This is a genomic window from Arsenicibacter sp. R0_47 (genome assembly GCF_057652235.1).
The window spans coordinates 1-57671 of sequence record NZ_JBYFCJ010000039.1 but is presented as its reverse complement, the minus strand read 5'-3'; the positions used below and the strand labels follow the sequence as shown (position 1 = coordinate 57671).

The window sequence follows — 57671 nt, the reverse complement described above, 5'->3', positions numbered from 1 at the left end:
AAAGCAGGACCGGACGATAGCCAATCTCCTGAAAGTAACGTTCCCTCAAACGATTTACGTGGCCAAACTAACGCTCAACCGCAGCGAAATCATCGAGAAGAGCTGGGAGACTGACTTTAAACTAACCCGGAAAGCGACAGATCGTAAAGTTGCCCTACGGGCACTTTTATTTACGAATGCACCCTTCGATTCCGAATTTGAGGTGTTTAACCATCTGCTCATTTCCTTTCATGATCTTGGGAATAGAAGTAAAGCGTACTCCCGGATTTCGGAAGCGGTTGAATCGTATACCGTCGAAGAATTTCTGGATTCAAACCCGGCTGTCGAATCCGTCTTTATATCGCTGCTGAACCTATGCTTTCGACAAAAAGTAAATCGAAAAGAAATCGAATGGATCAAGAGTGAGAAGTGTTACCGTTTCAGGGTAGGCCCCATCGCCAAAGAAAAGAAAATCACCTGGAAAGGAATCAAACAGGCCACCAGAACGGTCATTTTTGAACGATTCAACAAGGAAAAAACGCAGATCGTGGCGTTCAGGCATCTGGCCTTTAAAGCCACCTTCCTACGCTTTCAAACTGGATTTTATCTGGCAATTAATCCTACCTGGAGCCTCACCCGGGATGGCTGGTCTGAGTACGTGTTTGCAGCAGATGAGATTACCGCCCTCAAACGCGTGGAGAACAATGGAGCAGTCTATAATCACTTTCGATTCCTTCAGTTCTGTTTGCTCAATTCCCTGTCCGAAACCGACACCTACGACCTGTTGACCCTGGCAGAAATTGATATTAATCAAGTGTAGACTCCCTCATTGACTCAATCATGAAATTGAAATTACTTCCAGAGCCATTATTGCAATTTGGAACGAATGAATTCATTGACCCCAAAAGTGGAATCTGGCAATACAATCCCTATGATCTGGCTAAAATCCGCCCCGAAAAAATCAAAATAGGCATCATTGGGCGAAGTGAAAGCGTGGAGTCCATTCTGGGCTGGATCGAGCGTTGCAGGACGTATATCGAGCCAAAATCGTCCAAATTAAACGAACTGTTTCCCGGGTTCTGCGGCTTCAACAAGGACATCGGTTTTATGTCCGAAATCATCTATGACGAGGGATATATCCGGAAAATCAACCATTCCGAATTTGACAAATTAATCAAGGCCGCTACCGATTCAAACCAGGTCATTAACGACCTCGTTGAATTGTACATTGACGAAATCAAATTCCTCACCAAGAACAAAAAACCGGATGTGATCCTGTGCGTAATGAGCGAGAAAATCGTGGAAATCATTACGGGAAAACCGATTGAACCGGTTGAACCAGAAGAAGATACAGAGGAAACCAGTTCGCCCGAGGAGAATGATTTCAGAAGGCAGCTCAAAGCAAGAGCCATGCTTTACAATGCCCCCATTCAGATCGTCAGGGACCGCATTGTTAATCCGGGGGGAGACATGCAGGATGCCGCCACTATCGCCTGGAACTTCTTTACCGCCCTCTATTATAAAGCATCCGGCACGCCCTGGGCGTTAATAAAAAATGAAACATCCATTGTTTGCTTTGCCGGCATCAGCTTCTACCGGAGTCGGGATAAACAAACGATTCAGACGAGCGTCACGCAAATCTTCAACGAGCATGGCAAAGGGGTCATCTTACGGGGATCGCCCATTACGCTGAAAAAAGGCGACAAAGACCCTCATTTAACCGAGGATCAGGCCTTTGAGCTGATGAATAATTCCCTCAAAGAGTACTATGATGCGCTGAAGATTTTCCCTCAGAGATTGGTCATTCATAAAAGCTCTAATTACAATGAAGCCGAGATGGAGGGCTTCCGGAATGCAGCCTATGCCAACCACATCAATGCCGTGGATCTGGTCACGATCATGCCCTCATCCATCCGGTTATACGCCAACAACAACTACCCACCCCAACGAGGCACGTTAGCGTCCTTCGACGACCAGACGCATGTCCTCTACAGTAGAGGATTCGTTCAATACTATAACACCTATCCGGGTATGTACATACCCAATCCGTTAGAGATCAGACTATTTTCCAATGACGAATCGCCCGAGAAAATTTGCCAGGAAATACTCGCCCTGACCAAAATGAACTGGAACAATACCCAGTTCGATAAAAAAAACCCGATTACAATTGAATGTTCCAGAAAGGTCGGAGAGATTTTGAAATATTTGACGGAGGAGGAAGTACCCCAGATTCGATATAGCTTTTATATGTAAGCGATACCTGACGCTTCCGGAAAAGATCATGTAAGGGGCAAATACGGATAAAAAGAAGGCGATTTCCCGTAAAGATTCCTGTGTGCCATTTGGCATATAAATCTTTTGTTTTATCTTGGAGGGCATTTTGTAATTTTACGTGTATTATCTGATATACTGTATGACCAATAAACCAACCAACGCCTTTATCGAAGCCTCCTATATCGCCCCGGGGGCCGGTTTGGGCACGTATCTCATAGGCTTATGGAACTCCTCGATGGTGCTCAACGAAAAAGGCTTTTATTTTATCGTGATCCTGTTCGGGCTTTATTCGGCTGTTCTCTTGCAGAAATGCGTCCGCGACCGTACCGAGACTATACCCGTCAGTCAGGCCTACTATTCGCTGAGCTGGGTAGCGACTATCATTCCGATCCTGCTGTTGATCGTGGGTCTGTTTAATGCCACTACGCTCTTACCCAGCGAAAAAGGATTTTATGGGATTTCCTTCCTGCTGGCTCTGTTTGGGGCCATTACCGTCCAGAAAAACACCCGGAACATCCAGGCCTCAGCCGGAGGGGGTGACGCAACCATCTGATTTTCCCCGATTCAATCATGGACGAAACACGGAAACCTGATTATTATCCGCTCATAGGCCTGCTGTTTATGATCATCATGACGATTATCGTCTGGGGCGGCATTTCCCTTCTTATCTGGGGCCCCTAAACTGACATGGCACATCAGGTATTAGCGGAAGCCATTATTGCCCTCAGCCAGGCCAAAAACTGGGATAAAGCCGTCCCGGAATGGAAGCTGTTGACCATTTTCATTTCGTCACAACCCGAAACCTGCCTGTGTGGCCACTTCCCAACCAAGGAGCTTTGTGTTCTGTACAATACGACCAACCAGAACCGGGCTACGGTTGGCAATTGCTGCGTGAAGAAGTTTATGGGTTTGCCATCCGACCGGATATTCCAGTCGCTTAAAAAGTTGAATAAAGACGCCACGAAGGCTGCCAACGAAGACACGATCCAGTTTGTCTACGAACGGGGAATCATCACCCCGAAGGACTATGAGTTTTACCTTCAGACCCACAGCAAACGGAATGATTCCCTGTCGGTACATCAACGGAAATACCGGCTTGACCTCAACCGTAAAATCCTACAGGCCATTCCGCTTTATCGGGACCCCCGTAGTCCGTTTAGCTGGGCCAAACAGGCGCTGAACGGCTACGAAGTCTCAAGGGATGGCGATAAACAGTTTTCACCCCAGGCTGCGTTTCTACCAGCAGGAACGACCGTAATCATCTATAAAAATGGCATCATCCGGCCTTATACCCTCAAGCGAAGCGCCTGCCTGGAAGAGATCAATCAGGTCGGGTTACGGGGGCACAAGACGATGTATGAGGGGTTCAAGATGCCGGTGAAAAACGACATTTCACCCCAGATGCACTGGAGCCTATACCTGTCCCTCTGGCGGGTATGGGCTGGTATGAATGAGCACTTAATGGAGGAGGCCGCGTCCTGTATACTGACCAATGCGTATGCGTTTGGGGAGATCAATTCGGCCCGGGCGCTGGCCTGTCTGTTAAATGACCGGATCGGTCGGCAGTACAACAAGTCCGCTCAGGGGGCGGATAGGGGAAAGGCAGCACTCATCGAGCAATCCCATCAACGATCTAACCAGTAAGGGGATGCAGAATCCAGAACCATCGCTCCAGTCGGTACTCAGTAGCCAAACCTATCAGGCACCCCCGCTCAACTCCGATCTCGACCGCATTGTATTGATTCGCCAGGGAATACCAGTCGAGGTAGCCGTCCAGGTCGGGGAGAAGCTGTCCCTGTCCCCCCGGACAATGGCCTGGCTTTTTGGTATCAGCCCGAAAACGTATCGACAGAAACAGCTAAAAGGGGGAGTTTTGTCGGGCGCTCATTCGGAAAAAGTCATTGGGCTGGCCGAAATCTATTGCCTGGGGATGCAGGCATTTGAAAAGCCCCATGTTCTCCACCAGTGGCTTCGTTCACCGATTGTTTCGCTGCACCAGAATCAGCCCATTGAATTACTCGATACGTATACCGGGCAGCAACTCATCATTCGTGTGCTTTGGGCCATTCTGAGTGGTACGTACCTGTAACTCACCCTGAGCATTGGCTATCCGTTTGCTGAGCCGGCTGAATCGAATCAATTGGGCGATAAAAAGCTGTCTATCAATCTCCTTTTGCTTTTTTTCGAACCAGCAAAGAGGTATTTTTAAGTACAATAAATACGCCAACCCGGAGTGGGGTTGGGTAACCTACGGACAATGACTGAGACTGAAATAACGAAAGCACTTGAACTAATCCGGCAGGCCATTGCCAACGAATCGTCCGCCCCTCAGCTTGGTGCGTTGGTGAATCCGGCAACCGACGACCGGTACGGCCTCCAGCTATACCGCTGGCTAACGCTGGGCAAGGTGAAAGGCTGGTGCCGGATATGGACCAATAACCTTCGCCCCGGAACGTACATCGGCCATATGGTTTCTGAAGAGGAGGGGGGATCAGCTATGGTTGCCCAGCTCGATCAGGTAACGATGAAGGGCAACCGGGCCACTGAGTTCACGGTTACCAGAGAATTTAATCAGGGATGGAACGAAATCACCCTTGAATTCTGGACGAAGTATTTAATGGAAGGAATGTCCGCTTTTCCCGAGTACAAATGGCGTTAAATACGTTCGCTTCCTGATTCGTTTGGATACTTGATTACCGTTTTGCTGGCAAAACGGTAATTCCAATCGTTAAACGAAAACAAGGAGCTGCCCTGTTTTTTCTTGACGGATTTTAACTCATCGATTCAAGCTCTTCGACTTGTACTTTTCGATGTCTGTGACGATTTGATAACCGCCATTTTTTACGTAGCAGTCCTTCCCGGAGATGAGCCTGGGCAGGCGTTAAATAGTCGCAACTGGAGTGGGGGCGAAGCAGGTTATAGGCATTTATGGCACCTTCAATAGCAATTAACGCCTGCTCATGATTCAAAAAGCCACGATTTTCTAAGATCTCCTCTTTTATCGTCCGATTTATCCGTACGGCTATTTGATTTTCACTCGCTTCACTCTGACTGGTCATACTGATCCCGATAGCATTTTCAAGTAGAAGACTGGTATATTGACGGGAGCAGTACTGAATACCACAATCAGAATGATGGATTAATTTTTTATCCCGCTTGATTCCTTTTTGATTCAATGCCATTTTCAAGGCACTGACAGGACCCGACAACCCTAAATTCGGCTTTGATGACCAGCCAATGATCTTTTTTGAAGACGCATCGGTGACCAGACTTAAATATGAATACCCTCTATTAACAGATATATACGTAATATCGCTGACCCATAGTAGGTTAGGGCGATCAATAACAAGGTTCCCTGTCAGATTTGTATACTTGAAGAAGTGATGATGGGAAATGGTCGTTGATACTTTACGGGTTCGTCGCGGAACCAATAACTGATGTTGCTTTAATAAATCGGTAAACTTATCTCTACCGATTTTGATCCCATGTTGATGACACCAGTCTGCGGTCATTAAATGAAGCTTTTCGGCTCCGATACGAGGTAAATCTTTACGGATCAACCGTACCTGCTCCAGAAGCAGTTCATGTTCAAATAACGATTGTTCTTCTTGTTTCTGCCCATCATACCAAGCCTGGCGGCTTTTCCCAAACAGTCCGCAGAGTTCCCGCATACTAACCAGAGGATGTTGCATGCTCAGTTGACTTACTGCCTGGGACCAGACTTTTTTCGGATCGGAATCTTAAATTCATTCTTGGCAAGATTGATCACCGTTTCTAATGCTTCATTCTGTAGCTGAAGCTTTTTGTTATGTTGCTCTAATTCAGCTAGTTTCTTTTTTAAAGCAGCAAGTTCATTCGACGTTTTGGTATTCATAAACTTCAGATTCGGTAAAGGTTTATACATCCGGTTTTTATAGCGCTGATAAGATCGGTTCCAGCGTCTTAATATGGTACGTGTAATGCCAACGGCTTCCAATACTTGACGTTCTGAGTAAGCACCCATTCGATAATACTCAATAACCTGTCGTTTAACAAATCCTGTTTTGGGTTTTTCCTTGATCCCACATAATAAGCTGTTATTCATAGTCTTATAAATTAATGCCAAGCTATTTTAGGGTAATACCATGTGTTGTATAATTTACCTTATGTTAACTAAATTTAAAAAAACATGATATTGAAAGAACTTCGGTATCTAGAATTATACACCTTCAATGAACATGAGTGAGTATGTGAGTTCAGTTCAGGGTTTTGTGTGAGCTGCGGCTGTCATCATCCCGCCGGAGATGATTGTGTTGTATATTCCGTCAAAACTGGTTCTTATTCAATTTCGGTGATGAGGTGGTATTTTACCAAGTTTGGACATAGATTTGTCTCAACTTCTACCTAATCATTTTCAACTTATTAACCATACCATTGGTGAAACCGCTCTTCACATCAGCTTGATATCCACTCAGACCCTTGGTCGCTGCCCAGCCTGTCAGCTGCCGACCAATAAGGTGCATAGCTTCTATCAACGAACCCTAACCGATTTGCCTATTTGCGGAAAAGCCGTTTCGCTCAGGATTCATCTGCGCAAGTTCTTCTGCCGAAATGACCAATGTGACCGTAAAATTTTCGCCCAAACTGCATCGGAATACTTCTTTCCCTATGCTCGCCGACTAAACCGAGCCCAGCAACCCATGCAGGCCCTCGCCTTACTAACCGGTGCTCGACCAGGTGCCCGACTTTGTGAGCTAATCGGCCAGCCAGTGAGCCACTCAACTTTGTTGCGCATCAGCCGTAGTACGCCTGTCCAGGATCAGCCTACTCCCATTCGCTTGGGCGTGGATGATTTTGCATTCAGAAAAGGACGACGCTATGGCACCATTCTAACGGTTCGCCGCAGCGATTGATCTGGATCGACACCAACCCATCGATGTCTTACCCGACCGCGAGGGCAAGACGCTGGAAGATTGGTTTCGTGATCATGGCAGCGGCCAACCGTCCGGGCGTTGAGTTGGTGACGCGCGATCGCTCGAGTGTGTATGCTAATGCCATTACTATTGCCTGCCCCAGCGCCGTGCAAGTAGCCGATCGGTGGCATTTACTAGCTAACCTTTCGGAAGCAGTGGAACGCTTTCCAGATACCCAACGAACTAACATTAACCAGTCCATGTCGGCCACGCTGCTAAAAGAAGAGAAGCCAATGATCACACAACAACTGACTGAGGATAAGCTACCACCATTTATCACTTGGGAGACTGACATATCCCAACTCATGTCAACTGCCAAATTTGATTGCACTTCCAAAGGCTATGTGACCTTCCAAAAAGTTAAACAACTCCAGGCGGAAGGACACGGTATGCGGGCAATCGCCCGGCATCTGGGTGTTGCGGCATCGGCCGTCCGACAGAAACACCGTCAGGCGCTATTGGAAGCAGGATACATTCGTTCCGCGAATGGTCATGAAGCGGTCAAACTTATATCTGTACGAGGGTTATCTTCGTCGACGATGGCTCGAGGGGCAAACCTGTGTAAAAGACCTACTGACAGAGATCAAATCCTTCGGTTATAATGGTAGTTATACGATTTTAGCCAACTTTCTATCTGCCTATCCTCGGTTGGAGATAGCCCCCGTTTTACCACCCGCCCGCAAAGGGAGCAACTTTAGTAGTCGGCGTATTAGTCGGCTCTTGAATCAGTCACCCACGGATTGGTCGACCGATGAACAGGCGTTTTTAACTCATCTGCTGAACGAACACACGTCAATTCGAGAGGTATATGAACTGAGTGATCAATTTCGGCAACTGATGAAGCAAAAATCGGCCGAGGGTCTGGCCAAGTGGTGTGAGGATACCGAAAAAGTATCTGCCTATACAGGATTTGTCCGGGGCTTGCGTCAGGACTATGCCGCTGTTGAGCAGGCTTTCGTATCGGATTGGAGTAACGGCCTCCGCGGCGCGGTCAGACGGAAGGTCAAGTGAACCGCTTGAAAATGCTCAAACGGCAGGGGTACGGTCGAGCAGGTTTTGATTTATTGCGCCGACGCGTTTTGTTCCGAAATTGCACCCATCACCGAAATTGAATCTCGATTGCCGATATATATATCCTATGCGCTTTCAATCAATAAGTTAAAGCTCTGGCCATCCATAATTCACGTTAAGGTTAGCTCTTTTGCATACAGCTTCCCTTAAATCATCGATAAAAATTTCCAGAAAAAAAAACATCAAGTAATGCCTGCCTTAATCGTTGCACCACCATGTTTGGTGACACGAGGACGAATGGTAATTTTAATGGGTTGTTGACTGATTGATTTACTACTGGCTTTGGCAGCCCAAACATAAGCTTCACCAGCTTTCAGATTGGACAGTTCCTGCGCGGTTAGCCGGGCGGTGGGTTCTAGTGACCGCTGTACGTGTTTCAGCCACTGCGGTGACCGAAACTCGTGCATGACAAGGACCGAACTCAACTCAATGATTTCATTAGGCAAGCTGGGCGGGTCTTGACTGGCAATAAGTAGGCTAACACCTTTGTGCCGCATTTCTCTTATGGCCGTCACGATATTTTGTGTTAATTGACGGTTGTTCATGTATTTATGCGCTTCGTCAAAAACAATGAACTTATTAAAAAGTTGGCCGTCTTCTTGTCTGACATTGGCGAAAATGTTGAGCATGATAACAAACAAACCGAGCGCCTCATCCTGAAGAATAAGTTCATCGCGTAAATCGACTATCAACAGCCGTCCCTGCTGAACCAGTCCGCCCAACCGGGTATGATCGTCTATGTATTCATGGGCCAGCATCAACCGTGAACGGGCCTGCTCTTTCTGGGAATCATTCAAAAGTGTTGTATTGGCAATGGTATCTTCTAGCAGACCGAGGGAAATATTTTGACGAATCATTCGCATCAGGTTGTTAATCTGCTTCATGTAAAGCGATTGGTTGTCGGAAGCACCCATTAGAAACAGCCAGTCTTTGATGCTAAGCTCTTTCGAGGAAAAAGTAAGCGGTAGTACCGTCAGGCTGGGGTATTCGCGTTGACGCTCTTCCAGCTTGGCTTTAGGTACAAGCAAGACGATATCGTCAATTCGATCGGCGGTCGCACCATACTGCGCTTTAAGTTTTTGTAACTCTGTATCCCGGCTGTTGGGTTGATTCATGGCTGTAAACTCCGGTGCGTAGTCTTGGCTGTCGCTGTAATGGAAGATAACTCCGGCCAGCGGTTGAGTTAAATCATTGATGCCCTGCATTGACTTGAGGACCATTTCGGCAATGACTCCTAATGTGTAGCTCTTACCCGCGCCCTGCACACCAAAAAGGCTTATCGTATTGGTATTACTCAAACTCATAGCAACCGTCTTTTGACTCACCGTCTGCCCTAGAATACCGTACTGCCCACCCAGCTCATCATCACCGATCAGAATGTCGAAAGACGGTGGTATAGGTCGCTCCGGCACTGAAACAACCTCGTTACTGGCAGGAATATCCGTAACCAATGGTGATATGGCTGGTGCTTGCTGCTCTTCAATTAAGGGTAGGTCGGAAACAGGTAAGGTCGGATATGGGGCGAAAGCGGCTACTAACGGTACGGTGTCCTCTTGACTAAGTAGCAGTATCGGCTCTGTACGAGTGATCGAACGTACATCTTCCTGGGTATAAGGGCGTCGCGTGCGTCGCGTAAAATGATCGGCTACGTCATCAGTGATTTTGTCGGCTCGACGGCTGTTTACATCCGATTCAGGGTTAAGCAACTCCTGAATACCCTGCTGACCAACGATGAAGAAGGCTAGGTCGTGATCGGCCTGTTTGGTCTCGAATTCCTGTCGCCCCCCAAAGTCAAACACGATCCCCTTGCGATCAAAGGTGAACACGAAGCTATTATCGGACTGGCTGAGAAATTGTTCGCCAACTATCCGTTCAAGGCTGCTCAACAGCCCGTATCGAGCGGCCCGGTGGAGGTAAAACCGGAGCATATCAGCCATCTCCTTTTGCCGAATACACCGGTCAAATCGGTCGGTATCTGTACGGAACTGTCCATTCCATACCCGGATGGTGTTGTCCATCTGCTCGGTCATGCCGTGCATCAACTCATCCAATGCTCCCTGATCTAATCCAGTAGTACGTGCTTTTACCTCCAGAACCTGTATATGAATTCGGTTCTCATGCGGTAACAGTTGAACAAGCAGTAGGTCGGCCCGACTCTTCGATTCGCTAATCAACTTATCGTTAAAAAGATACTGGTGCAGGTCAATAGGTACCAGTATCTGACTTTCCAGCACTCCTTTTTTGGCCAAAAACCGTTTAGTAAGCCCAATGCCAATCGTTTCCAACACCCGGTTCGGATTGCTGTTGAGTTGCAGAATAAGGGTGCCCGAAATAGTGCGGAGGTCTTCCAGCAGTTCAGTAGCCAGTCCCGGTGTCAGGTGAGGGGCTTGGCTAAACCGGGCCAATGGAGGGGCCACCAGATGTTCTACTTCTTCATTGGGTTTCGTAGTCAGGTACGTATTCATGCTTAGCAGCCGCTCACCTGGAATGTAGTCCAGCAAGAACGGAAGCTGATCGCCCTCCTTGGGTAGGTCGTACAGCTCAGGCCCAAGGTGATGATCGAAAGTAATGACCCAATCGCTGGCCTGATGCACCAGATTTAGCAACACCTGGTCCTGATTCGAGAGCGTTAACTGAGTGGCTGGTAATGAGGTCTCGCCCATACCAGCGCCGGCGCTGAGGTAATAACTAATCAGCCGGTTCAACGTGTCGAGGCTGTTGGCAACGTTTGCCGCCAGCGGGCCGCTCACTCGTTCGTTGGAAGGAGTGATGAACCTGGCCCACTGATAGGTTGTCGTTTCGTGACTCACGCGCACATCGACCTGTGGTTCCACAATCAGTCCATTCAAATAATACGACTGACTATTAGCGGATGGCTCACTGATAAAAGTGCGTAGCGGAAAAGGATTAATGAGAAAACTTAAGTGAGCATCATATGCGGTTGGGTTTGTCAGATAGTCATCAACCCGGTTCACACTAACTCGAAGGCGAGGGTGTAGCCGGTCGTCGGTGGTTCGGGTAAATGCTTCGGCCTCCTCTGAAATGTTGGCTTCAGGGTTCAGCAAGCGGATGATGCCGTTTCCGTGTTGAACCAGCCGGTCGGCTTTGCCACCGATAGCTCGGTAAAAGAATCGAATCTCATACCGCAAGCCACGGAACTGAGGATGTTTCTCTAATTCAACCAGAGTGCTGGCAAAGACCTGACCTTCACCTGCGTTGAACAGGTTGATATTTATCTGCTCGGTGTAGGGATGTAGCTCTATGTAGTTTTTCAGATGATGGAGCACCACCTGCTTATCGACGTCATTTTCGGTCTGTTTACGCCCTGTGATATTGAACAGCCGTTGGATGGATTGCAGCAACAACCGATTGCGCGAACTCATTGACTCCAGATCGCGCTCGACAGGTACCGAACGGAGGTACAGCCCCCACCCATAGGTCAATTCACCAATGTATTCGTGGCTATACTCGTTATCCACGCCCGCCAGTACCAATGGCTGGTTAGACGGGAACAGACCACCGAAGAAAAGAGCCTGCACCGAATCAGTCCAGTAAGCGATTCGGTTGGGTACGTCGACAGTTTGATCTTCCCATTGTTGAAACTGGTCGAGCAGTTGTAGCCACCAGCCCAGACGGAGCGGATGTAAGGGAGGTAACAAACAAGCTGGCACGGTCTCTTGCCGCAGCAACGTAGCCTGTAGTTCGATTATATCGAGGTGTTGCACGGCATAACATATATCAAACAAGGTTCGGCGGGAATTATCATCCAGTGTAGCCGCTTGCTCAACCTGCGCGTAGAGGGTTGCGATTAATTGCTGATAGGCCGCAACGTAGTCGCCTACTAGGTCTCGGTGCTTGTACAGCTCAAACGTCTCCCATATGCCGTCGTCGGTGGGTAAATCGCTTCGAATCGTCTCAAACAGCCGCACACGGGCTTCTGTGAACGAGGCAGCCAGCGGATGGTCGGTTAACGGACCCATGCTCAGCACGATGGCTCCACGCTCCAGGGCTTCCGAGCCGGTGAGCTGCACCCGGCACATACCCAGTTGCGTAGGATGCTCAAGGAGTTCGGTTTCGATTTGCCGAAGCTTAGCTGACACCTCCACCTGATACGTAAATCGCGGGTCAGCGTAACGAGCCACAAACACATTCGTTAACGTCTGTTTGTTCGACTCTAACCACTTCCAATCTGTTTCGTCGCGTGCTACCGAGGCGGGTGTTTCTTTGGCTCGTAATTGGACCAGCCGGTGGTCAAAGTAGCTCTGCAACACGCTGGCAATGCGTTCTTTTCGGTCGAGACCCGCCCGCACTTCGTCGTCTACGCCTTCCTCCTCGTCTTTGGTAAACAAAAAGCTGGGCGAGTCGCAGGTTAATTTGCCCTTATAGGGCGTTTTGTCGGGTGCGATGCCTTCCCGTTCGCATCGGGCTTGCTCAGCTTCCCACTCTTGTTGCAGACCCCGATTCTGGAAAGGATCGTCCGTATTAAGTTGTAAGTTGTTTTTGTCAAGGGCCATGACCCGAAAGAAGTAATTGTCTTCGGTATCGATGACGCTGGGGTCGAGCGTGAGTTTGCGCGTCTGGTAATCGCGATTCGATTTTGAACAGGCAAACCTGCCCATGTGATGCACAAATTCATACTCGCCAGCCCCAGCATGACGCATCAGGCTAACCTCGAAATGCGTTAGTTCAGGTTCTTTGCGCGGGGCTGGTACGGTCGTGAATTTCAGTGTAACGTCGGCTTTCTGATCGGCGGGACACAGGAGCACGTAGTCACCGTTGCTATCCTGCCTGAGTTGGCCTTTACTGCCTTTGAGGGGCATTAAGGCTAATACTTCAACTCGCACATGCCGGTGTTGCTCTAAAGGCGTAACAGTCCAATAACCAAAATTTAGCGCCGGAACCTGTTCATACACCTGTCGGCCGATGGACGAGGGCGTTCGTAATTCGGGGTGCTGGTTTAAAAATTGGGCTACTGTTTGTTGCAGCGCCGGATCACTCACGGGCAGTTGCTTCACACGGTCATAAACCGGCAGGCTGAACGTCGTTAGCGTTTGCATACACTGCTGGTTATAGACCAGTCTGTTCTTTAGTTGGTCTATGTGCTGCGTCAACCGATTGTCTGGAAGTAGATTTAGGTGGAACAATAGATTGCCTACGTTCTCGCCCGTTTGGCCCCGTTGGAGTAGGTCAATCAGGTAGGTGTTGAACTCGCCCGCCGTGTGCTGACGACCAATCTGTTCCAGCAGGGCATCATAATACGGCTTGAGCTGTGGTGTAAGTTGATCCTCCAATCGGATCATCAGCCGCACGTCTATGTCGTCGATGGGCAGTTCTTGGAACGTCGCGCTGCCGAACGAATCTTCGGCAGCTGTACGCAGTGTAGAGGGGCACAGCACCAGCAAAGGACGCTCTTCCTGGTTCCGAAGCTCGATAAGTTTTGTTGCCGTGATATAGGGAGCTTGATTACGGTCGGCATCGAGCAGGAACGTATCGAGCGTGGGGACATCTGCACAGAAGCGGCTGGCTAATTGCGTTAGAATACCGTCGGCTACGCCCGATAGCTTCATACAATGACCGGGCTGGGCTTCGCGCAGTTCTTCGATGAACGTAGCGTAAATAATATCGGTGATGAAGTCGGCGTAGGTCATGAGTTCAGGGCGTAGCGTGGACGGATTTTTTGCATGATATAAGCATCACTCAGGACGGTGTAGAAGCCAATCTGTCGCAGTTTGTCGCGGAAGGCCCGCAGGTTATTCCGAAAGGCCTGGTGAGTTTCCAGGTCGGCGTTCTGAAAGCGTGGGGTATCGATTCCACTAACCACTAACCCATAACGTTCGTGCAGCCACGTCAAAAACGTTTCCATGGAAACGGGTTCGGTGCGAAAGCCGGTTTCTGTCGGGGTCAGTACACAGAGTTGCACCAGCATTTCCAGCAGTTTCGTGCCCATCACAAACCGGCGTTTGCCACTACGCGTACGTGCCCCTACCAATAGGCCATTCTCGCTGTTTTTCAACATGAGCGTATCCAGCAGCTGTACGAGATCACTGTGCCAGAAGCCTCCCCGAGCTTTCAACATAACAGCCAGATACCGTTGAATATCATCAGTCTCGTAGGCCGTAATGTCGCGAATCATGTCCTGTTCTTCCGGTCCGTTGTCCTTATGTTCTTCAATGCTCCGCAAGGCCGAGCGCGTATCGGCCAGAAAATCGGGACTGGGGTTACGTAAGGCGGCCAGTGCCTGAGACAGGTGGGCCGAGTTGGTAGTGGTGAGGTTCTGGTTGCGCAGCGATAGGTTGATGGCAAAGGTTGCCCGGATATATTCCAGAATTGAATCGTACATAGCCTGTGCGTCGGCAGTGGCCAGTCGGGCGGCTCCGCTTTCAGGTTGGTCGGTCAGATCAACGACCAGGGAGAGTGACGTGTCAATGTCGGTTCGGCCTTCGCGCACCATCTGGGGCAGAAAGCGTACTACCTTCATGGTGTACAGGCTCAGGTGAAAGGCCGTAAGGGTTTTGATATACTCGATCAATACATGCCGGGGTACTACTTTCTGGTATTGCAGCAGGCAGTGTACGTCGTCGCAGTACCGTTTAGCATCGGATGGCAACAACGGACGGACCCGCCCAAAGATATTTTCACTGTCGTCATACGCTTTGACAGTGTTGTTCTCGATCAACCGCAAAATGCCGATACTGTCCACATCAATGCTGCGGTTGTTGGTGATGCTGTTGCCATTCCAGCCTTCGTCCAGGAAGTCAGTCAATTCCTTTTTTACGTCACTATCTTCGTTCAGAAACGAGTACACCTGCTCGGAAGTGAAATAATCGCGGGTATGGCGGGCATTCCGAAACGTGAAGCTTTGCAGATGGATAGGCCGCAACGTAGCGAAGTTCTCGGTTTCACGTCCCCGCGATACGAGGTCGGTCAGGTTGCTGCGGAGCCACCACATTACGGCATCGGGATAAGTTTTTGCCCCGCTAATACGTTGGGGGTTGGTCGTCTCGATGTCCTGTAGCTCCTGCACCAGCCGCGCTATGTCAATTTTTTCAGAAGCCCGACGCGGCCTTAGTTTCGGTTTGCTGCCTTTGTATCGCAGCAGCACGAAGAGGTTGGTCATGGTCCGGTCAATGTCGATGGTTTTAGGGTCGATAAACGTAAGCAGCTCGTTTCGGAACTCGCTCTTGTTCTTAACCGAAGGTATTTTGATTGGCATGATCAGGAAAGTTCTTCTACGTGAATGATGAGTCGGTTCTGGTCGTCGGCCTCGATGGTGACGTACTCGTTGGTGGTAGAGCCTGCGTTTAGCCGCTGCCGACCACTACCGGTTACTACTACTTTGCGGTAGGGCAGGTTACCCAACATGTTCCGAAAGACCCCATACTCCACAAAGCGGCCTTTGAGGTCGTTGAGTGAGGGGGCGTAGCCCTTCTCTATGTAGTACAGCATCTCGTAGAGGTCGAGTGAGATCGTGAGGGCAATGTGTCGGTTGGCCGGATCACGGTGTCGAAAAATGAGCCGGTCCGGTACATACTCCATGTAATCGCTCATACTGGGTCGGCGGTCTTCGACCAGCTCGAAGTCCGTGAGCGGAAATAGCCGGTACGATGCGCTAAGTGGATCGGGCCGTCCAGCTGCCTGCACAACGTACCGGGTCGCCAAGTCGGTGTTGTGGCAGTTTTCGAGCCGGGCAATGGCTATTGCAATACTTCGTATGGCCCCTTCGGTGGCTTGCTGTGCCTGCTCTCCGCTGAACAACCGGGTCAGACTAACCATTTCGCTAAAGGCTTTTACCGACCGATACGGGTTTCGCACAGCCTCACCCTCATACCGCCGTAAGGAGGCCTTTGCTGCATCGGAGTCTTTGACCTTGCCGCGTAGATCGGATGAATAGGGCTGGGTGAATCTACCCTCAAAATACTGGTGCCGGGCCAGTAGCTGCTGCGCATTTCGAATGGCTTTTTGTCGTTCATTATCCGATTGGCCCGCTAAAGGGGTTGCCTGTAATTGATTCAAGGCGTCAATGAGATTGCCTTCCCGCTGTCCGAAGTCGAGATATTTACGGGCCGCCAAGGGTGAGAAAAACAATGCCCGGTCGAGAGCAGGTACAACGCTGCGTCCTACGTCGAGCCTACGGAGCTTCTCAACCAAGCGGTCCTTGTTGCCCCTGTCTTTCAGAGGAGCGGTTAGATTATAGTAGTGCTTGCTTAGCCAGGTTATTGGCTCGGGCGACTGCGCCACCATTTGCTGTACGTCGGCGCAACTGTGATCGCGGGTGATCCAGAAGGCCAGCAAGGAGCGCATATCGCGCATGGTGATGTGCAGGTCGCGCCGGAAATGTACCGTACGGACCAAACTTTCCATGCGACTGACCACTTCGTCGCCCGCTACCGGGTCGTTCATCGACTGTGCGTTGAACCGGATGAAGCACGACTCGCGCACAGCACAATCGGCACAGCCCCGCCAATAGTCGGGCCGTACAAACGCCTGCACCTGTTTGCGGAACAGGCTGGGTTCGGTATCAGCGAGTGACCCCACCACCGCCCGCATGTTGAGGTTGATGATGAGCATCCCTGCCGGCAAGTCGGAGGTGTTTTCGTTATAGAAAAACCCTTCGACTGTATCGGCTAAGTACCCCAGTTCGGCCCGGCGGCTTTGCAGGTACTCAACCAACCGGCCTTCATTGATGCCCACCAGGCGGCCCTCGGTAGCCTGGAGTACGTCGGTGAGGCCCACAAACGGGCGGAAGAACTCATCGAGTACAGTGTTGTTGTCCTGCCCGGCTTCGTCCTGCGACCCGTCGTAGTTGCTCCGAAATAGGATGCCTCCAATTTGAAAACTCGCTCCATTCTGCGTGGGCAGGGCTGTTATGTTCGCCCGCGAGTCGGCCCGAAGTTCTTCTTCTAATCGTTGAATAAAGGCCGTTTTGCCATCACCTGCGTTACCGGTAATAATCACTAAGCGGAAAGTCCCCGCCAAAATCGCCTGCTTCAGGCGGGTGTCGAGCCGGGTTTCAATGTAGGTGTCGCGGGCAAAGGGATCCCCCCCCCGTACTGTCGAGGCCCGCGTACCGGCGTTGTTGTAGCGCGACTGACTGAACAGGCTATTCAGTGCATTGACGTAAGCTTCGGTGCTGACCGGGGCGGGGAGGGCAGGTTGGGCAGGGCGCAGCAGTTCCCCGAGGCCAACCGCTTCTAAAGCCGCCAGCATGTCGTCGGCTGATTCGAAGCGGTTGGCCGTGCGGGGTTGTACGGCCTTCAGTAGAAAAGCTGCAAATGCATCGGAGATATCATTATTGTAATGCTGCGGGTGTTCGGGTGCATTGGTAAGCGTTGGAATACCCCCTCGATAGGGGTGCTTGTGGCACACCAGTTCGTAGAGCGTAATGCCCAGCGCAAAAGTGTCGCAACTGGCATCCCAGCGGGTGCGTCGGTTGCCTTCGAGCTTATCGGGTGGGGTATAGGCATCAGTACCCACCCGGTCGGTATTGGCTTCCGTACCGGCCACGTTGAAATCAATCAGTACAAAGCGTTCCTGCCGGTGCCAGATAATGTTGTGGGGTTTAATGTCGCGGTGAATGAATCCTTTGCCGTGCAGGTACGTCAGGGCCTGGCATAGTTCTCGTCCGGCCCGGTACACGTTGGGATAGGTCAGCCGCAGAGGTGGGTTACCAAACACGTACTTCCGCAGGTTATCACCTTCCAGCAACTCCATCAGGGTATAATACCGCCCATTGGCCAGCCGCCCGTTGTAGATGAACTTCACCACGTTAGGGTGGCTCAGATCGTTCAGCACGTCGAACTCGATTACCACATTATCGAACTGAACGCTGGGAAAAAAAACCTTCATGGCGTAGTCCCGGCCTTGTATGGTGTGTTTAGCCCGCCATACTTCCGAGTAGCCCCCATGTTCGATCTTGCTGATGAGCAGGCAGTCGCCCGCACGGTCACCCTGTCGCAGGTCTTCGCTGTCGCGGTTGCTGTAGGGCGCGTTCGGCTCGGCCGTCTGTAGCAAGGTGGCCGGAGCAGCGGGAAGCGCGGCTTGCCGGGCGTTGTCGATGAACGTCAGCACCTCGTCCATGCTGCCGAAGCGGTCTTCGGGGTTATGGCGCAGGCAGCGGTCAATCAGTTCGTTCGTCCAGGTGGGTAGTTCGGGCTGCACGGTATGGGGGAGCAGCAAGGCCGGTAGCCGCCCCTGATGGTGGTCGAGGTCGCCCCAGTGGCTGAAGGGCGTCCCGTCGGCGTAATGAGGCAGGTGACCCACCAGCGTTTCGTAGGCGGTCATGCCCCAGCCATACACGTCGGTGCGGGTGTCGGCATCGTGGGGACGGCTCATCTCCCAGGGCATGTACACGCTCAGTTCCTCGTCGCGCAGCGTCGGGAACACGGTATGCCCCTGCCGGTCGGTATCGGTGAAGTACGACCTGCCGAAGTTGGCCAGAAAGGCCGTACCGTCGGCACCCACGTAGATGTTGTCGGGGCAGACGTCGCGGTGATACACCTTAGCAGCATGGGCTGTTTTCAGCCCCAGCGCCACTTGCCGCAGCAGCGCGAGCCGGTCCTGAAAGGTCTGGGTACGTCGGTGCAGCTCGCGCCGAAGGCTACTTTCTTCCAGATAATCGGTGATCTCGTAGAAAAAGCCCTGCTCGTCGTCGCTCCGAAACTCGACGTGCAGGATGTATGGGCTACCCGCTATTTTCCGCAGGGCCACGTACTGGTTCTTAATGGCCGCAAGCTGCAGCCGCCGTTTGTGCTCACTGAGATGCGCCAGCGACACGGTGTATTCGGCAATCTTGCGGAAGATATTAGTCTGAATGCCTCGTGGCTTCACCAAATAGTCGGTGCGGCTGTCGGTCTGGCTCAGGATTTCAACAATCTCATACTCGCTTTCAAACAGCCGGGGCCTCCGCTGCGCGGGTGCTTGCTGGGCGGTGAGGTAGCGGCTGATTGGCTCCTGCAACTCGCTGATTTTTCCGGCGAAGGATCTGGCTCGGTCTGGGTCCTGCAAAAATTCGGTCAGGCCTTTGTCGAGCGTGAAGGTTACGTCGGCGCTGTCGCCTTCCAACTGCATCGAGACCATACTGGGGTGCGAGAGCGTAATGCCCGACGCTACCCACGCCCGGCCCCAGGCCGTGTCTTGCTCTTTAAGTTTGCTGGCCAGCACCTTGGTTTTGTAGGCGCAGGTACGGAGCGGGTTTCCTTTGGGCCGTCCGTTCAGGTACCACTCGCGGTCGTCGCCGGTGAGGTGTCCCTGCCAGTGCTTGTTTTCGAGGTGGTAGAGCGCGTGGGGGGCTACTACGAGGCAGTCGTATTCGAGCACCTCCACGGCCCGGTTACGCGGGTTGGTGTGGGGCAGCTCTACGTTGGGCACCACTAAGTAGCTGTCGGGCAGGTTCTTTTCCAGGAAAGCCAGCAGCCGGTTTTCGCCTTCGTTGACTTCGCCTTTGTCGTAGGTTGTGCGGAGAATGATGGCCATGCGGGTTCGTTAGTTTTTGGTATGATTATCTACCTCGGCTTCAATCAGTGCCCGTAGGGTGTCTTTGTCGGGCAGTTGCACCAAGTATTTCGAGACAAACACCTCGTTGGCCAGTCCACCCGTGGCAAACTCCACCAAGCTGTCGTTCTTGTCGGCGCAGAGGATGATGCCCACGGGCGGATTGTCGCCCTCGGTCATTTCGTGCTTTTTGTAGTAGTTGAGGTACACGTTCATCTGCCCCGCGTCGGCGTGGTCGAACCGGCCCAGCTTCAGGTCAATGAGCACGTGGCTCTTCAGGATGCGGTTGTAGAAAACCAGATCAATGTGGTAATGGGTGTTATCGAAGGTGATGCGCCGTTGGCGGGCCTCGAAACAGAAACCTCGGCCTAACTCGGTCAGGAAGGTTTGTAGGTGGTTCAGAATCGCCGTTTCGAGGTCGTTTTCGGAATACTGCGCTTTCTCGTCAAGACCCAGAAATTCCAGTACGTAGGGGTTCCTGATGACCTCAGCTGGTAGGATGGTTTGCTTTTCCGCGATTTTGGCAATCACGCCTGCCTTGTCCGTTGAAAGGCCCGTGCGTTCGTAGAGCAGCGTAGTGGTAGCACGGGCGAGTTCTTTTACGCTCCAGCTGTTCTTCACGGCTTCAATTTCGTAGAACCGCCGTTTTAGCTCCGAATCAACCCGGCCCAGTTCAATGAAATGAGAGAACGTGAGCGTATTGAGCAACGTAGCAGGTGGCAGGCGCAACCGCTGGTCAGCCTTGTCGTCGGGAGTTGGCGGGGCGGCTACCAATTTTGCAGACGGTGTCTGCAAAATTGGCAACGTACCTAACTGACCAAGGACGTATTCGCCAAACCAGTGGTAGGTAAGGTAGAACTGCCGGAAGTTAAACAGGTTCCGAACAGCCATGCCCGGAATACCCTTCAACCGTTTGGCAATTTGCTCTATAACTTCCTTTCCGTAGGCCGCCCGGTCGTCGCCGTTCTGCTCGAACTCGACCAGATAAAAGCCAATGAGCCAGTTCCGCACGGTCATGGTCGTGTTGACCTGCTGAACCGCCCGCTTGCTCAGTTCGGTATGCGTCTGCTCAATGGCAGTTATCAATTGGCTAAAGTTCATTTGTTCGTGAATAGATAATTCGGAAAAGAGGTTTCCCTCACCAGCTTCCTACCAACTCCTCAACCCGCGCAATGGCCCCGGTTTCGAGCTGGTAAGCCTCACTGAATTTGGTTGAGTACGCTTCTACGTTGGCCGTAACTGACGCAAACAGGTCCTCGTAAATCGGAATTCGGAGTCGGCTGATTTGCCCATTATCAATGTGCAACTGGCCGGTACCATACGAAAAGCTTCGCAGAATGGCTTGACCCGGTGCCGTTTTCAGGAACGCGTAGATGTAGGGGTTGTGGTTGATTTCGCCAGGCACTACACGTACCAGATTGTTAGTAGCTGTTACGCCATCCAGAAACTTTGGCACAATACTGACGTACCCCATTGACGTTATACTGCCCGAATCCTGCAAGGCCAGCCAACCTTCTCGCAATACGTAGTCGGCGAGGTTGGGCATTTTACGGGATAAGTAATCGTCAAACTTAGGCGTCACCTCAAGCAGGTTGACACCACTCAGAAACGGAATGCCCTTGCTGGGGTCGCTGACGCGCATCCGTTTAAAGATACCTGGCGTAAACACCTGACTCGAAACGGATTCGACCGTTTTCAATGCGGCATTCTGACCGGCCTTATCAAAAAAGCCGTCGATGAGCGTCAGGTGGGCAGTAGCATCCAAACGCAGTCGTTCACCGAAAAACGAAGCCGACGACGCTATGTAGCTGGTAGGCATTCTAAGTTCAGGCAAACGCTTCTCCAGCGTCTGAATGGCTTCCCCCAGCAGCGCATTGGCATCCACCCGCAGCCGGGCCGCTGTTTCGATGGCCGTATGAATGGCCTGCTGCTCGGCGTCGGGCAGGATGGGAATTAGAGTTTTCTTAATTCCTGGCGCTTCAATGTAGCGTACTACCGAACCAGATGCATTCTTGTTAAATTGTCCAATTCCATACTTTGAGCTTAAAAAAGCGTATAAGTACCCGTAAGGTAGTTCGCCGTTTGGGACTATCCTACAGACATTATTAGCATAAGCGGAACCTGCTGTGAGAATGCTGGTAAGTCTCGTGTTGCCTATGCTGCCAAAGCCGGTAATGAGTATCCAGTTTTTATCAACAAGGGCGTTTATTTTTTCTGCTTGAGCTTTATTGATGTAAATATTGCTTCCCTCAGCCATGTTTGTAACGTCAGAGCTTTGGCAGTAAGGAACGGCTCGTTCGGTAGGAGAGCAAAACTGACGTTTGAAAACGGGAGGATTAAAAACATGGGCGACTTGAGAAAGGATCACTTTCTTTACTGATGCACGTTCAATCTTACGGGCGTTAAGAGCGTACCTATCCAAGAAGAATTTAGCCTCTAACCGTGGATTCTCGCTTAGAACATCACTTGGAATAATTCCTAACTTCATCATAGCTTCTCTCCTTTCCGAAAACGTTGGTATGCCTGGCCAATTTTGGGAAGGTCGTCGTCGAGGTCGCGGGTTACTTCCTGCCGCTCCTTCAGGTCGGCCTGCCCGGATTTGGGGTCGCGGAACAGGTACGTGATGGTCTTCTCGGTTTTAATTTCGGCTCCGTCTTCGTCGCGCTCATAAATGGGGGTTCCCCGGCGGTCTTTGCCTACTTTTTCGGCAATGGCCATAAACACGTCGTAGGCTTTCAGTTTGCCATCGCGTTGCAGGGCTCGTTGTTCGTCGGTTAGCTTTTGCAGAAACAGCAGCGAGGCCTGTACGCCTACCTGCGGCAAGAATGCCTCAACAGGCAGGTCCACGCTTGCCAGCACCTTGAAGCGTTTTAGAATCCAATCGCGCACGTATTCGGTGTTGGGGTTACCCAGAATACCATCGGGCAACACAATGGCCAGCCGGCCACCGGGCCTGAGAAACTGATAGCAGCGATCAATAAACAGGATCTCAGGCGGCTCCGACGCGCTTAAGCGGCCGTCCATATCCCAGCCGCCATCCAGGCGTTTCCAGACGTGCCCAAGGTCATATTTTTCGAGCACACGCGGGTCGTTGATGGGGATTTTGGCCCCAAAGGGCGGGTTCGAGAAGATGAGGTCAAACTTCTCAGTCGCGTCCTCATAGTCCGGTCCCCCGTTGGGGTCGCCTTCAGCGTCTAAGCTGTCCATCAGTCGCTCGTTGAAGCCGTTGATTTCGTCGGTATCGTCGCCGTCGGGGTATTCGAGGCTGTTAAACTGGAAGATATTGGCGTGGCCATCGCCGGCCATTACCATGTTCATGCGGGCGGCCCGTTTCAGGTCGGGGTCGAAGTCGATACCGAACAGTTTTTCGCCCGCGTATAGACGTACCCGTTCGTTGACTTCAGGCGAGTTAAAGGTGTCTTTAAGCCATTCGCCGTCGAGCGTGGGGTTTATCTCTTTGGCAATTTTTTTACGCACATGGTCGAGCACCATCACCAGGAAGCCCCCGGAGCCACAGGCGGGGTCTAACACGCGGTGGCTTGGGTCGGGGTCCATCATTTCCACCATCAGCCGCACAATGTTGCGGGGCGTGAAGAACTGCCCGCGCTCTTGCTTGAGTGTGTTTGAGACAATGGTTTCGTAAGCCATGCCCTTTACATCGACTGTTGCATCCAGGAAGGAGTACTTCGCCAGTTCGCCTGCTACATAGCTTAGGGCTTTCTGGTTTAATTGAATCTGCTCGTTACCCTCAAACACGTCCTGAAAATCGTCGCTCTCTTTCAGTTCCTCGAACAGCGATTTGATCCGTTCTGATACGGCTTTGCGCCCCTCTTCGGTATGCGGTTCGGTAGCGCCAACCCAGAATTTTCGGCGGTACGATTCGCCGTTCTGGTGGCATATATCGCGCCGTTTTTCGTCGTAGATTTTGCAGAAAATCAGGTACAGCAGTTGCCAGAAGGCGTCTTTGGTGCGGCCCTGGTTGCCGTAGATGTAGTCGTGGCAGCGTTTGAAGGTCCGAATCAGCGAGTCGTTGGCGGGTTTGCGGGCGGCCATGCGGTCTGAGCGCGTCAGGTCGTCCATGGTCTCGCCCGCGCCGGGAAAATCCGACACCTCTTCAAGTTTGGCTTCGAGGTTGGCCTTGTAGCCGGTACGGTGCCGGAACGAGTTCATGAGCCCATTAGTCCACAGCCCGAACTCGCAGTTTTCGAGCATGTTCAAGGCATCGTCGAGTAGCACCGTGCCTTTTTTGGCGTCGGCTTCTTTAGTTTTCGGATCTTGCACAAAGCATACCCGGATGATGCCCGCCTGTGTGTGTTCGGCCCCGGCCTCGAAGGCCACCAGTTCGGCCTTCCGACGGATTTTCTTACCGGCTTCGTCTTCACCGATGAAGGTGAAATCGCGTTCAAGGTCGGCCATCTCGAAACCGTATTCCTCGTTCATCTGCCGAATCAGGCTTTGCAGTGTTTGTTCCTTCTCGCTGTCTTTGACGGGTTCGCCAGTCAGTACGCAGATAATCTTAGTGTCGTCGGCAGCGGTAACGGTTTCGGCAGCGCCGGGCGAATCCACGCCGGCGTCGGTGTCAGTTACGTCTGAGTCTTGTATCGTATTGGTCTCGTTGGTCATAGCAATTCGTTCAGTTCATTTAGTTTGTCGCGTCTGCGGGCATACCGGCGCAAGCGGTCGAGGTTTAGGGCAAAGTGGTCGCGGGCGTTGTTCAGCAGCATTCCCAGCCGGGTTTGATAATCGGCGTAGAGGTCGGTATGGACCAACGCATCGACCAGCATTTTTTCCAGTGAGCTAACGGGTACGTTACTCACGGTCATCTTGGGGGCTTCGCTCACCAGCAGCCGCAATACAATGGCCCGGTCGTGGAGCCGTACAAAGCGTTCGACTTCGGTAGCATCGGGGTTCAGAAACACCGTCCGGCTAAAGCCGAGCAGCAGACCGTAGGCTGTTTCTAAGTGGGCCTTCTCTACCTCAATCAATGTTAAGGAAAGCTTGGGGGCCGACTCGGTACCGGGCAGTACACTGTTGAGCCAATTAGTTTCAGACAGGCAACAGTCGGCACCAGGCAGGTCAGCAATCAGCCGATTAATCATACGCCGGGGTGTTGAGGCCAGCACCGGCAGAAACGTGGCGGGTGGGTCGGGTACGTACAGACCGCGCCCGGCGCTATAGAGTAGTCCCCGGCTTTTAAGGTCGTGGATACGCCAGGTTAGCGTGGCGTCCGAGAGGTCGGGATATTCACCCCGCAACAGGTCAAGTAGGTCGGCCTTCGACCACTCGGGCTGAGCGCGCAACCGGACGAGCAGCGCATCGGAGAAGGGCGTAGTCAAAACGATGTCGGGGTTTAGGAGCAGGGTTTACAATAACTGTATGCAAGATGGGGACAAAATATAAATAGGTCAAATTTTCGGCAATAAATATTTTTATCATGCCGTAAGTTTGGTAGATGAAATCTGGTTACATTTGCTCAAACAAATATTGATGAATGAGTTATGGCTTCGACAGTGAACACCGCCTTTACAGAATTCTTACGTGATACCGTAAATCTTGACGCCGATCAGACCAAAGACGCCCGGAAGAGCCGTGACTGGCTTAAGGACAGAATTAACGAGCTGCCAGGTAAGTACGACACATTTCCTTTTTTAGTAAAAGAGTATCATTTCGATTACGGTTCGTTCGCCCGACGTACCAAGATTCGTCCCCTCAATGATATAGATATGTTGATCGGGCTGCACGCTAGTGGAAGTACCTATCTTGAGTACACAGATCGGATTCAGATAACAGTCAATCCGAACGCGGAACGGCTTACAAAGCTTTGTCATGATGGAACTCAACTGCTTCATTCGATAAAGGTACTTAACCAGTTTAAAGCAGGATTAGAAGGTGTTCCACAGTATAAATCGGCTGAGAAAAAGTATACGCAGCAGGCCACCGTACTCAATTTATCGTCCTACGACTGGAGCTTTGACATCGTACCGTGTTTTATGACGACCGAGGACGCTTGGGGCAAAACGTACTACTTGATTCCAGACGGAAATGGCCACTGGATAAAAACCGACCCGCGCATCGACCAGTCGTTAACCACGTCGGTCAATCAGCAGCACAACGGGAACGTGCTGAACGTACTGCGACTGATAAAGTTCTGGACAAAGCGGCCCATCACGACAACCATACCCTCGTACTTGCTGGAGACCATCATTTTCAAATACTACGAAGCCAAGACCGAAGTAGCGTCTGGCTGGCCGGATGTGGAGATACCAGACTTGCTCGACCACATTGCCTGGGCGATCCGTTGGGATGTTCAGGACCCGAAAGGCATTCAGGGAAACATTAATCGGTTGGATTACGAAACTCGAAACCGCATCAGCGCGGTGGCTACCCGGTACGCCGAATACGCACGCGAGGCCCGGCAGCACGAAAGCAATAGCGACCACAAAGCGTCAATTGCTGCGTGGCAACAGGTATTTGGTCCTTCATTCCCCAATTTCGGTTAACGACTCATGCTGCGTACTGTTAAGGAAGGGTTTGATACTTTTCTAAAGAAGATAAGTTCGCTACCCAATGAGCATAAAAAGGCGGCTTCACATAAAGACTCGGTGAAGCGGTGTTTAAAGAACAACTTCGCTTACTGCGAGCTATTTGAGACCGGTTCATTTGGTAACGGTACTGGCGTGCGCCACCATAGCGACACGGACTATTTTGCGGTACTGAAGGCGGACTACGTCCGAAAAAACTCGTCTACCGTACTGCGCGATTTACGAGAAGCATTGGAATACACCTTCCCCCGAACCTCGAATATTCGGGTAAAATGCCCGGCGGTCAGCGTTCCGTTTGGGCAGTACGAGTCCGAAACGCTCGAGATAACGCCCTGTGTGTTTGATGGATTGGTCGGCCGACACCGTGCGTTTCGAATCCCCGATGGAAATGGCGGCTGGCTGAGGTCAAGCCCCGATGCCCACAACTGTTACGTTCGTGAGCATGACAACCAGATGGGTGGTCGGCTTAAACCGCTTATTAAGCTGCTGAAAGCATGGAAATTTTATCATAACGTACCCATCCGTTCTTTCTATCTGGAATTATTTGCGGCCCGGCACTTAGCCACCAGACGACGGCTCGATCTGCCGCTCGATTTGTATAAATTGTTCATCGTGCTCTACAAGCATGAGCTCGATGAATTTGACGACCCAATGAGGGTTACGCTTGGCCTCACCGCCTGCAACACCGACACCCAACGTGAAACGACCCTGTCGCGGCTGGCCACGGCCACAGGCCGCGCTCTGAAAGCTATAGAAGCCGAGCAACGGGGCAAACAGGATCTTGCTTTTGACTATTGGAATAAACTTTTCAATTACAAATTTCCTGCATACCGATGATGAATCAGATACCCATCCGGCAAAATGAGCCGACCCAAATTGAACGTCTTGCCGCCCAACGTGAACTATATTCAGAAGCGAAACGGTGGCAGGTTTTTCAACTGTTAGCAAGTGTCATTATACCTATTGTACTTAGTGTTTGGGCTTGGGTCAACCCTAAAATAGCTGATTGGGCAGCTATTTTAGGAGGTCTCATGGCTGTCGTTGATGTAACGCTTTTCGACTATCTGATAAGTGGCTACCGCGAAAAGGCAGCCAAAATTCAGGAGTTATTCGATTGTCATGTATTAGAAATGCAATGTTCACCTCTACACAATCCAGAAGACGTAACAAATGATGAAATAGCTACTTATTATAACAAGCATAAGCGTACACCCGGAAACATCGAAAAACTGAGGAATTGGTACTCTACAGCAGTAGAGGTATTACCCATTCACCTTGCGCGATTAGTATGCCAACTCAGTAATTGTAGTTGGGACTCTGAATTGAGAAGAAGATACTCAAATTTGGCTGCTCAAGCGTTGGTTGGAGTAATGATCTTGCTATTAGCAGTTGGTCTGCTATTCAAAGAAAGCTTCAAAGACTTTCTGCTAATGGCTTTCATATTCGCCCCATTCATAACCTATTGCTTTAAACAGTTTAAAGAGCAGAGAGATGCGTCTAAACGACAGAAGGAATTGGTCGTGTGTGCCAAGTCACTTTGGACGACCGCATTTACAAAAAGCGCAAAAACACTACTCCAAGAGTCACGTCAGTTACAGAATGCTATTTATGAATGCCGTAGCAAGAACCCGACTGTGCTTGATACCTTTTATAACAAGCTGAAAGATGAGCAAGAGGCTACTATGTATCGAACGGCGGATGCATTAGTTGTAGAAGCGAAACGCCGTCTTGGAGAAAGTAGAAGTCGATCATAACACTTAAAGATATTGTATAAGTTAAGACTTGATCTGACAAATGACAATTATCGGACATTTTGCTGAGTAAACAATTTATTGTCCGATAAATCTTTTTGCCAGGCTAATTTTGCCGAGTCAATAAAGGTTTGATAAGGCGTTTTCCCGAAGCAATATTTGCCCTGATGGGTTCGCTCCCGATTGTATTCTTCCTGCCATTGGTCCAGATCTTTTTGTAAGTCCTCCAAGGTAGTGTATACTTTCTTACGGAAAGCGATAGCATAGAAATCGTCTTGTATGGTTTTATGGAAACGTTCACAAATGCCATTCTGCTGGGGTGACCGACCCGTCAGGCGGCCCGGTTTTGTCCTGGTGTGATCAATATCCTCAATAGACAGATATAATTGATATTCATGGTGTTACGGTTTGCCACAGTATTCCGTGCCCCGGTCAGTAAGCACCCGCAGGAGTTTAACGGCATGGGCCTCAAAGAAAGGTTATACACGGTCATTGAGCAGATCCGCTGCTACCAGTGCTGTTTTGCGGTCATACACTTTGGCAAAGGCCACTAGGTGTCAACGAATGTTTGCTGATAAATGCGGCCCACGCCTTTGACTGTACCCACGAAATAAGTATCCGCGCGGCGGCCGCCTGAGAGCCCAGATAACCAGGGAATTCCGTTTCAATTTCGCCCATGGCCTGCTTTTCTTCCTTGGCTTTTTCCATGGCTTTTACCTGAGCCTCTGTCAGGATCAATCCGTCCTGTGCCACCTTGGCCGTTTCGGCGTTCCGATTCCAGTGCTTTAAGTCGTTTGGCAAACAGTTCTAAGTCATGCCGTAACCAGATAGAACGTACTCCTCCCGGTGAGACAAAGAGCCCTTTTTTCTTCAGCTCGTTACTGACCCTGACCTGCCCATAAGCGGGCTGATCAACAGCTATTTGAACGACCGCATCTTCTACTTCAGTAGCGACCCGATTCTTCTCCAGCGGCTTACGACGGGTTAAATCCTGTAGAGCCGCTTCGCCCCCTGTCTCGTAAAGTTCTTTAAAGCGGTAGTAGCTGTCACGGCTATAGCCCATTACTTTGCAAGCCTGAGAGACACTACCCAGAGTTTGGGCTAACTTCAGAACACCCAGTTTGTTCTTGATAATTTTCTCCTGTGTTGTCATCTTAATCTTGACTATATTTTATGAAACAAATTTACACAATTTGTCATATTAAGTCCTGATTATTTAAACTAATATCCAACCACTCCAGATCAATTCCCCATCGACGCTATTGAGGGAATTGCCCGACCAGGGGAACCATTCAAATCACATCCCAAAATAGAATCTGTTGGGGACCCGACCGACGGCAGCCAAACGCCCAAAACGCTTAGGATTGAGCAAAATCCAGGTGGTAGTCAGACCACTGTTAACCAAACCCCAACCGACATTACGATTGAAGTTTCTGAAGTCGTTCGACCGAAAACAAAAACGAAGAAGTATCAGAAAAGCGGTCAATGTTCCTAACCTGGAAACCGGTTCTGAAACGGTGAAGGGAACCATAAATACTCACGAAAACTCTCCAATTATGCCCCCAACTCCTACCACCGATGACATATGGCCGTTTGAAGTAGACGATGTAACGAGCGATCACACAGATCGTGGGCTGAATTCATTTCGAACAGAAAACACCGGATGGGGGTGTTTTCCGAAAAGATCCACGGTGGATGGAAATAGTTTCAGCCAAAGTGGCCGAAGTGGAGGAAAAGCTAAAAGCCTAGCAAGCCTAGGCCAAAGCGAAAGCTAAAAAGGCGGATGGTTAACCCAAGGCCAAGAATGCTACACAGTGAACAACCCGTATGACGCCCGGTAAAACCGTCCACGCTGGCAAACCGCGAAAAAACAGCCCTAAATGGAAAACGGATTAAACGACCGTTTTAAATACCATTCTCAAAAGCCAGCCACAGATTCTGTAGCTGACTTTTTTCAATCCCAAATATCCGAATAAATCAGGAACCTCAACAAGTATAAACGAAGAACGCAAAAACCCGTCAGGAACGATTTGGAGACAACTCCGGAACGTCGTTGGAATAATTTGGGAATGATTCGCGAACGCCATTGATTGCCCCATGTATGCAAAAAGCCAGCAACGACTCGCGCTGCTGGCTCTATTATGATATGCTAACGATTGGTGACTATTTCTTCACAATACCTTTGGAAACCCGGTTAAAGGCCAGGTAGCCCCGGTTTTCGTTTTTATCGTTGACCAGATTCAACCGGGAGGTTGAATACAGCGTATTTGTGGCCTGTGCAATGCGGGTAATCGTGATACCAGCCGCTTTATTACGGAGCAGATATTCGTTTTTGGCAGCGTTGGTTGCAGAAGGAGCAAACGTCCCCAGATTTCCGTTCAAAGGACCAAATCCGCCATCCCCCAGTATACTGACCGCCAGGGAGTCCGTCCCTTTGGCAACCAGGGTCAGAAAATACCGCGATTTGATGACTTTTACCTGACCGTACCCCTCCGGATCGTCACACGTTTCCCAAACCCCGGAAATGTAGTTATTGGCTTCATGGGTGAAGTACTCCCCGGCCAGAAATTTCACCGGATCACCCGAATTCTCAATCTGATCTTCGGCACTCATCGGGACAGGGTTATCCTTGTCCTTCTTGCAGCCCTGTGTCAGCAGAGTGCCAACCACCAGGACGAGGTAAATACTTAGTTTTTTCATGTTTAAGAGACCTTTAGCTGAAAAGGATTAGTGAATGCAGCGATTCTACCTAATTAACGCCCTTCCAGCGGGTTTGATTAACAGATTATTACACTTTAGGATAAATGGTTTTATTCACAAACAAAAGGCGTAAAAATCGCCATGAATGTAATAGATAATTCAGAAAGGTTTATCTGATTTTTCTGAACGGTGAAGAACCTGGTTACAATGCCCTCTGAATGACCACAAATGCTTTTTTTTAATTGAAATACGGCAAATCGACATCGTTGGACTACGGGCCTGAAAAGCCCATAAACTGTTCACTTATTTTCGGCCCTTATCGACCTTTTATTCCGGTCATTAGCTCCTTTGTTTACCAGGTTGACCGACCGGCGAAACGACAAAAAAAAGACACCAGCGACGGCTGGTGTCCTGTTTGGGGCCTGATGGCTAATGACTTAATTAAACAGAGATCTTCTGATTCCGGGCAACTTTTCGCTCGTCAAACTCTTTCTCCTGCTGTCTGATCCGGGTTTCATCGACCCGCTGCGCCCGACCTTCCTTCAACCCATCGGCATCCAGATAATGTTTACGATTCCCTTCTTTCTGCGGCTCGTCCATTTTCTGGCGCTGCTGGACGGAAATTCCCAGCCCTTGCTGTTTACCCAGCTCCCGGAAAATGTTCTGGGGACCACCGTAACTGTTCATCCGGCGGTGGAGTGTATCCAAAGCGGTTTCGATAGACTTCGATCCCACCTGGGAGGTGGCCAGCGTCTCGGCCATCGACCGGCGCGTTTCGGGGGGCAGGTTTCGAATTAGTTTTTCCACCTGATCTTTATTACCCCTGGACTGAATCATCAGTCCCTCAACCAGTGCGCCTACGATGTGATTGGCCTGACGGCTCTCCGGCGTTTCCGGGGTAGGCTGGCTCTTCTTCTGGCCGACAACCTGTTGTGAGGCCGCAACCGGGTTGCCATCGACAACCGCTGGAGAGGGTGTCTGGCCACCTTCCGTGGGTACAGCCTGCATCCGGGCATCGAGTTTTTGCTGCAAGCCGGGTTCCGTTTTGAGCTGTTGCTCAAAGGCATTTCGCTCCGTTTCCGGCATCTGCCCGTTCTGATAACGGACCACCTGCCCGTTCTGATGCACTTCACGAGCGGTCTCCAGCTCCGTTTTCAGCGCAGGCGACACGGCTATTTTATCGGTGAATTGCTGCTGTTCATCAGGAGTCATCTGCCCTTTGACAAACCGCATACTTTCGGCCTGCCGGTTCTGATAGCCGACAAACTCTTCCCGAATGACCGGATCAGCCGTCACCAGCCGCCCCATCACCTGTCGTTCCATTGGATTGAGTTTGTTCAGACTCAATTCATTAAACAGGGCGTTGCGGCCTTCTGGGGCCATTTGCTGCACCCGGCTCATATACGCTGCCATGTCAAGCCAGTTAAATTCACCAGGGGCAGGCGTCATCTCACCGGGTACACGCGTAACGGCTGGCGCTGGTCCCGGCGGTGTCTGGGCCGGAGCGGGGGTATCGACTCTCTGAGCCAAACCCGGATCTGCTGAAACCTGCATGGTGGGCGAAACCTCCTGTTGCCGAGCAACATGCGGGGCCGCAGCAACGGAGGGTTGAACCTCATCGGGTGTACCCCCGGGGCGCACCTCGGTAGGCGTTGTGGAGGTTTGGGCACCCACCGGAGCCGCTCCAGCGGGTTGTGGCGACCCTGTGCGAAGGCGGGTAATCTGCTCACTAACATAGGTATAGGCCGACTTGACCTGTTCGACTACGTAATTGACGGCCCGACGAACCAGGTTCGGACGGGGCGGTTCCACCGACGCGACCGCTGCCTGCACCGGGGGCCGCTGGTCCGAAGCGACCTGCGTAGGCTGAGTCTGGCGAGGCTCTGGCTGGAGCTGCGCGGCCTGCGACGGTCTGTTTTCGACAGCGGCATGCGTGGGCGTTTCTGCCGTTCGTTCCCCAGCCGCCGGAGCGGGTTGCTGCGAAACACCCTGACTTGCCGTTTCAGCCGGTGCCTGACGGGCGACCGGACGTTCCTCCTGAAGGGGGGCATTGGTCCGGCCCTCGTTCTGCCCAACCACATTGCGGTTCTGGCCAGGCTCCCGCTGACCACCGGCATTGGATGGGTTTGGGGTAGCGACCATCGCCCGGGGCCTGCTCTGGGTAAGGGGTCGGTCTTCACCTCCCCGTATCGGCTGGCCAGTAAATGCCGAGCGTACCCGTTCGTACATGCGGGAGAAAAAACTACCAATCGAAGCCAGAATTCCCCGGCGTTCGGACTGCACCGGCCCCTCGGGTTCCACGGGCAGGGATTCCACGACCGCCCGGCGAACCGGCCCGGGTTCTGGCTGTTGTTTTCGAACGGGGGCTTCCTCGACTACGACCGGCTCCACCACCGCTTTAGGCTGGATCCGTTCTTCGCCAGCAACCGGGCGTGGTCCCGGGGAAATGGTCTCTGCCGGCGCTTCTTCAGCACGATCTGAGGAACCGGGTTTCACGGTATCGGGTGTTTGCACGGCAACCGGCACCTCAGCGACGGGAGCGGTCGGCTCTACTCCTACCGCTTCCAGCGGCTGTTGCGGAGTACTGCCCCCGGGCACTTCAGCCTTGACGGCCTCGCTGGTGTCTATCCCTGCCGGCGGATTGACTTCGCCTACTGCCGGACGCTCACCGGCTACAGGAGCCTGAGCAGCCTGCCGTTCGGCCAGGGCATGGGCCAGAGCCGGATCACGTCCGGCTTCAAATTGGAATATGCGTATTTCATCGGGATTGAGCCGGTTATCCAGAAAGGCACCCACCCGCTCCGAGCGGTAACGTTCGCCAAACTCATCGAACCGGAATTCTTCCCGGATGGGCCGCAACCCTGACTCATCTGTCAACTGCTGGTTTATGTCCTCCCGGTCGGCCTGCTTCAACTCCCCCCGACCCATTTTGTCATCGAGCAGCAGATCGACCTGATACCGCAGGCTCATCCCCAGCATGGGCGAATTGTACAGGGCAATTTCGTCGGGCGTAGGCGGATACCCCAGCGCCAGCCGGTTGCTGATAGCTTCAGCAAACAGCGAGGCCTTTCTGTCGTCGTTGCCCGTGGGGAATCCTTTCTCCCGAAGGTTATCCCGGTAAGGGTCCGGGAGTATTCCCTGATTGACAAACTGATCTTCGAGCTGTTTGTCGAAGCCCAAAACCGGATCAATCAGAAATGGATTCCGGATCGCCTTTTTGGATACTTGTTCGGGTGTCATACCGTGAATAGTTAATGTTTGCCTAAATATATAAAAAGAATGATTTATCTCGAAGCCCCTTTTCCCCAACCCTCCCCCGCGCGGAGGGGTTTACCCTCTGACGGACGCCTGTTGAACCTCCCTCACCCCAACGAACGCGTTGCCGTGCTTGTATGGAAAAACGCGCATAAACACCATTTTACCACCCAAAATAGCCCACTCATAAGCCCCTGCTTATGAGTCAGTTATATACCCTAAAACTTTGACGTTGTGGTAATACATGTTATCACAACGTCAAAGAAATTGATTTGGAATGCGTATCTTTATACCATCAAAAATGCCCGATCCGGGCATGGCAGAACCCTCCAAAATCCTGTTTTTCAAGGTTTTGCGGGTAAACTGCCCCCTTTAAGTGCATTGTTTACCCTTGAAAAAATGAAGTCGCGAGTTGTTTCCCCGACCCTTAAGCCACGCAAGAGTGCTAAACCGCAACCCCCTTCCCTCCGCCTGACAGGCCTGATCGACCACTATGCCCAGGCTCTTCCTGCCGGAAGTACCTATCGGCGGCAGGCCGGCCAGTTTCTGCGGTATTGTCTCGACAGTGAGCTGGAGGTTTCGGGAGTTACCTTCCAACGGTACAGTGAGGGAAAAAGCCAAACGCACAAATCAGCCATCCGTCATTTCTTGATCTGGTATCAGCAGCAGGGTAGCCCGGCCTTTGTAGCTGATCCCCCCCGTCGTCAGCCGGTTCCGTTCGCCCAAAAACTTCTGTCCTTTTATGGGGAGTACAAAACCCGAATTCGGGCCATCACCAAGGAAAGTTATCTGAAGGCGATCCGGGCGTATTTTCTCTACCTGGAAGACCAGAAAAAACCGGTCAACTTTTCGGCCTTACGCGCAGCCTTAGTGGAATCCTACATGGCGCACCTGGAAGCGAAAAAACGGTCGCCGTTTACCCGGAATCTATACCTTGCCGCCATTAAAAGCCTGGCCAGGTTCTGCCTCGACAAGCGCACCCGGCTGAAGATCAATGCTGATCAGGCGGAAGACTTAATGAGTGTGCTGACGGTGAAAATGCAAACCCTTAGCCGGGGACATTATAAAGATAGTCTGAGCCGGGAGCAACGAGCGGCCCTATTGGATGCGGCCAGAACACCCCGGGAGCGGGCGATCCTGTCTTTACTGGCCTATGAAGGACTACGAACGATTGAAATCTGCCGGCTGGAGGTGGGTGATCTGGACCTGACCGGCAAAGAACTGTGGACTCAGAGCAAAGGCAAAGCCGACAAAAGTTATATCGTGCTGTTTGATACCTGCATACCGGCTCTGGTGGACTATCTGCAATCCATCGACTGCTGGCCACTCGCATCCCTGTCATCAGAAAGCCGGAAGGCGTATCTGTTCCCCCGTGAATCAGACCCTTCCAAACCAATGGAGACGAGTCAGGTCCGGTACATCGTGGATACGGCCCTTCGGCGGGTGGGATTAAAACGGCGCAAGGTGTCGGCCCATAGCCTTCGCCATACCGTGGCGGAATTATTGCTGGATGAAGGCCATCCCCTTGAATTGGTCCAGAGGCATTTACGCCACCAGCACATCGACACCACGCAGGTCTATACAGGCAAGAAGAGCGATGCCATCTATAAGGATTCCTTTAAAGCACTGACAGCGAACCCAACCCCGTAGCCGTTTCCAGCGACTACGGCTCGTAATCATCTATCTCTTCGGACGGATCTTCCACCGCCAGTTCATCCAGGAACCGGCTGGGTTCCATCCGTTGAGGCTTGCCCCGGAAATCGCGATAGGCACAGCCCGTCAGAAGCAGGCGCTTGCGGGCGCGGGTCACCGCCACGTAGCAGAGCCGTCGTTCCTCTTCGATCTGGAACTGGTCAATCTGCACCTCCCCGGGCTTTATCACCTTGACGACCTCTTCATCCTCTTCCTCTTCGCCCGGACCGAACCGGGCACTGGGGAACAGCCCTTCCTCCATACCCACGACATGAACGTGACTGAATTCCAGGCCTTTGGACGCGTGGATGGTCATGAGCGTTACGGTATTCTCGTTCTCAATCTCGTCGTTGGGGTTGAGCACCAGGCTGATGTAGGCCAGGTAATCCGACAGGTACGTACCCGGGCGCGGGCTGTCCGATTCCGGCGAGTCAGATTCATCGGTTACCCCAACAAACGACCTTACACCCGCCAGAAACTCATTGAGATTGTTGACCCGTACCAGCGTACCGGCATTTTCAGCTCCCTGCCGTTTCTTGTCCTCCGCTTCGTAGAACGCCCGCAGACCGGATTCTTCCACAATTCGGGACACACATTGAAAGGCATCGAGGGTCTGGCTGTAGCCCAGGAACTTATCAATCAGCGACGTGAATCCCAGCAACCCCTCCATTGCCAACTGATTGAAGCCGGTCAGAAAATGCTGCGGATACAACAGCACATCCCGAATGGAATGCTTCCGGGTCGCGTGAAGAAGCTTACCCACCCCTTTATCGCCGACATTCCGTTTAGGCCGAAGCAAGCACCGCTTGAGCGCTTCGCGATCATCCAGGTTGTTGACAAACCGCAGGTATGCCAGTAAATCACGAATCTCCTGCCGGTCAAAAAACGAGGTGCCACCCACGATCCGGTAGGGAATATTGTACTTCCGTAGCATATACTCGATAGGCCGGGCCTGGGCTTTGGTCCGGTAAAGGATCGCAAAATCCCGCCAGTTCCAGTCTTCCATTTCTTTATGCCGGAGTATCTCGCTTGCCGCCACAGCAGCTTCCCGGCCTTCATCGTCACAGTTCAGGTATTCGATGGGCCGGTCATCACGCATGGTCGTAAACACCCGCTTGACCATCTGACGGGTGTTGTAGGCAATTAACCGGTTGGACGCATTGACAATCGGTTCGGTGGAACGGTAGTTCTGTTCGAGCTTCACAACCTTAACCGCCGTCTCGCCGAAGGAGCGGTCAAACCGAAGGATGTTTTGAATTTTTGCCCCACGGAACGCATAAATACTCTGGGCATCATCCCCAACGACGGTCAGGTTTTGGGTCCGCTCCGAAAGCCGGCGCAGGATTTCAAGCTGTAAGGTATTGGTATCCTGAAACTCATCGACGAGAATATAATCCCAGTAAGTTTCAAACTGATCCCGATCTGCCCGGTACCCGGGTTCATCCATCAGTTTGTACATCAGAAACAGCAGATCGTCAAAATCCATTGCTCCATTGTTTTTCATCTGGACCGTATAGGCCGAGTAAACCCGGTGAAATTGTTCCATCGAGTGGCGTTCATCGTGTTCATGCAGATCCTTTCGGTGCAGATACTCGTCGCTGGAAATACATTCATTTTTAAGAAACGAAATCCGGCTGGCCACATCCTTTACTTCGTAATTCAGATTCAGCCCTTTCAAAATATCCCGCAGCAGTTTTTTTGCACTATCAGGATCATACACACTGAAGCTTTTTGAAAAGCCCATTATATCGGCATTCTTCCGGATGCACCGGCTGAAGACGGAGTGGAACGTGCCCATCCAGATTGTTTTCGCCATCTCGACCCCAACCGCAGCCTCAATCCGGTCCCGCATTTCACGGGCCGCTTTATTGGTAAAGGTCAGGGCCAGTATCCGGTGGGGCGGTACACCCCGGGCAATCAACTGAGCGATCCGGTAGGTCAGCACCCGCGTTTTTCCCGAACCGGCCCCCGCAATAACCAGCAGGGGTCCCTGCCCATATTCGACGGCTTCCCGCTGTGGTGGGTTGAGGGTATCCAGATAGGGCGCATACACTACGTCGCCGAGCCTGTACCGGGCCTGCTTTAACCCATTATCGCGATCCTTCACGTACCCCGATGTCTCCTCGGTAGCCACTAGCGGAACAACCACCTCCCCCGACAGATACCGCTTATCGGTGCCCGAAGGAAGCACCGGGGAGGCAGAAGCCGTTTTGGCCAGCGGAGAAACCGGGACCGGCATCGCCCTGAATAAATCATACTGGGTAATACCGGCAGACTTTTTCCGGGTAGTAGGTTTAGCCATATCTCACAACAGATTAACTATAGAAAGAGATTTTACTATCAATAAAACACTCGTTTTTTACTTCAAAACGAGTCTAATTAAGCGATGAAAGCTGAAACATATCTGATAAAGGGCGATTTTAAGCGGCCTTATCAACTTTAATAAAACAAACTATTTAACTTTTAGTTTAGGGGGAACTATTTTATTTGGCGGCACGGCCTCCTGTAGGGCCTGTACCGGCTTGGACACCACACCCAGCCGCAGGGTTCCTCCAGTCTCAAAAACCAGTTTACCCGGCGCGGAAAAGGCGGTTGAATCAATAATATGGCCGATCCGGACGGTTTCATTCGTCAGGGGACTGTGGCCGCACGACCACACCGAGGGATCATCCCACTGGCCATTCCGGAGGGTCGCGTTGACGGGGCAGGGGGCCTTAACGCGAACTGACCACCTGAACCGGCGTTCATGGGTTGTCAGATGGAAGGTAGACCGGGACAGGGCCGTCGTATCCAGGATAGCCACTTCTACCGAACCATCCCGATACCCCAGCATGGCAGGGGTGATCCTCAGCGAATCCACCTGACGACCCACCGGAACACCATTCACCGACCAGCGGATACGCAGGGTCCGTTCCCGGGGAAGTACCAGTCCCAGCCGTAAGGTAGCTGCCTCTCCCAGATCAAGGAATTCGTTGACCGACGGAACGGTGTAGTCAACCGGACTCACCAGCGACAGAATCCGGTCTACCATCGTCTCCTGACAAACGGCGCAAAAAGACCGGCCCAGATACTCCATTTTGCAGGTTCCATTCGCCGGTTTTTTCCAGGACGCATCGCCCTGGTGATCAAAAATACCCGCTCCGGCAGTAAGCCAGTTGCGCCATTTGATCGTTGCCGGATTTGCATTCCGGGTCATATTGGCCCGCTCAGACGCATTGGCCGAACCAACCCAGTACTCATCGGCCAGCGCTCCGAAGGCGTGACCGATTTCATGAATACCGATCTCAGCCGCAAACGCATTATGACCGGCTACAATGGCGCAGGGATACCCACCGCCCCCGTAGGTGCCGGTGTTCGATAGCAGCACAACCAGATCGTATTCGGGCATATTATCAGCCAGCACCGAGTAAAGAGCCTGCGTTTTGCCCACGCACATCAGCCGGTGAATACCTGAGCAGTCCATCGAAACCCCAAAATACGTATTCAGGGATGCTGTAGCCGATCCCGGCGGCTCATCAAGAGCCGTGCCAGCGTGACTCACCCCGCTATCCACGCTGGGCACCTCAATGGCAAAGAAATTGAAATAGGCTGCATACGATCCGAACGGCTCACTGTTGAGGAATGCCTGCCGGAAGGATTGACAATCGGCAGCAAAGGCCGTCATTTCCGAAGCCTGATACCCATCGGAAAGAAAAACGATGTTGACCCGGTTGGCTACCGGACCTGACTGGCCCACCACCCGAACCGGAAAGATTTGGCCGGATGCGTGAAGCGTAGCAGCCAACAGCCAAATGAGCAGCAGGAAACGGTACGTCATAACAAGTCCAGATTTAGTAACGGCTCACTGCGGTTGTGTTGCCGCCGAACGACTGACACCCGGCGCGTCGAATCCGACAACGGCACCCGCAGGACCAGCTCTACGGGCGTCTCAGCGCTCGGCTGACCCGGTAAGCGCACTGGTTCTGCCGGTTCGGCTCGTTAGCCGACTGCCGGGGCAGATGGGGAGTCAGGGGCAGATCCACCGGCAAGTACTCCCGGGTCCCACCTGAATAGGTAATAATACAAATGATTTTTCCGGGAGGCATATGCTCCCAAAGACCCTCTTTTAGCCGCCCTTTTGCTATCTTATGCCACCTATAACCGAAAAGTGAGCTTTCGTGACGGGCGTGTGCGGGAATGCCGGTAGACCCTACCTGAAGCCCCAGGAACAGGATCGCCCCTCCAAAAGGGCTGGCCGTCTCCATCGAAGCGGAACGATGAACGGAAAGGGTAAGGGTTGGCACCCGTTGGCATCCGCTACCTCCTACTAAACAGGCCAGTATAATCAAGGGGAAGCATAACAATGACCTCATTTCTCCAATTGATTCAAAATATTTAGGCCACCATCGAGGGTAGCCTAAATATAATCCCACCATTCACTACTAAATCAGGATTTAGCTGCCGGGGCTACACAAACCAGAATAATCATTGCAACTAATTCCCTAATTCATCGGTAAAGCTATATTGCTATCATCAATAAAACAAACTATTTATTATTTTACCTGAAAACTTATAAATGAATCAAATGGGCGATAAAAGGTTATTCCTCCGGATAATACACCGACGTTTTTATCCCGGTCATTGTTCTATATACAGAGGCTTGTAACGACCAGACACCCCAAGGGGGTAGCCTTTGCCCAGTATGAATTACAGTTTGTTCCCTGAACTCGACCTGCCCCCATCCATTCCGAAGGAGGGAGCATCCAAAACCGGTCAACGCGCCACGACGGCTCCGTTGACCGCCCATGTAGCCCAACCGGCGGGATTCCGGCGACCGACCGGAGAAGTGGCCCTGATCTGGCAGGAACACAACTGGCAACCCCAGCCAGGCCTGTTCGTCCAGTTTAATACCGGCATTGGCATTGACATGATCAGTGGTCAGTACCGGTGCATTTCACGGCCCTTCGGGTGCATTCAGGCCGTCAACGAGACGACCGGGGAAGCCCTGGTGTACTTACCGGCTCACCCCCAGTGGAAATCGTATGATCACGCGTTCTGGACGGTTCCTTTCCGTGATCTTCTTCCTGTTCTGGTTGACGAGGATTTATTCAGTGAAGAAGAGTACCGAAGCCGCATGACCAGAACCTATACCGGTTCCTTTCGCTGGGGGCGAACACCAATATGACAACGTTTTATATCCAGACGCAACACGGTCGTCCTGTCGGCGACTTTGGCTATGAGCTGCTGGAAGCGCTGGCATTTCATGCCTGGAAAAATCCATACACGCTCCCGTTTGCGGCTGAACTCATCGAGGTGCAAACAGACTACGCCTGGCCCGGCCCGGAAGGGTCAGTGGTGACCCGTCCCCTGACAGAACGGATCGTCCCGATTGGCACCGTCGAATTTGTACATGGCTTTATGCAGTGGCAGGGCCTTACCCCACCGCCACCGCTCAATGTACCGCCACCGCTTCAGCAACGCGGGTACGCTGGCCGCCTGGTGCGAACGGGCGGGGCCGAAGAAGGCCGTATCGGTGAATTTTATAAGTCTGCGACCTGGGTAAAAGCACCGGTCGGCATACTGCGCCCCGGCGACAGGCTGGAGAACGACCAATATCAGTTTTCGGAACAGCTGGAGCAGATCGAGGCCGAGTTTCGCTGCTTTGTCTATAAACGCGAATTGCTGGGCATCCACCCCTACAGTGGCCAGATCGGGGTATTCCCTGACGTGTCAGCCATTAGCCGGATGATCGCAGCCTACACCGGGCAACCTGTAGCTTTTACGCTGGATGTGTGCGTCACGCCAGGGGGAACCTACGTCGTAGAGGTCCATCATTTTTACGCCTGTGGCCTGTACGGGTTCCGGCGATACGACCTGCTACCGTACCTGTTTTCCCGCTGGTACGCAGCCTTTAGTGATCAACAACATGCTAATCTTAAAACCAATTTCGAATGAGTTTACCTTACGCCCTGAATCTCGCGCCGACTTTCTTTCATCCGATCAGTCTGCCCGATTCTGACATTAAACGGTTACTGAACCGCCAGAAAGACCGCATCAGCATCCGGCTGGCCCTGATGACGAACCGGTACGAGCTGACCGATGAACAACTCGAAGAGCATTGGAACAATGCCCTGGAGCAGACCGGTCTGAAACCGAAATCCGTCCTATGGGTCTGGGAGCCGCACCGCATCTGGTTTGTCGCTGAAACGAACGAATGGCACTGTGCCTACGGGGACGGGGAGGTTCGCCGGTTCCACACCTCGAAGCTGGATATGCGAACACTCCAGACGCTCAAATTCCAGTGCGATGAACACAAACTACGCTCAGCCAACATACTACCGAAAGCGTTCAGCCGGATTTTCCTGCATGTCAGTTCCATCGGAGACCAGTGGCGTAGTGACCTTAAAGAAGAAGAAATTCTGATGGAAGAAGGAATACCTCCAGTTCTGGAAGCAACGTCCCGCAATACCTGTACGGTCTGCCAGGCAGCCCCCCCCTGTACAACGCCCTGCCAGCCCGAGCCTGACTTTGAGGAAGGGTTTAACCGTTATTGGCTTGGGCGATACCCAAAACCCGTTAACGTGCTACCTGAATTTGACTGGATGGCTGTAATTCGGTTCAGCTATATCCACATCGTGGGAAATAAACCGGTCTATCGGGACTCCGTTTACCGTGAAGAACTTCCAACTGAACCAACCCGCTAAGCCATGCATCAGGAACGGAAAATTTATATTCAGGTCGGATTCCGGGAGCCAGCTTCCAACGGCGATAGCAGGCGGGTGGAGGAAGTGTCGATGGGAATCGGCCACACGGCCCGGGTCATTATCGAAACCGAGCAAAGCCAGCCCCTCAGTCCTAAAAGCGCCAGTACGCTCTGTTTTACGGATTGTAAGGCTTCCTATCTGACGCTTCAGCCAATTGGGCAGGAAATCATCTATTGCATCGACACGGATGCCGCTGTATCGGATGAAGCGGTCTGCGAAAGCTTTTATATGGCCCTGCAAAAGGAAGGGCACCCGGTCACCGCCTACCGGCAGGTCTTTCCCGTCAGTGACCCCCAGACGGGCGGGTGGCTGACGAATCCCCAAGACCATGCCATTAATAACCGCCTAAACCAGGGACAGCCATCCGGATGCGCTCCATAAACGGCTGGTAAAGTTGCCAATAAGCAGGACAGTAACTTGGTATTGTCCTGCTTAATTCGTATATTTAATATGTTCGAGCTGAATCCGTATCGGGCAACTCCCTCTCATCGGCCATTCACCCTTTAACGAAAAACAGGCGGAATACAGCCGCGTAAAATTCTGTACTCATTATGCGCATCAAAAACACGACCTCCACCGATCAGCGGCAACAGGCTGTTCAGGAAATTGGCCGCATTCGGGCCGGCATTAAAAAGAAGTCCGATAAGGGAATTGAGTACCCGCAGTCTACTGACTACTTTGTGGCCACCGGCAATTATGCCGGGGAATTCCAGAAACTTTATAGTGACCAGCCCCGTCAACTGGAGATCATGTTTTTCTCCGACAAAGAAGCGGACTCCTGCGATGAACGCCTGGAAATCCGCAATAAATCGGGGCAGCTTTATGCGTATGGCGACGGAGAAACCTTTTATATCTACAATTCCAAGACGGAACGCTACAGCAACATCCGTTACCGGGCCAACGACCCCCAGATCATGGATAAAATCCAGGCCCATCTGCACACCGGATTGACTGATAGCCAGAAAAAGGCCGTCAAATGGGACCACGTTTTATACCTGCGGTTTTTCATTGCCAACTTCCCCATTCTGGGCTACTGGCAGTTTGCCACCAAAGGCACTAATACCAGTATTCCGGCCATTCGGGAGGTTTTCGACAAATTCAAGGAGTCTGCCGGTAGTGTGCAGGGGGTATCCTTCCTGCTGACCATCACCAAGTCCAAATCCAATAAACCCGATTCCAGAGATCAGTACCCGATTGTCAAGCTGGTGCCCAAAGTATCGGTCCAGGAAGCCTTTCTGTTGATTGAACGCTATCAGAACGCCCTGCATGATTCGAGCAATACCCTGCTCAATATGGGCTTACCCCAACCGGAACCTACCCGGGATAACCGGGATACCTCCGGCAGTCCGACGGAAGAAGCCCCTATGGAGGCCGACGAACAACCAGAGCAGGCCGGGTAGCATTCGACGATAAATCATTCGCTATTTTTGATCAAAAAGCTTAGTGATTTAGCCATGCAACAAGATGATTATCATGGTATTATGATAATCATCTTGTTGCTTTTTTAGTTTTTTTTACATGAAGGTTCAGGACCTGTACCAAATACTACTCAACACCTTCTGGAGTTTTATTATGGAAGTAGCCTCCTTCTTTCCCCATCTGACCGGCGCGGCCTTTGTGCTGGGACTGGGCTTTTTTGTGGCCCGGATGGTCAACAAGGTATCCATGAATCTGCTGGCAAGGCCGGGCGTGGATAAGCTCGGAGCCAGATTGAATGAAGTTCAGTTTATCCGGCAGTTACAGCGCGAAATCAGGCTGTCGGAAATCGTCTCTAAAATTCTGTATTACTTTATCCTGCTGATCTTTATAACCGCTTCGACCGAAACGCTGGGGGTGGATGCGATCACCCGGATGGTACAGTCGCTGGTGGCATTCATCCCCCGGCTGATAGCCGCTGCCATCATGCTACAGGTCGGCATCATGATTGCCGATGCGGTCAAGAATGCGGTCATTACCCTGGACCAGTCGTTCAACATTCCTTCGGCGCGAACGCTGGGCACGGGGGTCTTTTTCTTTATTCTGATGGTCATCATCATCTCATCGCTTTCTCAGGCTGGTATCAATACCTCCCTGCACGAATCGAGCTTTAACCTGTTCATCGGGGGGGCCATCTTTGCCTTTGCCCTGGGGTAATGCCTCACCTTGAAGAGTGAAACATATTTTTTTATAGATAAACTATTTGTTTTATCTGAGAATTAAAGTAGCTTCGCTACACCGATTCCGGGCCAAACGCCCGTAAAACGTTGCCGAGCCGATGCACCTCGATTACAACCGCCTTTCGCCCTTTCAACGGCAGATTTTTCAGGAGCTAAGTACCTATCTCGCAGGCCTGTCACCAACGGCTGACGAGGACGAAACAGACAATGAGGACCTGCTCGACCTGAGCATTCATATCCGTCAGGTGCTCCAGAAAAAAAGTCTCTATCTGAAATACGATGAAATACGCCAGCAGTTGGTCGCTTTGCAGTCTCCCCTTGCCTTCAGCGAACCCAGTAGCCGCGTAAAGGCCGACGGAACCTGCTACCCGAATATACGCTGGATGCCTTATTTCTACGTAGTGGAGTTCATGGAAGGCACCGGCCAGGTTCGGATACTGGCCTCCCGCCACCATCTCCGGCAGGCATTCCAGTACTGGCAATTGCAACAGGCCCCGCCTACCGTACCCACCCCGCCGGGTCCACCCCTACCCCAGACCCAACCGGCTCCACCGCCCCCCGCCAGGCCCCCGCAATTGGCCCAGGCTCCCCAATCCCATCTTCGGACGACGACCTCCCTACCCAGGACGAAGCCTTCACCGCAGCCAGCCGCAAGGCAGGCTGTAGCCGTCCCCACTCCCCCCGACGAGGACACCCCCGACGTGCTGGCCCATCTGAAAGAGTGGCTCAACCGCCCCGAAAAACAATCTGATCCGCTCCAGCTCGACCATGCGGTCCGGTTAGGGTATTACCAGGACATTGCGGCTTTCATCCGGCGCTTAACGGTGGATGAATCGGATAAACTCTTTACCGACGCGCTGTTGCTTACGGCAATGGAAGCCAACCGACCGACGATGGAATCGCTCATGGCCGCTATACAGACGGTCTCATCCGGGAGTAACCCCCTCCGAAAGCTTCAACTGGAAGTCCGTCGCCTGCAACTAACGCTGACCTATCCAACCCCCACTCCGGTCCGGGGGATCGGTGCCGCCGGCAATGGTCACATTGGCAGCTTCATCAACCCGATGATGGCGGGTTTCTCCCAACCCGTACTGGAAGAGGAACCGACCGCCCTGACCATTGGCCAGAACCGGTCAACCTTACTGGCTCCTACCGGATAACACCGGGCTGTTACGGCCCGGAGGAGTCAGTAACCAACCGCGTGTATACCACCCGCTCATAACCTTTGAATGAACTCTCTACAAGCAATGATTATCGAACAGGCTCCGCTGTATGGATGGTCCCCTGATCTGCTGGTAACCGGCAACGACGACCTGAGCGGAGTAACGCTGCAAAAAGAGAACTGGCGGGTCCACCTGATCACCAGTACGAATGTATCCTTTCCCCGGATCGAGGCCCTCCAACAACAGTGGCGGCACAAAGGCATCCGGGGCCTGTGGCTGTGTCAGTCGCTGCCACAGCCTGTTCGTCCATCACTCCGGATCAGCCCGACCGGCTGGCTCATCCCGCGAAAGGACTTACCCCTGTTTCCGCTGTACCTCCGACCGACAAAACCCCCTGTGGTCGGTCTGCCTGCACCCAGGCAACTTGAACAACCCATTCTCTATGAAACCTTCGTAGTCGAAGTACTTGAAAGCAAACTTCGATTTTTTGACGAGCTGGTCGTGCGTCTGCCCACGGGCCTTCCCATCCGCTTCTACCCGATTTCCTGTCCGGTATGCCGGGAGGTCGCCTATGGCTTTACCGGAGCGACTCAATCGTCCGAATCGTTCCCCCCGGATGTCGTCATTGAAAGCGAGGGAGGGCGCATTCCGGACCTAGGAAAACTCAATGATTTTATCTTTCGTTCGGAAGCCCCCAAAATGACCGCTCTGGTCGCTCAATCACTTGACATACCTACCGTTTTATCTATTCCGGCCCACCGGAACCTGAATGGCAAACTCCCTTCCAGTTTTGCCTGCCCAGTCTGCCATACGCCATACACCCTTGATTTTGTCCTACGGGAGCGCCGTAAATCTGACGAAAATCCAACGAATAATCCTCTGGCAGGTTGGCTTCCAGGTCCACTAACGGTGCGTCTTCCCTCTCCCTTCTGGACGACCCAATCAGATCGGATGGTCTTTAACAGTACCGACTTCTGAACAAAAAAAGAATTATTTATATACAGCCACGATCACCTCAAACGGTGAAGTTTGCCCTCTGTACCGGGCCAATCCGTCTGTTATCCAAATTGTTTCGGGGGGGGTCATGGAGAATGCTTCCCCCCAGATTATTTTTTAGTAAATTTTAATCCGCTGCCGAGCAACCGCATGGGAAGCTTTCCCGTACATGCCAGGTAAGATTTGAGATGTCGGCCCAACCTCTTACTTTTGGCTCATTTTGAGCCGAAACCGGCTATCGAAACGGCTGAAAAAGGTTAGTTACAGGCATTTTCGCCCCATAAAAGACTTGCTGAGCCGAATGGAGGTAAACATTTTTTTTGGGCCTGACGTTAGTATTTTAGATAAATGGTGTCGTATTCCAGCGCCATTTCATCTGGATCGTTCCAGTCTGGGATCGGACAAGTTGCCGGCTACACATTACTCTTTAATCGATCAATCCTATTGGTACATCGGCTGTATAGCCATTACGATATTTTCGCTGTATATTCCATGATATATAGCAGCAACATTAGAAAAAAGTAGTCTCATGGGTAAAAGACCAAGGCTTAACCGGCCCTCCCAAACCCCAGATAGTCCTGAACCCAAAGCGCCTGATTGCAGAATGAATATGCCTGATAATTCAAATGATTTAAGTAACCGGGCACAGCCGGGCAGATTCAGGCAGGACATATACTTGGGCCCCACACCTGACGGGGTTCAAATAACGTACACGAAACTGGAGTTACTGGAGACACGGGAAGATGGCATTCAGATTCTCACCCAGTTTGAATTGACCCGGGAGCAGGAATTTCAGCCTGGAAATAAAATCGAAGGGTATAAACCCCAGGCCGAACGCAGACGCGTCTATCTGGTAAAACTCCACGGTCTCAAAGAACGAGGCTACGATCTGGCTGAATTAATCGAACGTATCCAGGAGCGGGAAAAGCGCCGTCAATCAAAAGATAACACGATTCTGACCCTTCAATCGGGCCTCAAGGTTGGACTCGATGAGGGCTGCATCCGGCAATTCTGTGCCGACAATGACCTGGACCCCGACAGCACTATCAGCCGTTCAGAGTTGCGAAAAATCGTGCTGAAAAAACGAAACATGAATGCTATCCAGTACGGGGTCGGCCTGCGGCTTCTACGGATTCCTATTGAGGTAGGAAGAAATGCTTCATAATCCTATTATGACCTTCTCTCTACATGACATTATCAAAAAGGCCGCTTGAAGCGGCCTTTTTTCGTACTATTTTGATCCTCCTTTGCTGTAACCACTTTTCGCGTAGCTACCACCCTTGGACCCGCTCCCGGATTTACCCGAACCACTCTTCGATTTATGTTTCAGATATACCTCATACTCCGCTGTGATCTGCTTACACTGGTCCACGGTCAGTTCCTTCACGGTATCTTCAGTGTAGTTCTTCAACGGCACCCGTTTTTCACCCACGATCATATACAGACCAAACTGGCCTTTCCGGATTTCGTATTTACCCACCTTATGCAGGATACCTGCCTTGTAGGCTTCAGCCTTTTGCTTTTTGGCAGCAATAGCCGCCAGGGCTACTTCCATCGTAATATCCGCCAGAGCCACGCCCTCGACCTTGAAGAACTCCTTGCACCAGAGGACATAGGGGCCGTGTTCGCCCTGACCAGCCGAAATCGTTTCCCCCTCATGCTGCCCCAGAATAGTTGTTTTCCGTTCCCGTTCAATATCCGGTGTCGCCTGGGCGGCAACCTGGATCATCGAGCTATGCTTGAGGTCAAACTCCTTCACCACTTCGACATACTTGCGCTGCCCCTCAACGATTCCGTCCAGCGATTCCTCCATCTGGGCAGTAAACGCATAATCGACCAGCCGGCTGAACCGCTCTTCGAGATACCTGACAATCCGGATACCCACATCGGTCGGCACCAGCATTTTCGAGTCCGAACCAATCGTCTGTTGAACATCGGCCTGCGTAAGCTGTCCGTTGCGCCAGCTATAGAGCTTTCCCTGCACTTTGCGGCCCGGTCGGTTGCCTTCTTCGATATAGTGCCGGCTGACAATATTCGACAGGATGGACGCATACGTGGACGGACGACCAATGCCTTTGGCTTCGAGTTCCTTCACCAGGGTCGCTTCGTCAAACCGTTTCGGGGGCGTACTGAATGTCTGCTTGGCTTCAATGGCCAGCGGAGTGAGCCTATCCCCCTGCCGGGCCGGATGTTTCAGCGTGGTGCCGTCCTCTTTTTCCCCATCTTCATCGGCTTCCTGATAGATCATCCGGTAACCGGCATATTCCATCATCCGCGCTTTGGCTTCATAAATCTCCCCTCCCGGAGTCGCTTCAATCGAAATAATCGTCTGCTGATAAATGGCCGGCTTCATCTGGGAAGCCATTGCGCGGTCATAAATGAGCTTGTATAAGCGTTGTTCATCGGTTGTCTCCCCGCAGTTCTCCTGCTCAAAATGCGTGGGGCGGATGGCCTCGTGAGCTTCCTGGGCTGACTCTTTCGCCTTAAACCGGTTGGCCTGAAAATGACTTTCCCCTACTGTTGCCTTTAGCTGTTGCCGGATAGCCTCAATCGCTTCTTCAGACAGATTCGGGGAGTCTGTCCGCATGTAGGAAATATGCCCCTGCGAAAACAGTGCCTGCGCTACATCCATAACTTTCCTGGCGGACCATTTAAACTTGCGGATGGCTTCCTGCTGAAGCGTCGAGGTAATGAAAGGAGCCGGTGGGCGCTGGGTTACCGTTTTATGCTCTACACCCTTTATGTGAAAGGATTTACCAGTAACGCTCTGAATATAAGCCCGGGCCTCGGCATCAGTCGCAAACGCCTGGGTCATCACGGCTTTAATCAGTTCGGTATGTTCGGTGGCGAACTCGCCCTTCACCTTAAAGGTGAACTTATCGGCAAACCCCTCAATGACCCGTTCGCGCTCGACAACCATCCGCACGGCGACCGACTGAACCCTGCCTGCTGACAGATTGCCGCCCAGTTTTCGCCGGAGCATGTCGCTTACCTCCCAGCCCACCAGCCGGTCGATTACCCGACGGGCCTCCTGAGCCTGAACCAGCTTTACATTGATCTTTCCGGGGTTCGAAATAGCAGCCTGAATGGCCTTGGGCGATAGCTCATGGAACTCAACGCGCTTGGTTTCCCGGAAGTTTAATTTAAGCGTAGCGCAGAGGTGGTAGGCTATCGAAGCCCCCTCACGGTCCGGGTCGGTGGCCAGATAAACGTTTTCCGGCCCAACAATTCTGACCTGATCCAACAGACCCGAGACTACATTTCTCTTGCCGGGATCTACCTCATACCTGGGTGCATAATCCCGCATCCGGTCAACCCCAAGGTCCCCCTTCACCAGATCCCGGATGTGGCCCACTGATGCCATGACAACCCAGCCGGGACCTAATATCTCGGAAATCTTTTTCTTTTTATTCGGGGACTCGATAATTAGTAATCTTTTCATAGAACAGCAACCACCAGAGGGGTCAATTTAAGTCAACTTAAAACGATTGTTTAATTTAAAGGCAAGTAACGGACTATACGCAACAAAATCAAGGGGTTAATGCGGGATCAGCCCATCCGTCGGTAGCCGCCACCGTCCACCTCTACAAGGCCATCAAAAGGGGAATCAAAAGGGTAAGTAAAAGTTCTATCTACCTGTATTTCAGACTTTTATTAATTGAAAAATACCTGAAACGGGCGTATCTTTATAGCATAAACCATGACACTTAGGACGATGAAAGAGACCCGGAGAAGCACCCCCAGTACCGCAAAACAAGGCCAAAAAAATGAACGGTCACAGTTTGGTCTGGTGCATAGCAATCAATGGCAGGATATTGTCTTTCCGATTGAAACGACACCGTTGACGAAGTTGCTGGCTACGCCTTTTACGATTTTTGATTCGGGTCGAAGCACGGCCCTGATTGGCACCTGGCCCGATGGAGAGCAGGGGATTTTTGCCCTTCAGTCTGCCAAATATTCGCTGATTCCAAACCAGATTTTCCAGAATGCCGCAGATACGGTGCTGGGGCCGGAACACAACGTTCTGATACGCTATTCGCGCAAGGGGGATTTCCAGATCAATCTGGTCTTACCCGAGGTGATTGCCTTTCAGGAAGGCAATCAGAAAGATTTGCTGCAACGGCAGATCACCATTCTCAACTCGTACACCGGCAAAAGCCAGATTCACTTGCAGGCGACCGAGTTAAAGCGCGTTATGACTCAGCGGGTTCGGGTGAGTTACTACCGGCAGGTCTGTACGAACGGTCTGATGGGCTGGGCATCCGAATATTTTACGATGGATGAATACCTCACCTATCTGGTTACGGGAGAACGGCCTGTAGACCGCCGTTGGAAAAACAGCACCGTCCCCCAGGAGTACCTGAAATCCGAAACGACGCTGGAGAATGTGGAAGAACGGGAACTATCAACGCTCCTGAAAAAGTCCTTTACCCACCGGGGGCTGGATACGGGCGCTTTTTACACCTTTCTGTGTGAGTTTCTGACCAATGCGATTCTGTTAGGTAAAGAGCAGCCTGACCTCACCCTGTCCGTGTTTGATGCCATGTCCCAAAAACGGGTAGTGGATAAAGAAAAGGCCCAGGAATTGCTGATTGATGCCAGTTTACCCCAGAAACTGGCGAAAGCGGCCATTCAGCAGATGGAGGCCGAAGCGATTGCCCTGGAGACCACCCCCAATGCGTGGCTCCTCTACAACGGCGCAAACCATGCCCTGTTCAATCAGCAGAGCAGTATCCCGTTGGATGAACGCTATTCGCTGGACAAGAAAATGTTCGATGCGGTCAATCTGGCCTATCTGGTGAATTAGTCAGCCGGATAACGGGGAGGATGTGGGGCGACGAGGCTCCACATTTTTCCGAAATTTGCATCCAAATAAAATAAACAATATATTTGGCGAATCGGTAGCTAAACGGCTCCTTTTAACGATCCAACCTGCACAGGCCAGCGGGGCGCTTCAATAAGAGGGGTCAACGATATGGTGAATATATTAAGTACTTTCACTCGACAACTGGAAAAGGTTAATCGCTCGATCAGATTAACCTTTTTTACCCGGGGAATTGATAGCAATATAGCTACTGCCTCCCATCCGCTACTGCCTGCCGACGCTCCCCACCGGAGAAGGTCTGGATTCCCTGCCCCCACAAAAAAAGACCTTCCGGCTGAGGCCTGAAAGGTCTGATTTATCAACCCTTTAGTTAATTCCGTTTTCTCATGTACCGACTTTTTACGTGGCTCCTGTTGGGGCTATTGGCCGGATCGTGTCGTCCAGAGCCATCCCTTTTGCCCCAACCTACGGGGGTTTCCCACCGATCCCCCCTCTCGGTCGAACCTTCAGAGACTGATCGGTTAACCGCTAATCGCTGGGTACAGGTCGATGAACGCTGGATTGGTTTTCCGGGGGAAGTCCACCAGCATCCGTTCAGGCTCTTCTCAAGCTGCGCTACCGACGACGAATACGTATTTACGACCGCAGGTGCCTTTTTCTGGCTATCGGGTCCAACCGAATGCAGTGATACCACGCCTGCTCAGGCATACCCGGTCAGTGAATCCTATGACCGTTATCCCGGGCGGTCGCACGATTACCGGCTGGAGGCTGACGGGGATACGCTGACGGTCGAAGCGATGAACTTACGTGCCCGGATGCAGTTTCGTGGAGACACCCTGCAACTGACCTCGCGCTTAACCAATCCGGTTCAGGTGGGGCCGATGTTTACCTACGTCATTCGGACGCAATGGTTTCTGCCCGTTAGAAGGTAGCTTACTGCCGGAACGGAGCGGGTTTTTAGTGGCGGACCCCGGCCTGACCGGTTCATACAGGTCTTCCCGCTGAACTACACCCGGCACAAAAACCCCTTTTTCCCGGGCGATGGCTTCAATATCAGCGGCCCGGCGACGGGCAATCGTCACCAGGGCCGGCAGATCACCCAGTTGAATCAAGGCCCCCCCACGGTAGGGCAGAAACTGATAGGAAATCATGTAATCCAGATTGGCCACGTACCGCTTATGGATGCGGACAAAGGACGGAAAACTTTCATGGAGTTTTTTGAGGGTAATCGAGATCAGAACCGGCCTGGGCCGACCTTTCACGTACAACCAGGAATAGTTTCCTTCGCCCACTACGCAGACAATATCGGAGATCAGAACACTTTCGGTCTTACTAATGCCAAACCTGCTTGGGTCGTATCGCAGAACCTTATACATACACGTACTTGTTTGATGCTGATTATATCCCTTTCGGGAAAGGCGGCAAGATACCAAAATATAACATTTGATATATGTTTTGAAAATTCTTTCTTCAACATCTTTATTAAATTCTTTAAGTACCTCATAATTTGACACTTGTAAATTTTAATTAAAAAAATTGGATGGATTGCATCTATATTATTACCCCCTTTTTCCGTACTTTACAGGCCATTATACATTCAAAATGGCCCAAAGTATATGAAACCGTTTTTTCAGACCTGGTTTTTCCAGATTTTCGCGCCCTACCTGTACACCTATATCAAATACCGGGCGACGGGTCAGTGGGATCAGATCGAGGGGCAGACCAAGCAAAAGGTCATTGCGGACCCCAACCAGTGGCCGTCACTGCTGACAATGGAAATCATCCTGGCGACGATCATGGTCATGGTCATTGACCTGTGCCTGTCAGCAACGGCCCTGCTGGCGAGGGCCAACGGAGAGGGATCATCATCCCCGGTCTGGGAAATTGCGGAGCGGGTAGCCGATGGATTATATAATATGTGTCTGACCTGGTACGCCTGGCTGGTAGCCAAGAACATTTTGCTGATGATTCTGCAATATGTCTTGTTCTCCTACGAACGGGACCGGTCGGTGATCCGGCAGCGGTTCAGTTTCGTGTCGGCAGTGGTGGCGACGATCAGTATAGCCTTGCTCTTCCGGCAGATACTGGGTAATGTATCCTATGGTCCCGACATCAGCGGGGAAGATATTAAACAGGCCGTGCTTTCGGTCGAGCTTATTTCAGGACTGACCCTGGTCATTCTTTCAACGTCCGTTTTTAATCAGTACGGGCTGGGCTTTAGCCGCCGGTAACGGGCAGGCTCCGGCCACATTCATTTCACGAAAAAAACGCCTGTGAGGGGCGTACTACCTCACCCGACAGGGCGCAACGCCCCGGTTGCTACGCGCATATGCAAGCATACCATCAACTCCTGCAACGAGTGCTGTCAGAGGGTCGAATGACCGAAGACCGCACGGGGACCGGCACCGTGTCGCTGTTTGGCGCACAACTACGGTTCGACCTCACCGGGGGATTCCCCCTGGTGACGACAAAAAAAATTCACATCAAATCCATCGTTCACGAACTCATCTGGTTTTTACGGGGAGACACCAACATCAAATACCTCAATGACAACGGGGTGAGCATCTGGGATGAATGGGCCTCAGCCGATGGGGAATTAGGCCCCGTCTATGGCAAACAGTGGCGCAGATGGGAAACGGCGGATGGCCGCGTGATCGACCAGATCAGCGGAGTCCTCAACCAGTTAAAGAAGAATCCGACTTCCCGGCGAATGATCGTTACGGCCTGGAATCCTGCCGAGGTGGATTCGATGGCCCTGCCGCCGTGTCATCTGCTGTTTCAGTTCAACACCCACCTGTTGACCATTGACGAGCGGCTGAATGAAGCAAAGCGCCGGACCGGGCAGCAGCCCCCCAATCTCTCCTCGCTAAACGCACTCGGGGACTCATGGGAGTCATTGGCCCAGGATAAGATAACGGCGTTGCTGGACGAATGGAAGATACCGACCCGGGCGCTCAACTGCCAGCTTTACCAGCGCAGTGCCGATCTGTTCCTGGGATTCCCCTTCAATATTGCCTCGTATGCCTTACTGACGCACCTCATCGCCCACGAGTGCGGGATGCTGGCGGGTGATTTTATCTGGACGGGGGGCGACTGCCACATTTACAGCAATCACCTCGAACAGGTCCGGACTCAGCTTACCCGGGAGCCTTTTGCCCTGCCCGAACTGGTGATCAATCCCAATCTCCGCTCCGTGCTGGAGGTCGAGTTCGACGATATTTCTCTGGTGGGGTATCAGCACCATCCGGCCATCAAAGCCCCGGTAGCGGTCTGAGCGCTCCTGACCAGCATAAATCTATTGTTTTTTCGAGGGCCGGTAACCGGCCTTTCCCTCCCTTATTCATTCGAAAACCGATCATTTTTTTTCATCATTCATATGCTTTCTCCAACCAGCCATCGAATCACAGCCCGTTTGATTCTTGCTCTGATGTTTCTGAGCGGCCCTCTACTTGGGCAAGGTATCCAGTTTCGCAATCAACCCCTGTCCGAGGTATTCACCGAGGCCCGGGTCAAACGCGTTCCGGTTTTTATCGAGATCTATTCACCGACCTGCCATGTCTGCGAAAGCTTTAAACCGATTCTGGATCATCCCAGTGTCGGTAAGTTCTATAACGCCAATTTCATCAGCACCCGGCTCGATATAGGTGCAGCCACCACGCAAAAGTGGCTCAAAGACAATCACCTCTATGTGCCCTCACTGCCGCTGTTTCTGTTTATGGACCCCTCGGGAAAACTTCAGCATTTCGCCATTACCAAGAATGACATTTCAATGGTCAATCAGGTTGGGGTGACAGCACTGAACCCGCAGGCCCGCTCCGCTGCCCTCCTGCCCAGTTATAATGCCGGAAACCGGGACCTGAATATGCTGGTCGATCTGGCCATGTGGGGAAAAATCACCTGTGATACAACGATCAACATTCAGGCCATGAACGACTATGCCCGGCTCCTGGACAAAGACCAGTATGGCACCATGATTTCTTATCTGGTAGTCGAAAAAGTCGTTATGGACTGGGAAAATCCGCTGGTTCAGTACCTGATCGACCACCTGCCGACGATGAGTAAATACGGCCATACGCCGACCGAGAGCAAACAGATGCTCGAAAACATACTCATGTCGTCGCTGTATAGTGGGCGGGGAGCGAAGTACTCCCCGGCCAATGTGGAGGCCATCCGCAAGCAGTTGGTGAAAATCGGCATCGACACCTCCGTTGCTGCCTACCGGACGCTGCTACCCCAGATCAAAGCCCTCTTCCGGGAAAAGCAAGGTCGCCAGGCCGTTCAGGTAGCTTCTGGTTATGCTACTAACAATCCGAAAATGTCCGTGCAGGAGTACCTGTATTTCATGCGTCTCTTCAATAAAAACGCCCCCGACAACACCTATGTAGGTGCCGCTGAGGGCTGGCTGAACAAAGCGGTGGCCCGGAATCCAACCCCCGCCGAGAAGGCTGACCTTTATTACGAACTGGCCGAGGCCCAGTGGAAAGCCAAAAATCCGCAGGCCCTTGAATCGGCCAAAACAGCCATGTCCCTGGCCCGAACGGCGGGTATGGACCTCAAACGCCATAACACCCAGCTTACGCTGATCAGCCGACGATAACCGACTGAAATACAGGAAAGACACTCCGATAAATAATTTATTTTATATAATCATGTGCCAATCCGATACTTTTGTAGTCAGATCGAAGGCTTCGGCCCCGGTTTAACCTACCATTCACGAAGCGAAAAGCGGCTGTTTAGGCCGCTTTTCGCTTTTATACGGTTATGGGGCAATCAAGAGGGCAATTAAAGAACAGGCTTTCAGCCAGTAATATTTATCTTAAATAAATCATTTGTTATATTTACTGAAACAAAAACATAAAGCCACGATTGGGGCGTAATCCAATTCCTGCGAATGAATTCAACCAAAGCGACCATTACCCGTCACGAGTTCTATGCGTCCGGGCCGATGCCCATTCATTCCGTGTTTAATTCTACCATTGGCCATGTTCATTATACCTCATCCCGGCGACGGGCACCGGGGGAGCAGGGCGAAATCCTGATCGCTCAGCACCTTTCCGACATTCAGCGCAGCCAGATCAGTCTGACGCTTCACCCAACCGGGAAAGCCACCATATACCAGCAACTCTGGCAGCGAAAAGGCCCGACCATCCTGAGTGAGCAGTATGGCCCCTGGCTGGGTACTGATGTGGTCCTACTGGATTGTCAGCCCTATCACCCTCTACCCTCCACGGGCTGGACGATTAACCCCACTGCCGACACCCCACAGGGCTGTCTCCGCTCGGAAGCGGCCATTGAACGGACGTACCTGGACAACCCGGCCCGGCTCCCGTTGATGGCTCCTGATCTCTCGTTCAAGGAGCTTTGTCAGGTTCAGATAGACCGGCAGATCATGCCGCTTGGCAGCTACATTCAAGAACATCCGGTATATAGCGGTCATATTGAATCCATTCTGTATTTACCCCGAAAGGATGTTCTTAGGGAAGAGCAGGGCCGTTCTCACCTCAACAGTATCACCGGACTAATGCATCAGTTGCTCATTGGCACCTGCCAGGTTACCAGACTGAACGATCACGGATCGTTACTGATCTTCCGGGCCGTGTCGAAGGAAATAGCCGCCGAGGTAAGTGCCGATTTTCACGCGGACGGTACGGCGACGCTGTTTGTCCATCAGTATACAGCTCGGCAATCCGCAACGTCCGAACCCGACTGGTTTGGCTCGTCGCTGAAGCTGACCAATGTAGTTCCCTACCGGGTTCCGGGTTCGGCCCGGGTGACCTTCTGGGAACTGAGCAGCGGGATGCCGTATTACCGGCTACCGTCCCTGCTGGGGGGAGCCATGCCGCAAACCTTCGGCAGCGCAGGATGGAGGGACTCAATGCACCGGGAGGCTGGATGGGTTCTCGCATGAAGTGCGCCCAATACAAAAAAAAGGAGCCTCGCGGCCCCCTTTACAATTTCTCAATTCGGTCTTCCCTTTTTGAGAATGCGATCAAAGTAGACGGTAAATAAGTAGTCTTCGGGAAATAGTTTGTATTATTTTCTAACTTGCCCTCATGGGACGAGTGAACACCCCCGTTTTGAC

General features: G+C 51.8%; 43 protein-coding genes and 1 pseudogene (1 of these 44 running past the window's edge). 28 read left to right on the top strand and 16 right to left on the bottom strand.

The annotated features are described in order from the left end of the window. The 6 genes from AC23NW_RS32850 to AC23NW_RS32825 form a co-directional block, all read left to right on the top strand. On the top strand, positions 1–799 hold the 3' portion of the coding sequence (locus AC23NW_RS32850; protein ID WP_487454882.1) for a toll/interleukin-1 receptor domain-containing protein. 638 nt of this gene lie to the left of the window's left edge; only the last 799 of its 1437 coding nucleotides appear in the window; its start codon lies beyond the left edge, outside the window; its stop codon occupies positions 797–799. Positions 800–819: 20 nt separating this feature from the next. Continuing rightward, on the top strand, positions 820–2232 hold the full coding sequence (locus tag AC23NW_RS32845) for an argonaute/piwi family protein (RefSeq protein WP_487454881.1): 1413 nt from the start codon (positions 820–822) through the stop codon (positions 2230–2232). Positions 2233–2392: 160 nt separating this feature from the next. Continuing rightward, positions 2393–2806 (top strand): inner membrane protein YiaA, encoded by a 414-nt coding sequence (yiaA, locus tag AC23NW_RS32840; protein WP_487454880.1) that lies wholly within the window; start codon positions 2393–2395, stop codon positions 2804–2806. 134 nt (positions 2807–2940) lie between these two features. After that, entirely contained in the window at positions 2941–3897 is a 957-nt protein-coding gene (locus tag AC23NW_RS32835; protein WP_487454879.1) for a hypothetical protein, read from the top strand. A gap of 4 nt (positions 3898–3901) precedes the next feature. Then, positions 3902–4342, top strand: coding sequence for an antitoxin Xre-like helix-turn-helix domain-containing protein (locus tag AC23NW_RS32830; protein ID WP_487454878.1), 441 nt, complete (start codon positions 3902–3904; stop codon positions 4340–4342). A gap of 168 nt (positions 4343–4510) precedes the next feature. Then, positions 4511–4912, top strand: coding sequence for a hypothetical protein (locus AC23NW_RS32825; RefSeq protein ID WP_487454877.1), 402 nt, complete (start codon positions 4511–4513; stop codon positions 4910–4912). Positions 4913–5024: 112 nt separating this feature from the next. Here AC23NW_RS32825 and AC23NW_RS32820 read toward each other — a convergent pair whose 3' ends face one another. Next, on the bottom strand, positions 5025–5945 hold the full coding sequence (locus AC23NW_RS32820) for an IS3 family transposase (RefSeq protein ID WP_487454876.1): 921 nt from the start codon (positions 5943–5945) through the stop codon (positions 5025–5027). 11 nt (positions 5946–5956) lie between these two features. Beyond that, on the bottom strand, positions 5957–6337 hold the full coding sequence (locus tag AC23NW_RS32815; protein WP_487454875.1) for a transposase: 381 nt from the start codon (positions 6335–6337) through the stop codon (positions 5957–5959). A gap of 271 nt (positions 6338–6608) precedes the next feature. Between AC23NW_RS32815 and AC23NW_RS32810 the strand changes: the two genes are divergently transcribed. Genes AC23NW_RS32810 through AC23NW_RS32800 form a run of 3 tightly spaced genes read left to right on the top strand, consistent with a single transcriptional unit; the run spans position 6609 to position 8216 of the window. Further along, positions 6609–7145, top strand: a complete 537-nt coding sequence (locus AC23NW_RS32810; protein WP_487454874.1) for a transposase family protein — start codon at positions 6609–6611, stop codon at positions 7143–7145. Then, positions 7142–7807 carry a transposase gene (locus AC23NW_RS32805; RefSeq protein WP_487454873.1) on the top strand — a complete coding sequence of 222 codons (666 nt, stop codon included), beginning with the start codon at positions 7142–7144 and terminating at the stop codon, positions 7805–7807. Before AC23NW_RS32810 ends, AC23NW_RS32805 begins: the two co-directional genes overlap by 4 nt. Further along, on the top strand, positions 7692–8216 hold the full coding sequence (locus AC23NW_RS32800) for a transposase (RefSeq protein ID WP_487454872.1): 525 nt from the start codon (positions 7692–7694) through the stop codon (positions 8214–8216). The genes AC23NW_RS32805 and AC23NW_RS32800 overlap by 116 nt, the downstream gene beginning before the upstream one ends. 242 nt (positions 8217–8458) lie before the next feature. On the opposite strand, the gene mads8 is transcribed toward AC23NW_RS32800, so the two are convergent. From mads8 to AC23NW_RS32765, 7 genes are read right to left on the bottom strand one after another with little or no spacing between them, the layout of a single operon-like run. After that, entirely contained in the window at positions 8459–13924 is a 5466-nt protein-coding gene (mads8, locus tag AC23NW_RS32795) for a methylation-associated defense system ATP-binding protein MAD8 (RefSeq protein ID WP_487454871.1), read from the bottom strand. Next, positions 13921–15489 carry a methylation-associated defense system protein MAD7 gene (mads7, locus tag AC23NW_RS32790; RefSeq protein ID WP_487454870.1) on the bottom strand — a complete coding sequence of 523 codons (1569 nt, stop codon included), beginning with the start codon at positions 15487–15489 and terminating at the stop codon, positions 13921–13923. Before mads7 ends, mads8 begins: the two co-directional genes overlap by 4 nt. 2 nt (positions 15490–15491) lie before the next feature. Then, entirely contained in the window at positions 15492–19748 is a 4257-nt protein-coding gene (gene mads6 / locus AC23NW_RS32785; protein WP_487454869.1) for a methylation-associated defense system protein kinase MAD6, read from the bottom strand. 9 nt (positions 19749–19757) lie between these two features. Then, positions 19758–20867 (bottom strand): PDDEXK nuclease domain-containing protein, encoded by a 1110-nt coding sequence (locus tag AC23NW_RS32780; protein WP_487454868.1) that lies wholly within the window; start codon positions 20865–20867, stop codon positions 19758–19760. A gap of 37 nt (positions 20868–20904) precedes the next feature. After that, positions 20905–22254 carry a restriction endonuclease subunit S gene (locus AC23NW_RS32775; RefSeq protein ID WP_487454884.1) on the bottom strand — a complete coding sequence of 450 codons (1350 nt, stop codon included), beginning with the start codon at positions 22252–22254 and terminating at the stop codon, positions 20905–20907. Then, positions 22254–24389 (bottom strand): methylation-associated defense system DNA methyltransferase MAD2, encoded by a 2136-nt coding sequence (gene mads2 / locus AC23NW_RS32770; protein ID WP_487454867.1) that lies wholly within the window; start codon positions 24387–24389, stop codon positions 22254–22256. The genes AC23NW_RS32775 and mads2 overlap by 1 nt, the downstream gene beginning before the upstream one ends. After that, positions 24386–25102 (bottom strand): DUF6577 family protein, encoded by a 717-nt coding sequence (locus AC23NW_RS32765; protein ID WP_487454866.1) that lies wholly within the window; start codon positions 25100–25102, stop codon positions 24386–24388. The genes mads2 and AC23NW_RS32765 overlap by 4 nt, the downstream gene beginning before the upstream one ends. A 162-nt stretch (positions 25103–25264) precedes the next feature. Between AC23NW_RS32765 and AC23NW_RS32760 the strand changes: the two genes are divergently transcribed. From AC23NW_RS32760 to AC23NW_RS32750, 3 genes are read left to right on the top strand one after another with little or no spacing between them, the layout of a single operon-like run. Beyond that, entirely contained in the window at positions 25265–26266 is a 1002-nt protein-coding gene (locus tag AC23NW_RS32760) for a hypothetical protein (RefSeq protein ID WP_487454865.1), read from the top strand. A 6-nt stretch (positions 26267–26272) separates the two neighbouring features. Then, on the top strand, positions 26273–27145 hold the full coding sequence (locus AC23NW_RS32755; protein WP_487454864.1) for an SMODS domain-containing nucleotidyltransferase: 873 nt from the start codon (positions 26273–26275) through the stop codon (positions 27143–27145). Further along, the gene (locus AC23NW_RS32750) at positions 27142–28062 is read left to right on the top strand and encodes an S-4TM family putative pore-forming effector (RefSeq protein WP_487454863.1); all 921 of its coding nucleotides are present in this window, start codon (positions 27142–27144) and stop codon (positions 28060–28062) included. Before AC23NW_RS32755 ends, AC23NW_RS32750 begins: the two co-directional genes overlap by 4 nt. Positions 28063–28109: 47 nt before the next feature. Here AC23NW_RS32750 and AC23NW_RS32745 read toward each other — a convergent pair. The 3 genes and pseudogenes from AC23NW_RS32745 to AC23NW_RS32735 form a co-directional block, all read right to left on the bottom strand. Continuing rightward, positions 28110–29212: pseudogene (locus tag AC23NW_RS32745) on the bottom strand (IS481 family transposase). A gap of 1010 nt (positions 29213–30222) precedes the next feature. Next, on the bottom strand, positions 30223–30759 hold the full coding sequence (locus tag AC23NW_RS32740) for a hypothetical protein (protein ID WP_487454862.1): 537 nt from the start codon (positions 30757–30759) through the stop codon (positions 30223–30225). Positions 30760–31200: 441 nt separating this feature from the next. Continuing rightward, on the bottom strand, positions 31201–33999 hold the full coding sequence (locus AC23NW_RS32735; protein ID WP_487454861.1) for a hypothetical protein: 2799 nt from the start codon (positions 33997–33999) through the stop codon (positions 31201–31203). Positions 34000–34413: 414 nt separating this feature from the next. On the opposite strand from AC23NW_RS32735, the gene AC23NW_RS32730 reads away from it, so the two are divergent. Continuing rightward, positions 34414–35664: a tyrosine-type recombinase/integrase gene (locus AC23NW_RS32730; RefSeq protein ID WP_487454860.1), complete on the top strand. Its 1251-nt coding sequence runs from the start codon at positions 34414–34416 to the stop codon at positions 35662–35664. Between the two features lie 13 nt (positions 35665–35677). Here AC23NW_RS32730 and AC23NW_RS32725 read toward each other — a convergent pair whose 3' ends face one another. Both AC23NW_RS32725 and AC23NW_RS32720 read right to left on the bottom strand, forming a co-directional pair. Further along, on the bottom strand, positions 35678–38008 hold the full coding sequence (locus AC23NW_RS32725) for an ATP-dependent helicase (RefSeq protein ID WP_487454859.1): 2331 nt from the start codon (positions 38006–38008) through the stop codon (positions 35678–35680). Positions 38009–38158: 150 nt separating this feature from the next. Continuing rightward, a complete protein-coding gene (locus AC23NW_RS32720; protein ID WP_487454858.1) occupies positions 38159–39523 on the bottom strand; it encodes a M64 family metallopeptidase in 1365 nt (454 codons plus the stop codon). An 864-nt stretch (positions 39524–40387) separates the two neighbouring features. Between AC23NW_RS32720 and AC23NW_RS32715 the strand changes: the two genes are divergently transcribed. The 9 genes from AC23NW_RS32715 (at position 40388) to AC23NW_RS32675 (ending at position 47929) form a co-directional block, all read left to right on the top strand. Continuing rightward, entirely contained in the window at positions 40388–40870 is a 483-nt protein-coding gene (locus AC23NW_RS32715) for a hypothetical protein (protein WP_487454857.1), read from the top strand. Then, positions 40867–41640: an ATP-grasp domain-containing protein gene (locus AC23NW_RS32710; protein ID WP_487454856.1), complete on the top strand. Its 774-nt coding sequence runs from the start codon at positions 40867–40869 to the stop codon at positions 41638–41640. The genes AC23NW_RS32715 and AC23NW_RS32710 overlap by 4 nt, the downstream gene beginning before the upstream one ends. Next, complete coding sequence (locus AC23NW_RS32705; RefSeq protein WP_487454855.1) at positions 41637–42389, top strand: hypothetical protein; 753 nt, start codon at positions 41637–41639, stop codon at positions 42387–42389. The genes AC23NW_RS32710 and AC23NW_RS32705 overlap by 4 nt, the downstream gene beginning before the upstream one ends. A gap of 3 nt (positions 42390–42392) precedes the next feature. Next, positions 42393–42830 carry a hypothetical protein gene (locus AC23NW_RS32700; RefSeq protein WP_487454854.1) on the top strand — a complete coding sequence of 146 codons (438 nt, stop codon included), beginning with the start codon at positions 42393–42395 and terminating at the stop codon, positions 42828–42830. 170 nt (positions 42831–43000) lie between these two features. Next, the gene (locus AC23NW_RS32695) at positions 43001–43849 is read left to right on the top strand and encodes a recombination directionality factor (protein ID WP_487454853.1); all 849 of its coding nucleotides are present in this window, start codon (positions 43001–43003) and stop codon (positions 43847–43849) included. A gap of 118 nt (positions 43850–43967) precedes the next feature. Next, the gene (locus AC23NW_RS32690) at positions 43968–44582 is read left to right on the top strand and encodes a mechanosensitive ion channel family protein (RefSeq protein ID WP_487454852.1); all 615 of its coding nucleotides are present in this window, start codon (positions 43968–43970) and stop codon (positions 44580–44582) included. Between the two features lie 121 nt (positions 44583–44703). Then, positions 44704–45765, top strand: coding sequence for a hypothetical protein (locus AC23NW_RS32685; protein ID WP_487454851.1), 1062 nt, complete (start codon positions 44704–44706; stop codon positions 45763–45765). 69 nt (positions 45766–45834) lie between these two features. Then, complete coding sequence (locus tag AC23NW_RS32680) at positions 45835–46746, top strand: hypothetical protein (protein ID WP_487454850.1); 912 nt, start codon at positions 45835–45837, stop codon at positions 46744–46746. 694 nt (positions 46747–47440) lie between these two features. Next, positions 47441–47929, top strand: coding sequence for a hypothetical protein (locus AC23NW_RS32675; RefSeq protein ID WP_487454849.1), 489 nt, complete (start codon positions 47441–47443; stop codon positions 47927–47929). Between the two features lie 66 nt (positions 47930–47995). Here AC23NW_RS32675 and topA read toward each other — a convergent pair whose 3' ends face one another. Further along, positions 47996–50206, bottom strand: coding sequence for a type I DNA topoisomerase (topA, locus tag AC23NW_RS32670; protein ID WP_487454848.1), 2211 nt, complete (start codon positions 50204–50206; stop codon positions 47996–47998). Between the two features lie 273 nt (positions 50207–50479). Here topA and AC23NW_RS32665 point away from each other — a divergent pair, with 273 nt between their 5' ends. Beyond that, a complete protein-coding gene (locus AC23NW_RS32665) occupies positions 50480–51571 on the top strand; it encodes a hypothetical protein (RefSeq protein WP_487454847.1) in 1092 nt (363 codons plus the stop codon). A 404-nt stretch (positions 51572–51975) separates the two neighbouring features. Continuing rightward, a complete protein-coding gene (locus AC23NW_RS32660; RefSeq protein ID WP_487454846.1) occupies positions 51976–52521 on the top strand; it encodes a hypothetical protein in 546 nt (181 codons plus the stop codon). On the opposite strand, the gene AC23NW_RS32655 is transcribed toward AC23NW_RS32660, so the two are convergent. After that, positions 52444–52965: a LytTR family transcriptional regulator DNA-binding domain-containing protein gene (locus AC23NW_RS32655; protein WP_487454845.1), complete on the bottom strand. Its 522-nt coding sequence runs from the start codon at positions 52963–52965 to the stop codon at positions 52444–52446. The genes AC23NW_RS32660 and AC23NW_RS32655 overlap by 78 nt on opposite strands. 240 nt (positions 52966–53205) lie before the next feature. Here AC23NW_RS32655 and AC23NW_RS32650 point away from each other — a divergent pair, with 240 nt between their 5' ends. From AC23NW_RS32650 to AC23NW_RS32635, 4 genes are all read left to right on the top strand, one after another. Then, positions 53206–53820 carry a hypothetical protein gene (locus tag AC23NW_RS32650; RefSeq protein ID WP_487454844.1) on the top strand — a complete coding sequence of 205 codons (615 nt, stop codon included), beginning with the start codon at positions 53206–53208 and terminating at the stop codon, positions 53818–53820. A 98-nt stretch (positions 53821–53918) separates the two neighbouring features. Further along, entirely contained in the window at positions 53919–54863 is a 945-nt protein-coding gene (gene thyA / locus AC23NW_RS32645; protein WP_487454843.1) for a thymidylate synthase, read from the top strand. Positions 54864–54965: 102 nt separating this feature from the next. Next, complete coding sequence (locus AC23NW_RS32640; RefSeq protein WP_487454842.1) at positions 54966–56186, top strand: thioredoxin family protein; 1221 nt, start codon at positions 54966–54968, stop codon at positions 56184–56186. A gap of 294 nt (positions 56187–56480) precedes the next feature. After that, a complete protein-coding gene (locus AC23NW_RS32635; RefSeq protein WP_487454841.1) occupies positions 56481–57497 on the top strand; it encodes a hypothetical protein in 1017 nt (338 codons plus the stop codon). The last annotated feature ends 174 nt before the right edge of the window (positions 57498–57671 follow it).

Bases quoted from the DNA above. Each gene is read 5' to 3' on its own strand.
- mads7 (WP_487454870.1), bottom strand. From the start codon at position 15,489: ATGCCAATCAAAATACCTTCGGTTAAGAACAAGAGCGAGTTCCGAAAC.
- AC23NW_RS32700 (WP_487454854.1), top strand. From the start codon at position 42,393: ATGCATCAGGAACGGAAAATTTATATTCAGGTCGGATTCCGGGAGCCA.
- AC23NW_RS32725 (WP_487454859.1), bottom strand. From the start codon at position 38,008: ATGGCTAAACCTACTACCCGGAAAAAGTCTGCCGGTATTACCCAGTAT.
- AC23NW_RS32835 (WP_487454879.1), top strand. From the start codon at position 2,941: ATGGCACATCAGGTATTAGCGGAAGCCATTATTGCCCTCAGCCAGGCC.
- AC23NW_RS32800 (WP_487454872.1), top strand. From the start codon at position 7,692: ATGGTCATGAAGCGGTCAAACTTATATCTGTACGAGGGTTATCTTCGT.
- AC23NW_RS32695 (WP_487454853.1), top strand. From the start codon at position 43,001: ATGCGCATCAAAAACACGACCTCCACCGATCAGCGGCAACAGGCTGTT.
- AC23NW_RS32660 (WP_487454846.1), top strand. From the start codon at position 51,976: ATGTACCGACTTTTTACGTGGCTCCTGTTGGGGCTATTGGCCGGATCG.
- AC23NW_RS32690 (WP_487454852.1), top strand. From the start codon at position 43,968: ATGAAGGTTCAGGACCTGTACCAAATACTACTCAACACCTTCTGGAGT.
- AC23NW_RS32650 (WP_487454844.1), top strand. From the start codon at position 53,206: ATGAAACCGTTTTTTCAGACCTGGTTTTTCCAGATTTTCGCGCCCTAC.
- AC23NW_RS32635 (WP_487454841.1), top strand. From the start codon at position 56,481: ATGAATTCAACCAAAGCGACCATTACCCGTCACGAGTTCTATGCGTCC.
- AC23NW_RS32815 (WP_487454875.1), bottom strand. From the start codon at position 6,337: ATGAATAACAGCTTATTATGTGGGATCAAGGAAAAACCCAAAACAGGA.
- AC23NW_RS32705 (WP_487454855.1), top strand. From the start codon at position 41,637: ATGAGTTTACCTTACGCCCTGAATCTCGCGCCGACTTTCTTTCATCCG.
- AC23NW_RS32820 (WP_487454876.1), bottom strand. From the start codon at position 5,945: ATGCAACATCCTCTGGTTAGTATGCGGGAACTCTGCGGACTGTTTGGG.
- AC23NW_RS32780 (WP_487454868.1), bottom strand. From the start codon at position 20,867: ATGAACTTTAGCCAATTGATAACTGCCATTGAGCAGACGCATACCGAA.
- AC23NW_RS32845 (WP_487454881.1), top strand. From the start codon at position 820: ATGAAATTGAAATTACTTCCAGAGCCATTATTGCAATTTGGAACGAAT.
- AC23NW_RS32680 (WP_487454850.1), top strand. From the start codon at position 45,835: ATGAACTCTCTACAAGCAATGATTATCGAACAGGCTCCGCTGTATGGA.
- AC23NW_RS32750 (WP_487454863.1), top strand. From the start codon at position 27,142: ATGATGAATCAGATACCCATCCGGCAAAATGAGCCGACCCAAATTGAA.
- AC23NW_RS32720 (WP_487454858.1), bottom strand. From the start codon at position 39,523: ATGACGTACCGTTTCCTGCTGCTCATTTGGCTGTTGGCTGCTACGCTT.
- AC23NW_RS32755 (WP_487454864.1), top strand. From the start codon at position 26,273: ATGCTGCGTACTGTTAAGGAAGGGTTTGATACTTTTCTAAAGAAGATA.
- AC23NW_RS32730 (WP_487454860.1), top strand. From the start codon at position 34,414: ATGAAGTCGCGAGTTGTTTCCCCGACCCTTAAGCCACGCAAGAGTGCT.
- topA (WP_487454848.1), bottom strand. From the start codon at position 50,206: ATGAAAAGATTACTAATTATCGAGTCCCCGAATAAAAAGAAAAAGATT.
- AC23NW_RS32775 (WP_487454884.1), bottom strand. From the start codon at position 22,254: ATGAAGTTAGGAATTATTCCAAGTGATGTTCTAAGCGAGAATCCACGG.
- AC23NW_RS32760 (WP_487454865.1), top strand. From the start codon at position 25,265: ATGGCTTCGACAGTGAACACCGCCTTTACAGAATTCTTACGTGATACC.
- mads2 (WP_487454867.1), bottom strand. From the start codon at position 24,389: ATGACCAACGAGACCAATACGATACAAGACTCAGACGTAACTGACACC.
- AC23NW_RS32715 (WP_487454857.1), top strand. From the start codon at position 40,388: ATGAATTACAGTTTGTTCCCTGAACTCGACCTGCCCCCATCCATTCCG.
- AC23NW_RS32740 (WP_487454862.1), bottom strand. From the start codon at position 30,759: ATGAAAAAACTAAGTATTTACCTCGTCCTGGTGGTTGGCACTCTGCTG.
- AC23NW_RS32655 (WP_487454845.1), bottom strand. From the start codon at position 52,965: ATGTATAAGGTTCTGCGATACGACCCAAGCAGGTTTGGCATTAGTAAG.
- AC23NW_RS32665 (WP_487454847.1), top strand. From the start codon at position 50,480: ATGAAAGAGACCCGGAGAAGCACCCCCAGTACCGCAAAACAAGGCCAA.
- thyA (WP_487454843.1), top strand. From the start codon at position 53,919: ATGCAAGCATACCATCAACTCCTGCAACGAGTGCTGTCAGAGGGTCGA.
- mads8 (WP_487454871.1), bottom strand. From the start codon at position 13,924: ATGACCTACGCCGACTTCATCACCGATATTATTTACGCTACGTTCATC.
- AC23NW_RS32825 (WP_487454877.1), top strand. From the start codon at position 4,511: ATGACTGAGACTGAAATAACGAAAGCACTTGAACTAATCCGGCAGGCC.
- AC23NW_RS32640 (WP_487454842.1), top strand. From the start codon at position 54,966: ATGCTTTCTCCAACCAGCCATCGAATCACAGCCCGTTTGATTCTTGCT.
- yiaA (WP_487454880.1), top strand. From the start codon at position 2,393: ATGACCAATAAACCAACCAACGCCTTTATCGAAGCCTCCTATATCGCC.
- AC23NW_RS32830 (WP_487454878.1), top strand. From the start codon at position 3,902: ATGCAGAATCCAGAACCATCGCTCCAGTCGGTACTCAGTAGCCAAACC.
- mads6 (WP_487454869.1), bottom strand. From the start codon at position 19,748: ATGGCCATCATTCTCCGCACAACCTACGACAAAGGCGAAGTCAACGAA.
- AC23NW_RS32685 (WP_487454851.1), top strand. From the start codon at position 44,704: ATGCACCTCGATTACAACCGCCTTTCGCCCTTTCAACGGCAGATTTTT.
- AC23NW_RS32710 (WP_487454856.1), top strand. From the start codon at position 40,867: ATGACAACGTTTTATATCCAGACGCAACACGGTCGTCCTGTCGGCGAC.
- AC23NW_RS32735 (WP_487454861.1), bottom strand. From the start codon at position 33,999: ATGACACCCGAACAAGTATCCAAAAAGGCGATCCGGAATCCATTTCTG.